Here is a 56,232-nt window from a genome sequence, read left to right on the forward strand (position 1 = left end):
CGCCACGAGGGCTGCGGCGGCATCCGGGACTTCATAAGAATATCAGTTGCGGCGACCGCACGCGCCCTTAGGCGGCGCGGCGCGCCAGGCCGCGCGCCATGTCCACGCGCGACAGCAGCATCAGGCCGCCGACGAAGAACAGCCCGGTCACCAGGATCGCCAGGCGATGGTTGCCATGCGTGCCCCAGGTCACCAGGCCGTAGGTGAGCGGACCGATGACCGCGGCCAGTTGCACCGCGAAGGTCCACAGCGAAAAGAACTCCGCCAGTCGTCCGGCCGGCGCCAGCGCGCCGGTCATGGCACGGCCCGCGCTCTGGGTCGTGCCCATGCACAGCCCGGCCAACGTCGCGGCCACCCAGAACACCGGCGCCGTCACCGCGGCATAGGCCACCAGTACCATCAGGATCCAGCCGCACAGCGTAATCGCCAACGCCGGCTTGTGGCCAATTCGGTCCTGCACATAGCCAAACGAGAACGCCCCGGCCGCGGCGCCGATGTTCACGGTGAACACCAACAGCATGATCTGCGGCGTGGTGAAACCCATGACCTCCGAGGCATACACCGCGGCCAGCGTGATCACCACCGAGATGCCGGCCTGATAGCAGGCGATGCACATCAGCAGGCGGCGGAACTCGGGAAAATGCCGGCCAGTCTCGCGCCAGGCGTAGGCCAGCCGCTTGAGCATGGCCAGCGCCGCTTGCGGCTCGCCGGACGGCCGCGCGCGTTCGCGCAGCAGGAAGAACGAGGGCAGCGCCGCCAGCGCGAACACCGCGCAGGTCACCAGGATCACGCGCGGCACGAAATGCTCGGCGTCGAGCCCGTCGGCCTCGGCCAGCTTCACCACCACCAGCGACAGGCCCAGGGTGAGCATGCCGCCGCAATAACCGAAGCTCCAGCCCCACCCCGACACCCGGCCCAGCGCGGAAGGCTTGGCCAGCTCGGGCAGGAACGCCGCCACCACGGACTCGCCGACGCAATAACAGTAGTTGGAGATGACGATGGCGGCCAGCGCCAGCCATACGTCGCCCGGCCCCGCCTGGGTCAGCACCAGCGTGGCGGCCACGCAGCCGATGGTGCTGCTGTACAGCAAGCGCCGCTTGCCGGCGCGGGCGTCGGCGCGCGCGCCCAGCGTGGGCATCGTCAGCATGATGAGCAGATAGGACAGCGACAGCGCCGCGGTCCAGGCCAGCGTGGCCCACGGCGCGCGGCCGCCGACCACCCCGACGAAATAGGTGCTGAACACCGCCGTGAGAATCACGGTGGTGTAGCCCGAATTGGCGAAGTCGTACATGGCCCAGGCCCAGACTTCGCGCTTGGCCACGCCGGGGTTCAGCGGACTGCCGTCCGCCTCTGCCGCGGCGGACGCGGCGGCGCCGGCAGGCGCCTGCCGCGGTTTCTCCTGGCTCACAGGCCCAGCGCGGCGATGCCCGCCTGGGCGATCTGGGCGTCTTCGGTCGACTTCACGCCCGACACGCCGACCGCGCCCACCACATGGCCGTTGGCCACGATCGGCACGCCGCCTTCCAGCATGCCTTCGATCAGCGGCGCCGACAGGAAGGAATAGCGGCCGTTGTTGATGATCTCTTCGTAGACGCGCGATTCACGGCGACCCAGGGCCGCGGTCTTGGCCTTGGCCGGCGCGATGTGCGAGGAAATGGGCGCGGCGTCGTCCAGCCGCAGCATGCCCAGCAGGTGGCCGCCATCGTCCGACACGGCGATGGTGACGGCCCACTTGTTCTGCAGGGCGTGTGCTTCGGCCGCGGCCAGGATTTTCTTGACGTCTTCGGCGCTCAGCACGGGTTTGGTATTCATTGCAGCGACTCCTTGATCTGTTCCAGGGCGGTGGGGTCTTCGATGGTGGTCAGGTCGCCGGGATCACGGCCTTCGCATACCGCGACAATGGCGCGGCGCAACACCTTGCCCGAACGGGTCTTGGGCAAGGCGCCCACGAACCGGATCCGGGCCGGTCGCGCCACCGCGCCCAGCTGATCTTCCACCAGCCGCATGATATCCGCTTCCAGCTGCTTTGCGCCCTCCGGCGTCTCCGCCGCTGCGGGATTCTTCAGCACGGCGAATGCCATCGCCACCTGCCCCTTGAGCGCATCGGCCACGCCCACTACCGCGCACTCCGCGATGCCGCTGTGGCTGTTGACCGACTCTTCGATCTCGCGCGTTCCCAGGCGATGGCCGGCCACGTTGATCACATCGTCTGTGCGGCCCAGGATGAACCAGTACCCATCCGCATCGACCAGGCCCCAGTCGAAGGTGGAATACACCTGGCGGCCCGGGATCGACGTGAAATAGGTCTGCACGAAGCGCTCGTCATCGCCCCAGATGGTCGACATGGCGCCTGGCGGCAGCGGCGGCACGATGGCCACCACGCCCTTCTGGTCCGGGCCCAGGTCTTCGCCGCTGGACTCGCTGACAATGCGGGCGTCGAAACCGTAGACCGGGAACGACGGACTGCCGAAACGGGTCGGCACGTGTTCCACCCCCGGCTGCGCCGACAGGATCGGCCAGCCGGATTCGGTCTGCCAATAATTGTCGATGATGGGCTTGCCCAGGCCTTCGGAGATCCATTGCGCGGTGGGCTCGTCCAGCGGCTCGCCGGCCAGGTACACCGCCCGCAAGGTCGACAGGTCATGTTTTTTCAGCAGGGCCGGGTCCTGGCGCTTGAGCACCCGCACCGCCGTCGGCGCCGAAAACAGGGTATTGACGCCGAACTGCTCCACCAGCTTCCACAGGATGGCGCCGTCCGGCCGCACCGGCGTGCCCTCGTACAGCACCGTCGCCTGGCCACCGATCAGCGGGCCATAAACGATATAGGAATGCCCCACCACCCAGCCGATGTCGCTGGTGCAGAAGAACGTATCGCCCGCCTTGCCGTTGAACAGGTATTCCATCGACGAAGCCAGCGCCACGGCATAGCCGCCGGTATCACGCTGCACCCCCTTGGGCTTGCCGGTGGTGCCCGACGTATAGAGGATATAGCTGGGCTCGGAAGACTCCAGCCAGGTGACCGGCACGCGCGCGCCGCGCTGGGCCGCGCGCAGCGTGGCATAGTCCAGGTCGCGGCCGGCCACCGGCTCGAAGGGAGCCAGGCCGCGGTCGAAGACCACCACCGAGGCAGGCGGCGTCTTGCACAACGCCAATGCCCGGTCCAGCAGAGGCTTGTAGGGCACCACCTTACCAGCGCGCGAACCCGCATCGGTACACACAATCACCTTGGGCGCGGCATCATCGATGCGCTGCGCCAGGTTGACCGAAGCGAATCCGCCGAACACCACCGAATGCACCGCGCCGATGCGGGCGCAGGCCAACATGGTGAAAACCGCCTCCGGCACCATCGGCATGTATAGCAGCACGCGGTCGCCGCGCCCCACGCCCAGGTCCCGCAGCATGGCGGCAGCCGCATTCACTTCCTCGTACACCTCCTGGCGGGTATAGACACGCTCACGCTCGACTTCGGTGGACACCCAGATCAGGGCCGGCTTGTCGGCCTGGGTCGGCAACCAGCGGTCGACGGCGTTGTAACAGAGATTGGTCTGGCCCCCTACGAACCATTTGGCGAACGGCGGCCGGGAAAAATCCAGGACGGACTCGAACGGCGTCTCCCAGTGCACCCTGCCCGCCTGCTCGCGCCAGAATGCATCGCGGTCGTGTACCGAGCGGTAATGGAAATCCCGGGTTTTTTGCATTTTTGTCTCCTGGTATCGTGCATACGCCTTGTGGCTGATTGCTTTCTTTTTGAATCCTTCGGTCATTTTGGTTGGCAAACCTTGCACCAGGCTTGCCGCAAGTCAAAAAATTTTGCCACGCGTCTACGCCGCACGGGCGCCGGACTGGTTACAGTCACGAACCAGTCTTAAAAGTTTGGTAGAATCCCCCGCTAAGTTGTACATAACGTATCCGTTGGTTGGCTGCTTGATTCCAGCCGTTCAGATGTTTTTCAGCGTTTTTAACGCTTTATGGCTACTGAACGCAGGTTTCACGCCCCGACCTTCCCCAGGCGAATGCATCGACACTCCACCAGCGCGCGACTGAATTCATCCTCTGGCCAGGCAAACCGCGGTCTGCGTTTGCTGGCGCTGGCGGCGTGCGTCGCGGGTCTGGCGGGTTGCGCGGCAGGTACGCAGCATCAGAAATCCACCGCCTACACCTCCGAGATCGATCCCTACGAAACGGAGTGGGTCGCCACCGCCGATGATCCCATTGGCATGTTGGTGGTGCAGAAATTCAAGCGCGAGCGCCAGCGCAGCCAGGCCAGCAGCGGCGTCAGCAGCGACAACGCGCTGGTCAGCGAAGCGCTCAATTACCTGGGCATCCGCTACCGTTTTGGTGGCAGCTCGCCCGATACCGGGTTCGATTGCAGCGGCCTGGTTGCCTACACCGCCGAACGTTCGCTGGGCCTGAAGCTGCCCCGCAACGCCGCCGAAATCGCCCAGCAAGGCATTTCCGTCTCCAAGCGCGAACTCAAGGCTGGTGATCTGGTCTTCTTCAATACCATGGGCCGCCGTTACTCCCATGTCGGCATCTACCTGGGTGACGACCGCTTCGTGCACTCCCCCAGTTCCGGCGGCGTGGTACGCGTGGAAAGCATGACCTTGGCTTATTGGTCCAAGCGTTACAACGGCGCCCGCCGCATCGACACCAGCCTGGTGGCCACGGCGCGCGCCTCCAACTGACCCCCCCGGCAACGACATCCTGCGGCGCGCGGGCGTAGAGCACGGTAAAACGCCGCCGGACCTATTCAGTCCGGCGGCGTTTTTTGTTCCTCTTCGCGGCCCGGGGCCGCGAGCCGTTGCCGGCCTCCCCAGTTTATCGATGCCACGTGCGGCGTGCGGGTGTCAGTGGACCGCGGCGACTCCCCCGCGCGCGCACAGGCCGCACTGCTGCAAGGCCTGCTGCATGCTGCACACCGAGCGGCGACAAGCCACCACCCGGATGCCGCCGCGCTGGGCCGCGTTGCGGAAGGTCTTCATGACGTTGTGACCCAGGAAATCCGTCAGCAGGATGACCAATTGGGTGCCCGAGGGCAGTTGCAGCGTTTTCTTCTGATGCGAGGGGTCGCGCCCACTGATGTGGTGCGTGATCGAGATATTGTGTCCTTTGAGCAGATCCGGGATGTTGCCAAGCCTGTCGGCGCCGACTACCACTGCACTCAATCCTGTCGTCATGGTGAACCTCACTGGGTCGTTGAGAGACTGGATGTAATGATAATGATTCCTATTTTTTAGTCAACTCAAATGAGATCAGTTCTTATTTAATTATTTTTATGAGCTTATAAAAAGGGATAGCGAGCCCGCCCCCCCCCCTCCAGCCGGCTGCGGCTCGCGTCACCGGGACAAGTAAGAAAAAAGCGGCTCCCGGGGAGGATGCCGCCTGAGGGAAACCGCTTGAAGGAAGTCATCTCGGGACAATCCGCCCGAACGGAAGTCGCGCCGGAGCCGGCGCCTGGAGCTGCCCTCTATTTCGGGGTGCCCTGCACCGCCTCGGTCACGACCGCGCGGGTCAGGGACGGTGCCAGCATTTCCAGGAAGGTATACACATAGTCGCGCAGGAACACCCCGGCCTTGACGCCCACCCGCGTGGTGTGCGTGCCGAACAGGTGGCCCACAGGCAAGCCCACCAGGTTCGAATCGCGCCGTGGATCGTAGGCCACTCCGGCGATGATGCCGATGCCCAGGCCCACATCCACGTAGGTCTTGATCACGTCGGCATCGATGGCTTCCAGGACGATATCGGGATGAACGCCCTGGTTGGCGAAAATTTCGTCGATCGTGGTGCGGCCGGTGAAGGCGCGGTCATAAGTCACGATGGGATATTCGGCCAGTTGCGCCAGCGACAGGCGCTTGGCGGCGCTGGAGGTCAGTTCGGCCAGCGGATGGTCGGGCCGCACCACCACGGTGTGCTCCCAGGCATAGACCGGCAAGGTCGCCAGTCCGGGCGTCAGGGCCAGCGATTCGGTCGCCAGCGCCAGGTCGGCCTGTTCGTGCAGCACCATCTCCGCCAGTTGTGCGGGGCTGCCTTCGGCCAGCGACAGGTGGACCTTGGGGAACTGCTTGCGGAACGCCGGAATCACGCGGGGCAGCAGGTAGCGCGCCTGGGTATGCGTGCAGGCGATCACCAACCCGCCTTCGTCGCGGCGGGCGAACTCGTCGCTTACCTTCTTCAGATTGTCGACCTCGCGCATGATGCGGTCGATCACCTGCGACACCGCCAGGCCCGGCTTGGTCAGACCTTTGATGCGCTTGCCATGGCGTTCGAAGATCTTGATGCCGAGTTCGTCCTCGAACTCGATGATCGCCTTGGATACGCCCGGCTGGGAGGTGTAGAGCATCCGGGCGGCTTCGGTCAGGTTGAAGTCGCGCCGGATGGTCTCGCGCACGAAACGGAATTGCTGCAGGTTCATGAATTGGCCCCTGATAGACGGGCCAATTATAAGTAATAAGGACGCCAAGCCATATGACTTATAAATATAAGCTTAGCTGCAAGGCGTCCCTCTTTCAGCGCATCGAGATCGTCGTGTTCACGGTCTTGGCATGGGCCGACCAGCGCGCGGTGACGGTCTTGGTCTGCGTCCAGAACTGCACCGCCTGCTTGCCGTTGGGACCCAGGTCGCCCAGCTTGGAGCCACGCGAACCGGTGAAGCTGAACCAGGCTACCGGCACCGGAATCGGCACGTTGATGCCCACCTGGCCGACGTCGATGTTGTTCTGGAAGTAGCGCGCCGCGCCGCCGTCCTGCGTGAACAGGGCAACGCCGTTGCCGTTGGGGTTGCGGTTGATGAATTCCACCGCCTCTTCCAGCGTTTCCGCGCCGACCACGCACAGCACCGGGCCAAAGATCTCCTCGGTGTAGATGGTCATGTTCTCGGTCACGCCGTCGAACACGGTCGGGCCGACGAAGTTGCCCTGCTCGAAGCCGGCGACCTTCAGGTTGCGGCCATCCAGCAGCAGCTTGGCGCCTTCGTCCACGCCCTTCTGGATCAGGCTTTCTACGCGCTTCTTGGCATTCGGCGAGACCAGCGGGCCCAGGTCGGCGGCGCGGTCCATGCCCGAATTGACCTTGAGCTTCTTGGCGCGCTCGACGAAATCGGGCAGCCAGTTGCGGGCCTCGCCCACCAGCACGGCCACCGACGAGGCCATGCAGCGCTGGCCGGCGGCGCCGAAGGCGGCGCCCAGCAATTGGTTCAGCGCCACTTCCGGATCGGCGTCCGGCAGAATCACGCAGTGGTTCTTGGCACCCATCATCGACTGGCAGCGCTTGCCCGCGGCCGAGGCGCGGTTGTAGATCTCGGTGCCGACGCGGGTCGAACCAATGAACGATACCGCCTTGATGTCGGGATGCTCGCACAGGCCATTGGCGGTATCCGGGCCGCCATGCACCACGTTCAGCACCCCCGGCGGCAGGCCGGCTTCCAGGGCCAGTTGCGCCAGGAACAGCGACGAGGTCGGGTCCTGCTCGGACGGCTTGAGCACGAAGGTGTTGCCGCAGGCCACCGCGATGGGGAACATGAAGCACGGCAACATCACCGGGAAATTGAACGCGGTGATGCCGGCGCACACGCCCAGCGGCTGGATCAGGGTGTAGACGTCGATGCCGGACGCGGCATTCTCGGCGTATTCGCCCAGTTGCAGGTTGGCGATCGAGCAGGCGTGTTCGACCACTTCCAGGCCGCGCCCGACTTCGCCTTCGGCGTCCGGCAGGGTCTTGCCGTGCTCGCGGGTGATCATCTCGGCCAGCTTGCCGGTATTGGCGCGCAGCAGTTCCTGGAACTTCAGCATGACACGCATGCGCGCGCCCTGGCCGCTGTTGCGCCAGGTCTTGAAGGCTTCCTTGGAATTGGCGATGGCCTCGTCCAGTTCGTCGCGCGTGGCGAAGGGCACCTTGGCCACGACCTCCTGGGTGGCGGGGTTGATCACGTCGCGCCATTCGGTGGTCTTGGACTGCACGAGCTTGCCGCCGATCAATAGCGGAACGCGGGGGACTTCACTCATTTGATGCTCCTCACACTGCCTAGTCGATGCGGATGGAATCCGCGTTCTTGGATCTCGCGCGGGCGCCGCAGGGACTCTGCCCGGCGGCGCGCCACGGCCTTACTTCTGCACCAGCGGGCAGGCCGAATCAGCCAGCGGCTGGAAGGCCTCGGCCGCCGGAATGGTGGCCACCAGCTTGGAATAGTCCCAGCCGCCCTTGGACTCGGACGGCTTCTTCACTTCATACAGATACATGTCGTGGATCACGCGGCCGTCGGGGCGGATCGATGCGTTGCGCATGATCGGATCCTTGATCGGCAGTTCCCGCATCTTGTCGGCCACCACCTTGCCGTCGGTGCTGCCCGAGGCCGCCACAGAACGCAGGTAGTGCAACACGCTCGAATACACGCCAGCCTGCGTCATGGTCGGCTTCAGGCCGCGGAAGGCCTTTTCGAAGCGCGCCGACCATTGGCGCGTGGCATCGTCGTAATCCCAGTAGAAGCCGTCCACATAGGACAGGCCCTGGGCGCTTTCCAGCCCCAGCGCGCGCAGGTCCGACAGGAAGATCAGCAGCGACACCAGGCGCTGGCCGCCGGCCACGATGCCGAATTCGCGCGCCTGCTTGACCGCGTTGACCGTGTCCTGGCCGCCGTTGGCCAGCGCCACCACCTGCGCCTTGGAGCTTTGCGCCTGCAGCAGATAGGATGCGAAATCCGGCGCATTGAGCGGATGGCGCACGCTGCCGACGACGGTGCCGCCCAACGCCTTGACCGCCTTGGCCGTATCGGCCTCGAGCGAGTGGCCGAAGGCGTAGTCGACCGTGATGAAGTACCACGACTTGCCGCCCGCCTTGACCGTGGCCTTGGCGCCGCCGGCGGACTGCGAGTAGGTGTCGAACATCCAGTGGAATCCGACCGGCGAGCATTCCTTGTTGGTCAGCGCCGTGGTGGCCGGGCCGGAGAACATCACGACCTTGTTCTTTTCGCGCGCGATGCCCTGCACCGCCAGCGCCACGGCCGAATTGGTCAGGTCGGCGATAGCGGTGACGCCGTCGCGATCGAACCATTCACGCGCCTTGGCCGCGCCCACGTCGGCCTTGTTCTGGTTGTCGGCCGACACCAGGTCAATCTTCATGCCCTTGCATTCCGCCGCCAGGCAATCGTCGATGGCAAGTTGCGCCGCCGCCACCGAACCGGGGCCGCCCATGCCGGCATAAGTGCCCGACATGTCGGTCAGGATGCCGATCTTCACGGGCGGTTTATCCGCCGCGTACGCCTGGCCCACCAGCGCTGCGCCCAGACACAAGCCTGCGGCCAGTCCGCGTGCGTGCAATTCCATGGATTTGTCTCCTGAGTTTTATGCGTTATGGCGCCGTCTTTGCGGCCTGCGGCTCCCGGGGTTCGCCCCAGGGCTGCCGACCCAGTGTAGATGTGTGAAAATCAACAAGCAACACCAGAAATGCACATTCCTTGTGCATCAATGCACAACCGTTTCAGGAGCGAAAAAGTGCTGGATTGGGACAGCCTGCGATACTTCCTGGAGGTCGCCCGGACCCAGCGGGTCAGCGCCGCGGCGCGCCGCCTCGGGGTCGAGCACACCACGGTGTCACGGCGCATCCGCGCCCTGGAAGCCGAACTGGAAACGCTGCTGTTCGAGAAATCGCGCAGCGCCGGCTTCGTCCTGACCGAGGACGGCCAGCGCCTGTTCGTACACGCCGAGCAGATGGAAAGCACGGTGCACAGCGCCCGCGAGACGCTGTCCGGCATCGGCCAGGCGCTGTCCGGGCACCTGCGCATCGGCGCCACCGAGGGCTTCGGCAGCTACGTGCTGACGCCGCTGGCGGCCGATTTCCAGCGGCGCTATCCGCACATCACGCTGGACATCCTGCCGGTGCCCCGCTTCGTCAGCCTGTCCAAGCGCGAGGCCGACCTGGCCATCACGATCGAGCGTCCCCAGCGCGGGCCCTATGTGTGCAGCAAGCTGTGCGACTACACGCTGCGCCTGTACGGCACGCCGGAATACCTGGCGCGCCATCCGCCGATCCGCGGCCGCGCCGACCTGGCCGGCCACAGCTTCATCGGCTATGTCGACGAACTGCTGTTCAGCGAGCGCCTGCGCTACCTGGAGGACCTGCTGCCGGCCAGTCAGGTGGTGTTGCGCAGCACCAGCGTGGTGGCGCAGTACCACGCGGCGCTGCAGGGCCAGTCGCTGGCCATCCTGCCCTGCTTCATCGCGGCGCAGGACCCGCGGCTCACACCGGTGCTGGAAAAGGAAGTGGAGATCACGCGCTCGTTCTGGATGTACTGCCACGAGGATCTGCGCAAGCTCAAGCGCGTGACAGTGCTTTGGGAGTTCATCCGCAAGTCGGTGCTGCGCAATGCCGACCTGCTGGCCGGCAAGCGCGGCACGATGAAATACCTGCCCTGAAAGAAAGCCGCGCCGAGGCGGACGCGCAGCGCGGCCGGCCGGGGCCGATGGCGGGCGGCCCGCCTCAAGCCCTCCGGCGCCCCGGGCAGCTAGCTGTTCTTGGGCGCCTTGACGCGCAACCGGCGCATCAGCAGGAACGCCGTGAAGGCGGCGACGATCAGGTGGATCGCCACGGTGCCCACGCCGAAACTGAGCTTGCCATTGGAAATCCAGGCGCGCGACAGGTTGATCAGGTTCATGTACAGCAAGCCCACCAGGCCGGCGATCAGCAGGTCGCCGGAACGGCCCAGGCGCGGATTCACGGCGCCCAGCGGGATCGCCAGCAACGCCAGGTTCAGCGCGGCCAGGGGCAGCGAGATGCGCCACATCACCTGGGACCAACTGCTGGTGGTGTTGTCGGCCATCAGTTGGGGGGTGGTGCGCGCCTTGGCCGAGCGCTCGGCGGCGGCGCGGGCGGACGCCACCGGATCGTCGCCGCCCTTGCTCTCCAGGCGCAACCCGTACTTATCGAAGTGCACCAGGCGGATCTCGGGCGTGCCCGGCTTCAGATCATAGCGATGGCCCTCGCCCAGCACCAGGAAGCGGTCGCCATTGGGCAGGGTTTCGCTGTGGGCGCTGCTGGCGGTCAGCACGCTGAGCCATTCCGGCCCGGTTTCGCGCGCGAACACGTTGCCCAGTTCGTCGGAGGGCTTGGCCGGATCCTCGGCGAAGAACACACGGTTGCCGCCCGCCGACTCGGCGAACTGGCCCGCCGTGACCTTGGACAGGTCGGAGCGCTGCTCGAAGCGTTCGTGGTATTCGCCGATCTGGCGATAGGCCCAGGGCGCGGCCACCAGAGTCAGCCCGGCCACCGCGATGGCAACCGGAACGGCAACGCGCAGTACCGGCTTGAGCCAGTCGGCCAGCGACAGGCCGCTGGCGAACCACACCACCATCTCGGATTCCCGGTAATTGCGCGTGACCGTGGTCAGCACCGCGATGAAGACCGACACCGCCAGGATGGTCGGCAAGGCCGTGATGGTGGACAGCGCGGCCAGCACGAGCACGACGTCCGCCCCGATGTTGCCGCCCGCCGCTTCACCGAGCAGGCGCACCAGCAGCACGCTGAGCCAGACGATGAGCAACGTGGAAAAGACAACGCCAGCGTGACTGGTGATCTCGCTGACGACAGAGCGTTTGAATAGAGACATGGGAGAATATGCGGGATAATCGACCGCATCATACAGACGCACACGGGAAACCCTCATGGAATTTAGCACACAGACCACCGCTTCCCTGCACCAGATCAAGACCGCCGCGCTGGCGGTCGGGGTCTACGCCGACGGCGTGTTGAGCCCCGCCGCCGACCTGATCGACCGCGCCTCCAACGGCGCCGTGCGCGCCGTGGCGAAAAACGAATTCCGCGGCCGTGCCGGTTCCACCCTGGTGCTGCGTTCCCTGCCGGGCGTGTCGGCCCAGCGCGTGGTCCTGGTGGGGCTGGGCAAGCAGGACGAATATTCGGCCCGCGCCCACGCCAGCGCCGAGCAGGCCTTCGCCGCCGCCTGCGTCGCCGCCCAACTGACCGAAGGCGTGTCCACGCTGGCCGCCAACCCCATCGCCGACGTGGCCATCATCGCCCGCGCCCGCAGCGCGGCCATTGCCGCCGGCAGCGCCACCTATCACTACGACGCCAGCTTCGGCAAGCCCGACCGCGACGCCCGTCCCAAGCTCAAGAAGATCGTGCAGATCGTCGAGCGGGCCGACGCCGCGCAGGCCCAGAAGGGCCTGCGCGAAGGCGCCGCCATCGCCAACGGCATGGAACTGACCCGCACGCTGGGCAATCTGCCGGGCAATATCTGCACGCCCACCTACCTGGGCGACACCGCCAAGCGCCTGGCGCGCGAGTTCAAGTCGCTCAAGGTCGAAGTCATGGACCGCAAACAGGTCGAGGCCCTCGGCATGGGCTCGTTCCTGTCGGTGGCGCGCGGCTCCGAGGAAGCCCTGCGCTTCATCGTCCTGCGCCATGCCGGCAAGCCCGCCAAGAAGGGGGCCAAGGCCGCGCAAGGCCCCATCGTGCTGGTCGGCAAGGGCATCACCTTCGATGCCGGCGGCATTTCGCTCAAGCCCGCCGCCACCATGGACGAGATGAAGTACGACATGTGCGGCGCCGCCAGCGTGCTCGGCTCATTCCGCGCCCTGGCCGAACTGGAGCTGCCGCTGGACGTGATCGGCCTGATCCCGGCCTGCGAAAACCTGCCCAGCGGCAAAGCCAACAAGCCCGGCGATGTGGTCACCAGCATGGCCGGCCTGACCATCGAGATCCTCAACACCGACGCCGAAGGCCGCCTGGTGCTGTGCGATGCGCTGACTTACGCCGAGCGCTTCAAGCCATCCACTGTGATCGACATCGCCACCCTGACCGGCGCCTGCGTGGTGGCCCTGGGCCACGTCAACACCGGGCTGTTCACCAAGGACGACGCGCTCGCCGAGGCCCTCTCGTCCGCCGGCCGCCAGGCGCTGGATACCGCCTGGCGCATGCCGATGGACGACGCCTACCAGGACCAGCTCAAGTCCAACTTCGCCGACCTGGCCAACATTGGCGGCCCTCCGGCCGGCGCCGTCACGGCCGCCAGCTTCCTGTCGCGCTTCACCAAGTCGTACCGCTGGGCCCACCTGGACATCGCCGGCACTGCCTGGAAGAGCGGCAAGGACAAGGGCGCCACCGGCCGTCCGGTGCCGCTGCTGATGCAGTTCCTGCTGGACCAGGCTTGAGCGGCCACGCACGGAAGCTGGCATGACGCGCATCGATTTCGCCTTCGGCGCGCCCGATCGCCTGCGCATGGCCTGCCAGGTGGTGCGCAAGCGCTACCTGGCAGGTCAGCGCCTGGTGGTTTACTGTACGGAAGGTTCGCGCCTGGCGGCTTTCGACCGGATGCTGTGGGCCTTCGATGACACCTCGTTCGTGCCGCATGTGCTGGCCAACGATCCGCTGGCGACCGAAACGCCCATCATCCTGACCGCCGGCGACCCGTGGCAGGCGGCCCAGGCCGCCGTCGCGGGCGACCAGCCGCAGCCCTGGCTGCTCAATCTTGACGATGGCTGCCCGCCGGGCTTCGAGGCCTTCGAGCGCCTGCTCGAAATCGTCTCCGACGATCCCGACGACAAGCAGGCCGCGCGCCAGCGCTGGCGCGTATACCAGGGCGCCGGCCATGCGCCGCACAGCCATGACCTGAGCCAGCGTCAAGCGGGCGGCTGAGCGTCCCAAGCGCCTTTCCTCTCTTTACGCCCCGGCGTTGCCTCCAGACAACGCCATCTCGAATCCCGGGAGCCTTCCATGCCCCACCACCCCACCGACGCCGGCATCCCCACCCTGACCCAGCGGGCCGAACCCACCCTGGCGCCGCACCAGCCGCCGCCCGGCCCCACGCCAGGCGCGCACGCGCCCGGCGCTCCCCGCCCGGATGCGGACGATGCCTGGCCGTTGTTGACCGACGTGGCCGACGACGACGTGCCATTGCTGACCGATGTGGCCGGTAACGAGGCGCCGGCTCATCCGGGCGGCAGCGCTGCGTCGCCCCGGTCCGAAACGCCCCCCTCCCCGATCCTGGCCGCGCGCCTGCAGGCCGAAATCGAGCAGGCCATGCGGCTCGCCCTGGCCGACGCCATCAGCCAGATCCAGGCTCGCATGGACGCGGAACTGCCAGCGATCGTGGCGCGGGTGATGCGCGAGGTCAGGCCCGGTTGAATCCGCCAAAACCGTCCCCATCATGGGGTCATGCGATGGCAGCGCGTGCGCCCTCCCTATGCGTGTTTTCCTCCGAAAACTGGATTCTTCAGGGAACTGTAAGGTATCCTTGGCATCTAAGCCTTCTAGGCAAATCACTTTCTGCCGTACACAGGAGTCGTCCATGAACGAATATCGTCCGTCCCCCTTTAACCGTTCCGGCACCCTGGCCGGCGCGCCGGGCGAGGTCGCGCGCAACAAAGTGCTGCGCAACACCTACTGGCTCCTGGCGCTCTCGCTGATCCCGACCGTGCTGGGCGCGGCGGTCGGCCTGTACACCGGCATCAATCGTGTCATGGGCGCCAGCCCGGGCCTGTCCGCCATCGTGTTCCTGGTGGGCGCCTTCGGCATGATGTTCGCCATCGAGAAAAACAAGAACAACTCGCTGGGCGTGGTGCTGCTGCTCGCCTTCACCTTCTTCATGGGCGTGATGCTGTCGCGCCTGCTCGGCTTCGTGATGGGCTTCAGCAACGGCTCGCAGTTGGTCATGACGGCCTTCGGCGGCACCGCGATCGTGTTCGGCACGATGGCCACGCTGGCCACCACCATCAAGCGCGACCTGTCCGGTCTGCAGAAATTCCTGTTCATCGGCGCGGTCGTGATCCTGGTGGCGGCCCTGGCCAACATCTTCCTGCAACTGCCCGCGCTGATGCTGACCATCTCGGTGCTGGCCATCGTGATCTTCTCGGCGTTCATGCTGGTCGACCTGCAACGCGTCGTGAACGGCGGCGAGACCAACTACGTGTCCGCCACGCTGGCCATCTACCTGGACGTCTACAACGTCTTCTCGAACCTGCTGATGCTGCTGGGCATCTTTGGCGGCAACCGCGAGTAAGCGCGCCGCTGTGACAGTCGCAAGGGCCTGCATGAACCATGCAGGCCCTTTTTCATTGGAGCGAGCCATGCCTGATCGCCGTCGATTCCTGCAGGCCGCCGCCTGCGCGCCGCTGCTGGCCCAGCCCTGGACGGCAAGCGCCCTGAGCACCCGGCAGCCGATGCTCGCCCGCCCGATCGGGGCCACCGGCGACATGCTGCCGGTGATCGGCCTGGGCACCGCCGACACCTTCAATGTGTCGCCCTCGGACGCGGCCGCCATGGCGCCGCTGGCGCAGGTCGTGGACGCCTTGCTGGCGGCGCGCGGCTCGCTCATCGACACCGCCCCCAGCTACGGACAGGCCGAGGCCGTCACCGGTGCGCTGCTGGCGCGCGAGCCGGACCGGCGTCCGCTGGTGTTCCTGGCCACCAAGATCAGCACCCAGGGCCACGAGGCGGCACGGCGCCAGATCGACAACTCGCTGCGCGCGCTGCGCACGCACAAGCTCGACCTGATCCAGGTCCACAACCTGATCGACACCCGCAACCAATTGGCGCTGCTGCGCGAACTCAAGCAGCAGGGCGTGACGCGCTACCTCGGCATCACGCACTACACCGACGCCGCCCATGACGAACTGACCGGGCTGGTCGAAAAGGAAAAACCCGACTTCCTCCAGATCAACCTGTCGGTGGGCGCGCGCAATGCCGAAAAGCGCCTGCTGCCGGCCTGCCAGGCCAATGGCGTCGCGGTGCTGATCAACCGGCCGTTCCAGGACGGCGCGCTGTTCCGCCATGTCAGGGGCCGGCCGCTGCCGGACCTGGCCGGTGAAATCGGTTGTACCTCGTGGGCGCAGTTGTTCCTGAAATTCATCATCGGCCATCCCGCCGTGACCGCCGCCATCCCGGCCACCTCCAAGCCGGCCAACATGGCGGACAACGCGCGGGCCGGCTTCGGGCCACAACCGGACGCGGCGCTGCGCGAACGCATCGCCGCCCTGCTGGACTGAAACCATGCGCGCCGCCGGCTCCTGGCGCCAGCGGACAGCGCAAGCGCTGGGAATCCAACCCGGCGAGGTGGCGGCGGGCGCCTGCGGCTTCGCCTTCTTCTTTTTCCTGTTCTGCGGCTATTTCATGCTGCGGCCGATCCGCGAGACCCTGGGCATCCAGGCCGGCGTCGACCAGTTGCAATGGCTGTTCACGGCCACTTTCCTGGCCATGCTGGCTGTGGTGCCGCTGTTCGGCTGGCTGTCGGCCCGCGTGCCGCGCGCCACGCTGGTGACCTGGGCCTACGCGGTGTTCGCCGCCACCATGGCCGGCTACGCGGCGCTGTTCCACTGGCAGCCCGACGGCGTCTGGGCCGCGCGCAGTTTCTACGTGTGGCTGTCGGTCTTCAACCTGTTCGTGGTCTCGCTCGGCTGGAGCCTGATGGCCGACGTGTTCCGCATGGAGTCGGCCAAGCGCCTGTTCGCCTTCATCGCCGCCGGCGCCAGCGCCGGGGGATTGTGCGGTCCCCTGCTGGGCGGCCTGCTGGCGGGCACGCTTGGCGCGGCAGGCCTGCTGCTGTTGTCGGCGCTGCTGCTAACGGCGACGCTGCCGCTCAAGCGCTGGCTGCTGCGCTGGCGCGCCGCGATCCGCCCCGAGGCCGAGACCGCCGAACTGGCGCGCCCGATCCCGGGCGCCATGCTGGCCGGACTGTCTCGGGTGTTCCAGTCGCCCTACCTGCTGGGCATCGCCGTGCTGGTGCTGCTGCTGGCCACCCTCAGCACCTTCCTCTACATGGAACAGGCGCGGCTGGTGGCCGATACCTTCCCGGACAAGGCGCAGCGCATCCGCGTCTTCGCCACGCTGGACTTCATCGTGCAGGCCCTGGCGCTGCTGTCGCAACTATTCCTCACCGGCCGCGTCGCCGCCTGGCTGGGCGTGCGATTCCTGATGGCGGCGGTGCCGCTGGCCATGGCGCTGGCGTTCCTGGCGCTGGCGGCCTACCCGGTATTCGCGGTGCTGGCCGTGGCCATGGTCCTGCGGCGCGCCGGCGAATACGCCCTGGTCAAGCCGGGACGCGAGATGCTATTCACCGCGGTCCCGCCCGAGGACAAATACAAGACCAAGAACGTCATCGACACCGTGGTCTATCGCGCTGGCGACGCGGCCAGCGGCTGGGTCAAGGCCGGCGTCGATGCGTTGGGCCACGGCGTGGCGCTGATCGCCCTGCTGGGCGCGTTGTGCGCGCTGGCCGCGGCGGCGCTCGGCTACGGCCTGGGGCGCAAAGCCGACCAGCCACCGCCTCGGCCTTAGTTTTTACCGAACAACCATCTTAGAAAACCAAACGTCATCCCGGCACGGCCGCCGCACAATAGCGCAGCCCTCAACGTTCCGGGAATCGTCATGAAACGCTCCGCCAGCCTTGCCGCCCTGTTGCTCTGCCTGACCGCGCAGCCCGCGCTGGCCGAATACCCGCAACGGGCGATCACGATGATCGTGCCGGCCGCCGCCGGCGGCAACGCCGACATCACCGCCCGGCTCGTCGGCCAGGAAATGAGCCGTGTGCTGGGCCAGCCGGTAGTGATCGAAAACCGCGTCGGCGCGGGCGGCCGCATCGGCACGCAGGCGCTGGTACGCGCCGCGGCGGACGGCTACACCATCGGCTACGCCCACGTCGGCACGCTGGTGCTGCATCGCTATCTCTTCACGCAGCAGCTCTATGACCTCGATCGCGACATCACGCCCATCGGGCTGGTGGCCGAGACGCCCAACGTCATCGTCGTCAATGCCGCCTCGCCCTATCGCGATCTCAAGCATTTCATCGACGCCAGCCGCGCCCAGCCCGACCGCCTGACCATGACCTCGGCCGACCCCGGCACCACCAGCGAGGTCGGCGTCAAACTGTTCATCGCCCAGACCGGCGCCGCCGTGCGCCAGATCCCGTACAAGGCCACCGCAGCCCAACTGGCCGACCTGCTCGGCGGCCATGTGGATGCAATGATGGAAAACCTGCCGCCCCTCATCGGTAATCTCAAGGACGGCCGGCTGCGTGCCCTGGCCGTGACGACCAAGCGTCGCGCCGCCTCGAATCCCGACGTGCCGACAGTGGCCGAACAAGGCTACCCCGATTACGAACAATCGGCCTGGAGCGCGCTGGTGGCGCCGGCCGGCACCCCGCCCGCGGTGATCGCGCGGCTGAACGCGGCCATGAACCAGGCGCTGCGTTCGGACGTGGTCGCGCGGGAATTGCGTAGTCGATCGCAGGAGCCGCTGGGCGGCACGCCTGATGACGTCAAGACCCAGATCCAGAAGGAACTGCCCAAATGGGAAAACATCATCAAGGCCGCCGGCACGAAACTGGATTGACGGCCTGCCCCCCACGCTCCGGAAACGCGACATGGCACAACTGAGCCGCGAGGACTTCACCTGCGCCGCCGCCACCAATACCTCGGCCTACCGGCGCGTCACCGTGCCGGTCCTGAAGATCGAGGCCGGCCCCGGCCCCGCCGTCGCACTGCTGGCTGGCGTGCATGGCGACGAGTGGGAAGGCCAGGCCGCCATCCTGCAACTATGGCAACTGCTGCCGGGCATACTGCAACGCGGCACGGTCTACCTGCTACCCGCGGCCAACGCCGAGGCGTCGCTGGCCGGCACCCGCTTGTCGCCATCGGACCACGGCAATCTCAATCGCGCCTTTCTCGGCGCGCCGGCGCGCGGCTACACCGAAAGCGTGGCCGCCGCGCTGGAAGCGCGCTTGCTGCCGCGCATCCAGGCCCTGGTGGACGTCCATAGTGGCGGCGCCTCGCTGCGCTACCTGCCGTCGTCGGTCATCACGCGCTACGGCGATGACGCGTTCGACCAGCGCCTGCCGGCGCTTGCACGCGCCTTCGGCCTGCCGCACTGCGTATTCTTCCGCGGCACCGAAAGCGCTTCCCTGCCGGCGGCCGCCAGCCGCCTGGGAGTGCTGCGCCTGAGCGCGGAAATCGGCGGCGGCCGCGAAACCACCCGCACGCTGGTGGATCGTTGCCGCGACGGCCTGCTCGGCTGCCTGGCCGAACTCGGCCTGCTGACCAACGCGCCATCGCGCCAGGCAAATCCCACGCTGCACGACCTGGACGCTCCTCCCGCCACGCTGCGAACCCGCGAGAGCGGGGTCTTCATTCCCGCCGTGGAGCTTGGCCAGGCCGTGACGGCCGGCCAGGCCATCGGCCAGCTCATCGAACCGGCGCGGCCAGACCTGCCCGCCCGCGGCTTAGCCAGCCCGCAGGCCGGCACCGTCGTCTGCCTGCGCGCCATCGCCCGCAGCGACGATGGCGACTGCCTGCTGCAGGTCGCGCCTGCCCTCCCCCTGGATACTCTCGCCTCGTTGTACTGAACCATGCTGATGAACCCCCGCTTGTCCGGCCTGCGCTGCATCCGCTGCGAAGCCATGTTCCTCCCCGCCGATTACCCCGAGGGCTGCCCCCGCTGTCTCGCCGCGGGCCATCCGGCATCGCTGGAATGCCACTACGACGGCGCTCCCGGCAGTGCCATGGAACTGCCGGTATGGAACCCGGTCACGCTCGGCGAAGGCGCCACGCCCTGCCTGGACGCCGCCGCGCTGGCGCGGGCGGAAGGTGTCGGGCAACTGTGGCTCAAGTGCGAAAGCGCCAACCCCACCGGCAGCCACAAGGACCGCATGGCGGCTCAACTGGTATCGCGCGCGCGCCTGGCCGGGGCGACGCGAGTGGCCGCGGCCTCCAGCGGCAATGCCGGCGTGTCGCTGGCGGCTTACTGCGCCGCCGCCGGCCTGCGGGCCGACATCGCCATCACCCGCAATTGCCCCCCGCTGCAACGCGAGGCCATGCAACGCTTCGGCGCGCGCCTGACCGCCTTTGAAGACAGTCTGGCCCGCTGGCCCCATGTCGCGGAGCTGTGCCGCAATCAGGGAGCGTTCGCTGGCACCAATTACCTGAATCCCCCCGTGGGCACACATCCGTATGGCGTCGAGGGCTATAAACCCATCGCCGGTGAAATCCTCGACGCCTGCGGCCTGCCCAGCGATATCGTGGTGCCCAGCGCGCGCGGTGACTTGCTGTGGGGTATTGCGCTGGGTTGGCAGCAGCTGCTGCGCGCCGGCCGCATCCCGCGCCTGCCGCGGCTGCACGCGGTCGAACCTTTTGCGCGCCTGTCGCGTGCCCGCGATGCCGGCGACGCGCGTGGCCAGTGGGAAGGCGCGACCGACCAGTATTCGATCGCCGGCGGCACCGTCACGCTGCAAGCGCTGGAGGCCCTGCGGCGCACGGACGGATTGCCGGTCGAGGTCTCCGATGCAGCCGCCGCGCAGGCCCAGCAAGGGCTCGAACGCGTGGGGCTGGCGACCGAACTGTCATCGGCCGCGGCGCTGGCCGCCGTCACGCGGCTGCGGCGCGCCGGTCAACTCGATGCCGAATCGTCGGTCGTGTTGATCCTGACCTCGGATGGCCGGCGCGGCTGATTCCGCCCGCCGCACAGGCGGGCGGCCGGGCCATGAAGCGCCTTAGGCAAGCCTTCAGGCGCGCTTGACGCCGTAGCGCTCCACCAACGGCGCCAGCGCGGCGCGCAGGCAGGTCGCCCAGAACTTGCCGGCCTCTGACAGCGGCCGGCTGCCATGTACGATCATGTGGCATTCGAAATGCACTGGCGCCGCCAGCGGCCGATGGCACAACCCCGCCGCCTCCAGGCCGACGGCGGTCGCCGGATTGGCGATGCCGACGCCATGGCCTGCCAATGCCAAATGGCACACGGTGCCCGAATACGGCGTCTCGATGGCCACCTTCAGTCCCAGCCCGGCCTGCAATAACAAGGCGTCCAGTCGCTGGCGCGAAGCATCCTCGGCGTTCAGGGCAATCACGTCGGCCTCGGCCAGTTGCGCCAGGCCAACCTGCTGCATTCGCGCCAGCGGATGCCCTTCGGGAAACACCGCCACCGCCCGCAGGCTTGCCAGCCGGTGGCCCCGCAGCCCTTCCAGTTCAGATTCGTCGGCCACCGCGGCCATGTCGAGTTCGCCCGACACCACCATGTCGCGCAGCGTGTTCGAATCGCGAATCTGCAGATACAAGGGAGTGTCGGGATAGCGCTGGCGAAAGCGCGCGATCGCGTCGCTGACGATGGCGCCGCTATAGGCATGAATACAACCGATGCGCAGGCGCGGCTGCGCCGCGCCGCGGATGGCGCGAATCTTGCGCCCCAGCGTTTCCAGGCCCACGTTCAGACGGCGGATTTCCTCGTAGAGCAGCGTGGCTTCGGGAGTGCGATGCATGCGCTGGCGTACGCGCTCGAACAGCCGCAACGCAATGGCGGCTTCGAGCGCGGCCAGCGTGGCGCTGACGGTGGCCGGCGACACATCGAGGCGCCGGGCCGCGGCGGTCACGCTTTCCGTTTCGTAGACGGTACGAAATGTCTCGACCTGTTTGAGCGTGAAGGTCATGGCCGGGCGCGTCGCGGGTTCAGAGGCGCTGCAGGTCCATCAGCACCCGGCGCGTGGCCAGGGGCCGGCCCGCCAGGTTCTCGGCCAGGCGTTCCCGCAGGTCCCGGCGCAGGGCCGGTTCGATTACGGGATCATCGAAGTCCGGTTCGGCTTCATCCACGCCATAACCGGTTTCGCGCAACAGCGTCCACTCGAAGCGACGCAACGCGCCAGCCGCGCGGCTCCCGCCCGCCAACTGCTGCAAAGCCATGTCGTAGGCATCGAACAGCAACGGATGGGCATCTTCGCGCGGCAGCAGCCGCAGCAGCAGTTCGTTCATGTACCACGCCGACATCAGCGCGGTGCCGTTCAAGGCGCGCACGCCCATGATCTCGGCGCGCGTCAGGGTCTTGACCTCGCCGTTGCCGGTCCAGGACAGCAGCAGCGGCTGGAACGCCGACAGCACCGGGCGCAGCACCGAATACGGGCGCTTGGCGCCCTTGGCGACCATGGCGACACAGCCATGATCGCGCGAAAAAGTCTGGACGATAAGGGATGTCTCGCGCCACGCCGTGGCGTGGAGCATGTATCCGGGGCGATCCTGGACGCGAGGCGCCCGTCTACTCATAGCCCAGGTCGCGCAGCGCACTCTCGCGGTCGGACCAGCCCTTGCGCACCTTGATGTAGATCTCCAGGTGCACCGGCTTGTCCAGCAGCTTGGCGATATCCTGCCGCGCCTCGGAGGCGATGCGCTTCATGTGCATGCCGCCGGTGCCCAGCAGGATCGGCTTGTGGCTGTCGCGCTCCACCACGACGCAGGCGGCGATGCGCGCGCCCTTGTCGGTCTCTTCCCACTGCTCGATCACGACCGTACAGCCGTAGGGCAATTCGTCGCCCACCAGGCGGAAGATCTTCTCGCGCACCAGCTCCGCGGCGATGAAGCGCATCGGCCGGTCGGTCAGCGTGTCTTCCTCGAACATCGGCTCGCCTTCGGGCAGCCGCAGCGCGATTTCCTGCAGCAACTGGTCGAGCTGCTGGTTCTTGGTGGCGCTGACCGGCACCACGGCGCCAAACGGATGCAGCGCCATGATCTTCGAGACGAAGGCGAACAGTTCGTCGCGGTTCTTCAGCGCGTCGATCTTGCTGACGACCAGGATGGTGCGTTCCGGCGCGGGCAGCAGCGGCAGCAGCTTGGCGTCGCCTTCCGACCACTTGCCGGCCTCGACCACATGCACCACCACGTCGACGTCGGCAAGGGCCTGTGTCACCACGCGGTTCATCATGCGGTTCATGGCGCCGCCATGGCGCGTCTGGAACCCGGGCGTATCGACGAACACGAACTGCTCGTGGTCGCGCGTCAGCACGCCGTGGATGCGGTGGCGCGTGGTCTGCGCCTTGCGCGACACGATGGAAATCTTGGAACCGATCAGCGCGTTCGTCAGCGTGGACTTGCCCACATTGGGGCGGCCAACGACGGCCACGAAACCGGTACGGAAAGGGGTATCGCTCATTTAGTCTCTTGGGACACTGCCACGGGCAGCGACAACTGCGCGGTCTTGCGCGCCTTGCCCGACTTGCGGGCGGCCTTGGACGCCGGGCTGATGGCCTGTGCGGCCTCCAGCGCCAGCTTGGCGGCCGACTGCTCGGCCGCGCGGCGGCTGGCGCCCGGCGCGTTCACCTTGATCTCGAGCGCCGGAATGGCGCATTCGACCTCGAACTGCTGGCTGTGCGCCGCGCCATGCGTGGCCACCACGGTGTACACGGGCAGGGCAAGCTTGCGGCCCTGCAGGAATTCCTGCAGCAAGGTCTTGGCGTCCTTGCCCAGGGTCTTGGGGTCGACCGAGGCCAGCACCGGCTGGTACTGGCGCATGATCACGCGGCGGGCCGCATCGAAACCGGCATCCAGGAACACGGCGCCGAACAGGGCCTCGACCGTGTCCGCCAGGATCGACGGGCGGCGAAAGCCGCCGCTCTTCAATTCGCCTTCGCCCAGGCGCAGGTATTGCGACAGCTCCAGGCGCTGGGCGATGTCCGCCAGCGAGGCCTGCTTGACCAGGTTGGCGCGCAGGCGTGACAGGTCGCCTTCGTCGATTTTCGAATAACGCTCGAACAGCATCGCCGCGACGACGAAGTTGAGCACGGAATCCCCGAGGAATTCCAGGCGCTCGTTATGGCGCGCGCCATGGCTGCGGTGCGTCAGCGCCTGTTCAAGCAATGCCGGATCACCGAAGTGGTGATCCAGCCGGTTTTCTAGCGTGGCTAGCGACATAATCAGTTGAACCGGCCGATGCGGCTGAGATCGCTGAAATTCATCCAGATGAAGAACGCCTTCCCGACGATATTGGATTCCGGCACGAAACCCCAGTATCGGCTGTCGGCGCTGTTGTCCCGATTATCGCCCATGGCGAAATAATGCCCTTCAGGTACTTTGCAGCGTACTCCATCGCGGGAATATTGGCAGTTCCCGAGGTTGGGAAATTGGTATTGCGGCCGATATTCCTGCGGACGGCTCTCATCCAGCAGGATATTGTGGTTAACTTCGCCCAATTTCTCTTTATATTGTGCGATATAAGAGACACGGTCCGGCTCGAAATAGTCGCCATCGCGCACATGCGGCACCAATTCTCCGTTCACGTACAGCTTTTTGTCGATGTACGCAACTTCGTCGCCCGGCAGGCCGACCACGCGCTTGATGTAGTCGACATCGGGATCGACCGGATAGCGGAACACGAACACGTCGCCACGCCGGGGCTCGCCGATGTTGATCACTTTCTTGTCGATCACCGGCAGGCGCAGGCCATAGCTGAATTTGTTCACCAGGATCAAGTCGCCCGATTGCAGCGTGGGCAACATCGACCCCGACGGAATACGGAACGGTTCGACCACGAACGAGCGCAGCACGAACACGAACAGGATCACCGGAAAGAAGCTGACCGCGTACTCGATCCACCACGGCACGCGGCGGGCCTTGTCGCCGGCCTCGCGCCGCAGGCGCTCGGCCTCCTGCGCATCGCCGATCAGCGCCGCATCGTACTGCGCCATCGCCTCCTGCGCCCGACGCTCGCGCCCCCGCCGCAACACGGCCAGGTCGAGCACCCAGACAACGCCGGTCAGCACCAGCAGCACAAACAGGATCAGGGCAAAGTTCCAACTCATCAGCTAATCGCCTTCTCGGGTTCTATTTGTCTTCCACCTGCAGGATGGCCAGGAAGGCCTCTTGCGGGATTTCCACGGTTCCCACCTGCTTCATGCGCTTCTTGCCGGCCTTCTGCTTCTCCAGCAGCTTCTTCTTGCGCGAGATGTCGCCGCCATAGCACTTGGCCAGCACGTTCTTGCGCAGCGCCTTGACGTTCTCGCGGGCGATGATCTCGGCACCGATGGCAGCCTGGATCACCACGTCGAACATCTGGCGCGGAATCAGGCCGCGCATGCGCGTCACCACGTCGCGGGCGCGATGACGGGCATTGCTGCGGTGGACGATCACGGCCAGCGCATCGACGCGGTCGTTGTTGATCAGCAGGTCGACGCGCACCACGTCGGCCGAACGGTACTCGAGGAATTCATAGTCCATCGAGGCGTAGCCGCGCGACACCGACTTGAGCTTGTCGAAGAAGTCCAGCACGATCTCGGCCAACGGGATCTCGTAGATCAGGTGTACCTGGCGGCCGTGATAGCTCATGTTGATCTGCACGCCGCGCTTGTTGTTGCACAGCGTCATCACCGGACCGACGTAGTCCTGCGGCATGAACAGGGTGACCTTGACGATCGGTTCGCGAATGTCGGCGATCTTGCCGATCTCCGGCATGCGTGACGGACTTTCGACCGTGATCACCGAACCGTCGCGCTGCTCGACCTCGTACACCACCGACGGCGCGGTGGTGATGATGTCCATGTCGAATTCGCGTTCCAGGCGCTCCTGCACGATTTCCATGTGCAGCAACCCGAGGAAACCGCAGCGGAAACCGAAGCCCAGCGCCTGCGACACTTCGGGTTCGAACATCAGCGCGGCGTCGTTCAGCTTGAGCTTTTCGAGCGAGTCGCGCAATTGGTCGTACTCGGAACTCTCGACCGGATACAGGCCGGCGAACACCTGCGGCTTGACTTCCTTGAAGCCCGGCAGGGGCGTGGCGGCCGGCTTGGCGGCGAGCGTCACCGTGTCGCCGACCTTGGCGTCCTCGAGCTGCTTGATGCCGGCGATGATGAAGCCCACCTCGCCCGCCGACAGTTGCGGCCGCTGCTGAGATTTCGGCGTGAAGACGCCGGTCTGCTCGCACAGGTGAGTGGCGCCGGAGGCCATCAGCAGGATCTTGTCCTTGGGCTTGAGCACGCCATTGACGATGCGCACCAGCATCACGACGCCAACGTAGTTGTCGAACCAGGAATCGATGATCAGCGCCTGCAGCGGCGCGTCGGGGTCCCCTTGCGGCGCGGGCACGCGCGCGACGATGGACTCGAGGATCTCGTCGATGCCCATGCCGGTCTTGGCGCTCGCCAGCACCGCCTGCGAGGCATCGATGCCGATCACGTCCTCGACCTCCTGGCGCGCGCCGTCCGGATCGGCCTGCGGCAGATCCATCTTGTTCAGCACGGGCAGCACCTCGACGCCCAGTTCGATGGCGGTATAGCAGTTGGCCACGGTCTGCGCTTCCACGCCCTGCGAAGCGTCCACCACCAGCAACGCCCCCTCGCAGGCCGACAGCGAGCGACTGACTTCATACGAGAAGTCGACATGCCCCGGGGTGTCGATCAGGTTCAGGTTGTAGATCTTGCCGTCCTGCGCCTTGTAGTGCAGGGCGGCCGTCTGGGCCTTGATGGTAATGCCGCGCTCACGCTCGATCTCCATGGAGTCGAGCACCTGCGCCGACATTTCGCGATCCGCCAACCCGCCGCAGCGTTGGATCAGGCGATCGGCCAGGGTCGATTTGCCATGATCGATGTGGGCAATGATGGAGAAGTTGCGAATATGCTGCATGCTTGAATTTAAAAGGGACGGAACATTCGGCAAACTGCCGCAAGACGCCGCCGCCAGGTTAGGCACGGCCGACGGGGTTGAAGCCACTGGGCCGGAACACCAGCCGCCCGTCCTCTGGGCCACATTGGAGCCTCATCTGGGCGGCATCTGTACGTCTGCTGGCGGCGATCCGGGCAAAAACGAGGGGGCGCCAGGCGCCCCCTCTTGCGGCAACCAGCCATTTTAGCCGGTCTTGGGCCTTATTTGCTTGCGGGCACCGCCACCCACTGGGTCTGCTCGCCGCGACGCACCAGCAGGCCGACCGCGCGGCCTTTGTCCAGCTTGCCAACCAACTCGGCGAACTGCTTGGCGCCGGTGACGTCGGTGTCGTTCAGGGCCAACACAATGTCGCCTTCCTGCAGACCGGCCTTGGCCGCGATGCCCTCCGCGACCTTGACCTGCACCCCGCCCTTGATGCGCAGCTTCTTCTGCACGTCGGCGGGCACATCGACCACGCTCAAGCCCAGCGCGTTGGTCACTTCCGGCGCGGCCGGCGCCCCCTTCTTGCCCGGGGCCGCCTTATCGACAGGGATCTCGCCGACCTTGACCGACAGGGTCATCTTCTTGCCCTTGCGCCACACTTCCATCTCGGCGCGCGTGCCCGGCTTGGTTTCACCCACGATGCGCGGCAAGTCGGACCAGCGCTTGATCGGTTCCTTGTTGAACGTCAGGATCACGTCGCCAGGCTGCACGCCGGCCTGTTCCGCGGGACCGTCCACCTCGACGCTGCTGACCAGGGCACCTTCGGCCTTGGGCAGACCGATGGCCTCGGCCACATCCTTGCCAACCTCGCCAATCTGCACGCCGACGCGGCCGCGCGTGACCTTGCCGGTGGTGCGCAACTGATCCACCACCCGCATCGCTTCGTCGATCGGAATGGCCAGCGAAATGCCCATGAACCCGCCACTACGCGAAATGATCTGGGAATTGATGCCCACCACTTCGCCGGCCAGGTTGATCAGCGGCCCGCCCGAATTGCCCGGATTGACCGCCACGTCGGTCTGGATGAACGGCAGGTACTCGCCGGTATCCCGGCCGATGGCGCTGACGATGCCCGACGTGACCGTGGAATCCAGGCCGAACGGCGAACCGATGGCCAGCACCCACTGGCCCTTCTTGAGTTTCTTGGGATCGCCGATCACCAACGGCGTCATGCCCTTGGCATCGATCTTGATCAGGGCCACGTCGGTGCGCTCGTCGGTACCGATGACCTTGGCCTTGAACTCGCGGCCGTCGGTAAGCGTCACGTAGATGTCGGTGGCATCGCTGACCACGTGGTTGTTGGTCATGATGTAGCCGTCATCGGAGATGAAGAAGCCCGATCCCACGCCTCGCGGCACGGTGCGTTCCTCGGGCTGCTGCGGCTGCGGACGCTGGCGCGGACCGGGCGCCTGGCCCGGCGGCTGGAAATCCGGGCCGAAGAACCAGCGGAACAATTCCGCCGGATCGTTGCCACCAGGACCCACGCCGCGAATCGGCACGGTCGCCGTGGTGCGGATGTTGACCACGGCCGGGTCGGCCTTCTCGATGATGCTGGTGAAGTCAGGCAGCGCCACCGTCGGGGTGGGCGCCGCCTGCGCCTGCGCCTGCGCGACGGGCGCGAGAGTGGCCGACATCAGCAGCCCCGCCGTCGCGGCAGCCAGGAGGCGGCGCAAGCCGGGGGTCGACACCATCATTGCTTTCATAGGTTGCTCCGAAATCACTTCTTGTCGCCGACGCCGACCATCACTTGGAGCCGGCCGCCGGAGCATTCGCCACGGGTACGTATTCAGTCGCTTGCGCCAGTTGTTCAAGCGTCGCCACGGGCACCTCGCCCACGGCCGTCAGCCAGAAATCGGCGATGCGGGTGCCATAGACGGTAATCGATCCGCGTTGCGCCGCGCCAGGGGGCGGATGATGCCCGTGCACGCTGTCGTAGGGCTCGATGAAGACCGAAATCGCCGCCAGCCCGTCGGACAGCACCATCTGGTTGACCGTCGCGCCGCGCCCCATCGAGCGCGCCACCTGCATCACCACGACAAAGCCCTTCGGCGCCGGGATGCGCCAGCCGAGCGCTCCCAGGTCGACCGGCTTCATGGCAGGCTCGAGCACCTTCCAGTCGCGCGTGTTCCAGCGCGAGGCCAGCGATTGCGGATCGACATCGGCGCCCAGGCGCAGCGAGGTGAACGACACCTGCTCTACCACGCCGCGGGCGGCGTTGAGGGTCTGGGCCTTCAACAGCAGGTTGGTCTCGACGTCGGCACAGAGGCGATAGCCATAGCGCAACTTGTCGAGCGGTTCGATAGTGATCAACCGGCATTGGCGTCCGGCCACCCGGTGCAGGGCCGATTCGGCGTGGATCTTGTAGTGGTCGGTGAGTTTGGCCGGGTCCCCCAGCAACAGGCCGGGGAAGCGATCGCCGCGACGGCGCTCGAGCAGCACGGTCTTGCGGTCGGGGATCAGGCACTGTACATCTTCGTTGTGGCGCAGGTATTCCCGTGGCTGTCCGTCGAGGATCTCGAGACGCTCGCGCTCGCCGGTGCCGTCCAGGACGTGAACCAGACGCGACGACTGGATCATCTCGCCTTGCTGGTACATGAATACGCCGGCGTAGTCCTGCTTGCGCGCGGCCTGCTGGATGCGAGAAAGCAACTGGACCACGTCATCGCCCTGCGGGGCGGGCGCGGTATCGGCGGCACGGGCCGGGTCGTGCGCGGCCAGGAATGCGGTCAGGAGGGTAGCGGCGAACCAGCCGGCGCGGTGGGCCTGCCACGAGGCAGCCCGCCCCAGCGCCGGCCAACGGGTCGGAAGCACCAGGGCCATCAGCGCCCCGCCCCGGCATCGAAGGACACCTGGCGCACCGCGCTGGGGCCAGCCATCTGGCGATGCGCCTCCAGGTAGTCGCTCAGGCCCGAGGTATCGGTGCCACCGCTCAGGCTGGCGTCGGCCAGCACGCGCGTCTCGCCCCCCACGGAACCGCCGGTCAGGTACGGCTGGGCCACCCATGCCACCGTGGCAACGGCCGCCGCCACCGCCAGGCCCGACAGGCCCAGGCGCAATGGCGACCTGCGCCGCGGCGCCGCCACGATCGGCAGCTCGGCATCGAGCGCACGCGACAGGCGGGCCTGGAAGCCCGCGCTGGGCGTCAGTGCCAGATCGCTGTTGCGCAGGGCATCACCAATCAGGTGATAGGTATCCCAGGTCTGCCGCCCTTCACGGGTCAACAGGCCGGGAAGAATATCGTCGGCTTCTTCTCCGTCCATCCAGGCGGAAACAGATTCCTCCCAGGAGACTTCTGAAGCAACGACGGTCTTGGCTGCTGTAGTCTGCATGACTGCCACTCCTTACCAGCGACGCTCGGCATCGGTGCCTAGCAATGGACGCAACTTGTTGGCGATGGCTTCTCGCGCACGGAAAATGCGCGAGCGCACCGTACCAATCGGGCAGTCCATGCTCTGGGCGATGTCTTCGTAACTCATACCTTCGATTTCACGCAGGACGATTGCGGTGCGCAATTCCTCGGGCAATTCCTCGATGGCCGCGTTCACCGTCTCGGCGATCTCGCGACTGGCGACCATGGACTCCGGCGTGCTTATATCGGTTAGGTTGTCGGTTTCGTTAAAAGTTTCACCGTCTTCCGTTTCTATCGCATTGGGCGCGCTCGGCCGCCGCCCCTGGGAGGCGAGCCAATTACGGGCCGTATTGATGGCGATACGATACAACCAGGTGTAGAACGCGCTCTCTCCCCGGAACTGGGGCAGGGCCCGGTAGGCCTTGATGAACGCCTCCTGGGCCACGTCCTCGATCTCGGCGGGGTCGCGGATCATGCGGGCCAGCAGGCGCAGGATCTTGCGCTGGTACTTGAGCACCAGCAGATCGAATGCCTTCTTGTCGCCCCGCTGGACGCGCGCGACAAGCTCGGCGTCGACTTCGCGCTCGCTCATGTGGCCTCTCGCAGGCGGACCGCCGGAGACGCGCGTCGCGACGCGCCCGCCAGCAGGCACAGGCGCCGCCAGCAGTCGGGTCGCAGCGTCCGTTGCCAGACGGTGAAAGTTACGTGGTGGTCGTTGAAGGCCATACTCCCGGAAGGCATGAGCTGCAGGGTGAGCGTGAGCCACACCGGACCGCGCCGCTGATCGACCAGCGTTGCGTCCCGCCAGCCGTCCGGCAGGCGCACCTGCCAGGGACCGGAGCCGGCCGCCGTGCTCAGGGCCGATACCGGGGACAGGCTGTGGCGGCTCAAGTGTAACAGCCCGGCCGCCAGCGGCAGCAGGGCCAGCGTGACCGCCGCGGCCCAGGCCGTGCCGTATTGGGCGACGGCGGCCACGATACTGGCCACCGCACCCGCCAGTCCGAGGGCCGGCAGCAGCGCGGCGCCGGACGGCCGCAGGACAGGCACGCGAAACGTCCAGCGCCCCTTGCCCGGGCCTTCCAAATCAGATCCGGCGAACGGCCATCGAGCCGTTGGTGCCGCCGAAGCCGAACGAGTTGGACAGGCCGACATCGATCTTCATCTGCCGCGCCTCGTTGGCGCAGTAGTCCAGGTCGCATTCGGGATCCTGGGTGAAGATGTTGATGGTGGGCGGCGAGACCTGGTTGTAGACCGCCAGGGTCGTGAACACGGCCTCGATGCCGCCGGCCGCGCCCAGCAGGTGGCCGGTCATGGACTTGGTCGAGTTCACCACCAGTTTCTTGGCGTGGTCGCCGAACGCCAGCTTGAGCGCGTCGGTCTCGTTCTTGTCGCCCAGCGGGGTCGAGGTGCCGTGCGCGTTGACGTACTGGACGTCTTCCAGGTTCAGCCCGCCGTTGCGCAGCGCGTTCAGGACGCCGCGACGCGGACCGTCCTTGTCCGGCGCCGTGATGTGATGCGCGTCGGAACTCATGCCGTAGCCGGCAAACTCGCCATAGATGCGCGCGCCGCGCTTCTTGGCATGTTCGTATTCTTCCAGCACCAGCACGCCGGCGCCCTCGCCCAGCACGAAACCGTCGCGGTCGCGGTCCCAGGGACGCGAAGCCGTTTGAGGATCATCGTTGCGGGTCGACAGTGCGCGCATTGCGGCGAAACCGCCGATGCCCAGCGGCGACACGGTCGATTCGGCGCCACCGGCCACCATGACGTCGGCATCGCCGTACTCGATCAGGCGGGCCGCGTCGCCGATGCAGTGCAGGCCCGTGGTGCAGGCCGACACGACGGCGTAGCTGGGGCCCTTCATGCCATAGGCGATCGACAGGTGGCCGGAGATCAGGTTGATCAGCGAACCCGGCACGAAGAAAGGCGAAATGCGGCGCGGGCCCTTGGCCATGTACTCGACCTGGGTTTCCTCGATGCGCGGCAGGCCACCGATGCCCGAGCCGACGATCACGCCGATGCGTTCGGCGTTGGCTTCGGTGACTTCCAGGCCGCTGTCGCGCCAGGCCTGCATCCCGGCAGCCAGGCCGTAATGGATGAAGGTATCCATCTGGCGGGCTTCCTTGGCCGAGATATAGGCGCTGATGTCGAAGTCCTTGACTTCGCCGGCGATGTGCGTGGTGATGGCCGAGGGATCGAAACGGGTGATGCGGCTGATGCCAGAACGTCCGTTGACGATATTGTCCCAAGCGGTGGTCAGGTCGTTGCCGACGGGCGACACGATACCAAGGCCAGTGATGACGACTCGTCGCTTCACGGATGACTCCTCAAACAGACAAAAGAAAGGCGGCTTTCGGGATGCACTGCGCGTGCGGCACACGCAACAGCGGGTCGGGCATCGATGCCCTTCCCGCGCGCGGACCACACGGCAAATTCCTGAAACCGCCCCGGTTCCCGGTTGGCGCCGAAATCGAGTTCGGGGCAACCGGAAGGATATAGGCTGAGCTTACTGCTTACCGTTCGAATTGATGTAATCAATCGCTTGTTGCACGGTCGTGATCTTTTCGGCCTCTTCGTCGGGGATCTCGGTCTCGAATTCGTCTTCGAGCGCCATGACCAGTTCGACCATGTCGAGCGAATCGGCACCGAGGTCGTCAAGGAAGGAGGATTCGTTCTTGATCTCGGCTTCGTTCACGCCAAGTTGTTCAGCGACGATCTTCTTGACGCGCTGTTCGATGCTTTCCATGCAGATCTCCAAATGGGAAAAATCCCGCGAATTATAGCCAAGCGCAGAGTACTGCAAACGCCAGGCCGTGACAAAAATAACACCGCACACCTTGATCTGTCGCCATCGGGGCGCAGGAGTGCCGATATGCGGCGTTTCCGGATGAAACGCGCGTCGCCGCCCCGGAGGCCCGGTGACGGCGCGGCAGCCTCGGCCGCCCGCGCGCTTCGTGACTTATTGCATGTACATCCCGCCGTTGACGTGCAGGGTGGTGCCGGTAATGTAACCCGCCTGCGGCCCGGACAAAAAGGCCACCGCATGGGCGATATCCGCCGGGGAACCCAGGCGGCCCAGCGGAATCTGCTGCAGCAGCGCCGCGGTCTGGCTCTCGCCCAGGGCGCGCGTCATGTCGGTATCGATGAAGCCCGGGGCCACGCAATTGACGGTGATGTTGCGGCTGCCCAGCTCGCGCGCCAGCGCGCGCGACATGCCGGCGACGCCGGCCTTGGCGGCGGCGTAGTTGGCCTGGCCGGGATTACCGCTCGAACCCACCACGGAGGTGACGTTGATGATACGTCCCCAACGAGCCTTCATCATGTTGCGCAGCACGGCCCGCGACAGGCGGAAGACCGATGCCAGATTGGTGTCGATGACCGCCGACCAGTCGTCGTCTTTCATGCGCATTGCCAGCGTATCGCGGGTGATGCCTGCATTATTGACGAGGATGTGCGGACCACCGCCTTCCTTGCCGAGCGCATCGATCAGCGCGTCACAGGCTTCGGCGTTGGTCACGTCCAACACCACGCCCCGGCCGCCAAACGGGGCCAGCGCCTCGGTGATGGCGGCGGCGCCGGACTCGGACGTGGCGGTGCCTACGACCACCGCGCCGCGCGCGGCCAGTTCCTGCGCGATGGCGCGGCCGATGCCACGCGTCGCGCCCGTCACCAGGGCGATCTTGCCCTGCAATTCCATCGAGGTGTTTTCCATGGTCTTAGTTTCCGTTGACCGCGGCCAGCGCGGCTTCGAGGGAAGCCGGATCCGTGATGGCCAGGCCGGTGAGTTCGGGGTCGATACGCTTGGTCAGACCGGTCAACACCTTGCCGGGACCGCATTCGATGACGTGGGTCACGCCCTGCGCCTTCATGGCGCGCAGCGTTTCCACCCAGCGCACAGGATGCCATGCCTGGCGCACCAGCGCATCCCGGATTGCCCCGGGCTCGGTCGGCGCGGCGACGTCGACGTTGTTGATGACCGGCACCTGGGGCGCCGACACCGTCACCGCCGCCAGCGCTTCGGCCAGCACATCGGCGGCGGGCTTGAGCAGACTCGAATGGAACGGCGCGGACACCGGCAGCAGCAGCGCGCGCTTGGCGCCGGCAGCCTTGGCCAGTTCGCAGGCTCGCTCGACGGCGCCTTTGTGGCCGGCGATCACGACCTGGGCCGGCGCATTGAAGTTCACGGCCTCGACCACTTCACCCTGGGCCGCCGAAGCGCAGGCGGCGCGCACGGCGTCATCGTCCAGTCCAAGGATGGCGGCCATCGCGCCGGTGCCGACGGGCACCGCGGCCTGCATGGCATCGGCGCGCACGCGCACCAGGCGCACGGCGTCTTCGAGCGCCAACGAGCCCGCAGCCGTCAACGCGGCGTATTCGCCCAGGCTGTGGCCCGCGACGACGTCGGGGTTACGGCCGCCCGCCGCGCGCCAGGCCGCGAAGAACGCGGCGCCGGCCGTCAGCATGGCGGGCTGGGTATTGGTGGTCAGGTTGAGCTGTTCGGTGGGACCTTGCGCGATCAGGGCGCCGAGATCCTGGCCCAGCGCCTGGGAGGCGCGCGCCACGGTATCGGTAACGGCGGCGACATCGGACCAGGCATCCAGCATGCCGACCGCCTGGGAACCCTGGCCGGGAAAGACAAAAGCGATTTTCATGTTTGACCGTGTGGATTGATTCTGAGTCTGTGGAATGTCGGACTTGCCAGCCAGGCGGACGCGCCATGACGCGCCCCGGCCGATCCCGTCCTTACATGCGGGCCAGCACCGAACCCCAGGTGAACCCGCCGCCCACGCCCTGCATCAGCACCAGTTGGCCGGGCTTGACGCGGCCATCGCGACGCGCGGCATCCAGCGCCAGCGGCACACTGGCGGCCGAGGTATTGGCATGGCTGTCGACGGTGATGACGACCTTCTCGACCGGCACGGCAAGCTTGCGCGCCAGGAAATTCAGGATGCGGACGTTGGCCTGGTGCGGGATCAGCCAATCGACATCGGCGATCTCGATCCCAGCTTCCGCGCAGGTGTCGCGGGCGGAGCGGTCCAGCACCGTGACGGCCTGCTTGAACACCGCCTGACCATCCATGCGCAGGAAAGGGTCGCCCGTGACGTCGCCATAGGCCACATTACCGGCGGCGCTCAGGATCTTCATCTGGCTGCCATCGGCGTGCAACTGCGCGGCCAGGATACCGGGCTTGTCGGAAGCCTTCAGCACCACCGCGCCGGCGCCGTCGCCGAACAGCACGCAGGTGCTGCGGTCATTCCAGTCGAGGATGCGCGAGAACACTTCCGCGCCGATCACCAGCGCGCAGCGCGCACGGCCGGCGCGGATGAAGCTGTCGGCGGTGCTCAGGGCGTAGACGAACCCGCTGCACACGGCCTGCACGTCGAACGCCGCGGAGCCCTTGGCGCCCAGGTTGGCCTGCACCAGGCAGGCGGTGCTGGGAAAGACGAAATCGGGCGTGGACGTGGCCAGCACGATCAGGTCGATCTCGGAAGCATCGACCCCGGCATCGGCCAGCGCTCGGCGCGCGGCCTCGGTGGCCAGTTGGCTGGTGGTCACGCCGCGTTCGGCCAGGTGGCGCTGGCGGATGCCCGTGCGCTCGACGATCCACTCGTCGGACGTGGCGATATCACGCGTCGCCAGCTCCGCCGCGAGGGCGTCATTCGAAACCACGCGTTCCGGCAGGAAGCTGCCGGTGCCCGCGATCACGGAATATTTCATTGCGGTATCCATCAAGCGGTGTCCCCAGCCACGCCCGACTCGAGCGCGGAAGCGCCCGACGCCGACTGCACGCGCTGGTTGATCTGCGCCACCGTCTGGGCGGTGCGCTCCAGCAGTTTACTCACGACGGCTTCGCGCGCCCGTTGCAGCGCGAAACCGAAGGCGTAGGCATCGGCCGAACCATGGCTCTTGATGACCACGCCGCGCAAGCCGAGCAGCGCCGCGCCGTTGTAGCGGCGATTGTCGACGCGGTTGCGCAGGCGATTGAGCACGGGCTTGGCCAGCGCGCCGGCCAGCAACGTGATCAGGTTGCGTTTGAATTCTTCGCGGATGACGCTGGACAACATCTTGGCCAGGCCTTCCACGGACTTGAGCACGACATTGCCGACGAAACCGTCGCAGACGACCACGTCGACCGTGCCCTTGAAAATGTCATTGCCTTCGACGTTGCCGTAGAAGTTCAAGGGGCTGGCGCGCAGAAGCTCGGCGGCTTCCTTGACGACCTCGTTGCCCTTGATGACCTCTTCGCCGATATTGAGCAGGCCCACCGTGGGGTTGTCGCGATGGTCCACCGCCTGTGACAGCGCGGCGCCCATGATGGCGAACTGCAGGAGGTGCTCGGCAGTGCAGTCCACGTTCGCCCCCAGGTCCAGCACCGTGGTGGCGCGGCCTGTCTGGTTCGGAATGGACGTGGCGATCGCCGGGCGGTCGATACCGTCCAGCGTCTTGAGCACGTAGCGTGAGATGGCCATCCAGGCGCCGGTGTTGCCCGCGGAAACGCAGGCATCGGCGCGCCCGTCCTTGACGGACTGGGCGGCCAGGCGCATGGAGGAGTCTTTTTTGCGGCGCAGGGCGACCTCGACCGGGTCGTCCATGGTGACGACTTCGGAAGCCGCCACGATCTCGAAGCGATCACGCTCGACGCCGCGGTGCTCGGAGAGCGCCGCTTCGATGGCGTCGGGAAGCCCGACCAGCAATAGCCGGGTATCCGGGAATTGCCGGGCGAACTCGATCGCAGCCGGAATCGTGACGGGCAGACCGAAGTCTCCGCCCATACAGTCTATGGCGATGCGTATCACGGGTGCCAGGTATCAGCGCTCAGCCGAAATGGTCCGAGTACGAGTTCGGCCCGGGGGCCTTATTCGTCGGCCTTGGTCTTCAGGACCTTGCGGCCACGGTAGAAGCCGTTGGGGCTGATGTGGTGACGCAGGTGCGTTTCGCCCGTGGTGGGTTCGATCGCGGTCGACGGATTCACCAGAAAATCGTGCGAGCGGTGCATACCGCGCTTGGACGGGGACTTCTTGTTTTGTTGAACGGCCATGATGACTCCTAGAAACGGGGCGCATTGTACGCGATGCGGCCCGATGTTGATCTCAATCTTTGTGCTTCAGTTGTTCCAGCACCGCAAACGGCGACGGACGCTTGACAACGGGCTCTTGGGAAGCCTCGCTGTCCTTGGCCTGCGCGCCCGGGCATACATCATGCTTGGGCACATACGGAACGCTCAGAATGAGCTCATCCTCGATCTGGGCCAACAGATCGAAGTGATGCGAACCCACCACCTTTTCAGGCTGGTTGGACACAAAACCATTTCCTGCGTTTCCTGCCTCGCCGTCCTCGTCCTCGTCGTCGAAACCCGCGGCATGATCGCCGTGGGCAAAGCCGTCGTCGAGGTCGGCTTCGGACTTGACCAGTTGCAGCAGGACCTCGCTGTCCACCGGATAGGCGAACGGCTCATTGCACCGCTGACACACCACGACCGGATTCGCCCGCACATGTATGCGCAGGAGCGGCTGACCTTGCAGCAGCCCGGCCTTGCCCATCTCGCCGCGCACGGACCACGTCACAAGGCCGGCCTCACCCGCCGGTTGCTCGGGAAGTCCGTCAACCGCGCGCGTCAACCGCACAAGAGGTATGGTGCCTTGCGCTTCCTTGCCCGAATGGGCGAATGCGAATGCGTCGATGGGCTTGATGTTCTGTCCTTTCGCACGAGGCTGCAGGCCGCATGCGCATCCGCACACCACCTGCACACCGAGTGCATTCGCGACCATCCCGGCAAGGCAACCGATGACTGGCGACGAGGCGCCGCCCCGTCAAAAAGCCATGCTGCCCTGCAAAAATGCCGCAAAACGTTAGATAATACTGTGACTTACGTCCCAGCGTCAAATATCGCATGCCCTCACAACCCAGCCTGATCCTCGCTTCCAGCTCGCCCTACCGCAAAGAACTGCTCGGCCGCCTGCGCCTGCCCTTCACAGCCATTTCGCCGGATGTGGACGAAACACCACAACCGGGCGAATCGCCCGCAGCGCTGGCGCTGCGCCTGTCGGTGGCCAAGGCCATGGCGGTGGCCGGCGAGCACCCGGGCAGCATCATCATCGGATCGGACCAGGTCGCCACGGTGGACGGCCAACCCATTGGCAAGCCCGGGGATTTTACGCGCGCCCAAGCGCAATTGCGCGCACTTTCCGGGCAGATCGTGGAATTTCACAGCGCGTTGGCGGTTACCAATGGCCAGCACACGGAACAGGCGGACATCATCACACGCTGCCGCTTCCGGCAACTGTCCGATCGCGCCATCGACGCCTACCTGCGCGCCGAGGAACCCTACGATACCGCAGGCAGCGCCAAGGCGGAAAGCCTGGGCATCGCCTTGATGGAAAGTATCCAGAGCGATGACCCGACCGCCATCATCGGCCTGCCATTGATCGCCCTGACCGGCATGCTCGCCCGCTTCGGCCTCGACCCGCTGGACGCGCCCGGGGCGGCGGCATGAGCGGCGCGCTGCACCTGATCCCGGTGGGGCTGGGCGAAGCCGCCCCCGAAACCTGGCTGCCCGCCGACGCGCGCGCACTGGCGGGACGCCTGGACACCTACATCGCGGAGAACGCCAAGACGGCGCGCGCCTTCCTGAAGCTGATCGGCACGACCCGGCCGCTGCAGGAAATCACCATCCACACCCTTACGGACAAGACCGACGCCGCGCAGATCAATGCCTGGCTCGAACCCGTGAGCCGAGGCGCCGAGATCGGCCTGGTATCCGAGGCCGGCTGCCCCGCCGTCGCCGACCCCGGCGCCAAAGTGGTGGCCGCAGCCCACCGGCTGGGCCTGACCGTCAAACCCTGGGTCGGCCCCTCCTCCATCCTGCTGGGCCTGATGGCCAGCGGCCTGGATGGCCAGCGCTTCGCTTTCCACGGCTATGCGCCGGTGGACGCCGGCGAGCGCGCCAGGCAGCTCAAGGCCTGGGAACAGCACTCGGCCCGGCACAACCAGACCCAATTGCTGATAGAAACCCCCTACCGCAACGCCGCGATGTTCGCCACGCTGCTGGCCAGCCTGAAGGGCGACACCAGGCTGTGCGTGGCGCGCGCGCTGACCACCGCCGACGAATGGATCGCCACCCATACCATCGCCGAGTGGAAAAAGCTGCCCGCCCCGCAACTGGACAAGATGCCCACCCTGTTCCTGTACCTGGCGCGCTGACCATGATCCGATTTGCCGCAGTATTCCTGGCCCTCGCGGCCCTGGCCGGGTGCGCCCAGCGCGGACCCGCCGGCCTGAACCTGGACACCTCCATCACCGCCGTCAGCCAGAGCAGCCGGGTACGCTTCGTGGTCCTGCACTACACCTCCACCGACGACGCGCGCTCGATGCAACTGCTGTCGCAGGGCAAGGTCAGCGCGCACTATCTGATCGACACCCCCGGCCGCGCCTACCGCCTGGTCGATGAGACCCGCGCCGCCTGGCATGCCGGCGAAAGCGCCTGGTACGGCCTGAATGCCATGAACAGCACGTCGATAGGCATCGAGATCGTCAACCCGGGCTGGACCGAGGGCAATGATGGCAAGCCACGGTGGCACGCCTATGGCGACCGCCAGATCCGCACGCTGACCATCCTGCTGCGCGACGTCATCCAGCGCAACGGCATCGCCCCCGAGAACGTGGTGGGCCACAGCGACATCGCGCCCCAGCGCAAGGTCGATCCCGGTCCGCTGTTCCCGTGGAAGCAACTGGCGGCGGCCGGCATCGGCCGCTGGTACGACGAAGCCGGCGCCGCCTCGCACCTGGCGCGCCTGCAGGCCCAGGGCACGCCCGACGTCGCCTGGTTCCAGCAGCAGTTGCAACGATTGGGCTACACCGCCCCGCAGAACGGCACGCTGGATCGGGCCACCATCAATGTGCTGGCGGCTTTCCAGATGCACTACCGCCCGGCCCTCCACGACGGCCGGCCCGACGCCGAGACCGCCGCGATCATGCTGGCCATGCTGTAACCGGAAGGCGCGCCGCTCACCCCGGGCGGCGGCGCCACCAAACCACCAGTCTCCAGCCCAGCAGCAGCGCCAGCACCGCGGCATACAGGGCAGGCTGCGACAGGTCGTTCTTGCCGGCCTTGTGCCACCAGTAGTGCAGTATCGCCAGCAGGCCGATCAGATAGATGGCGCGGTGCAGTTGCTGCCAGCGGCGGCCCAGCTTGCGCATGGCCCACTGCGTGGAGGTGGCCGCCAGCGCGGTCATCAGCACGAAGGCGGCGAACCCCACTGTGATGAAGGGCCGCTCGCCGATGTCTTGCAGCATGGCCGCCGGATCGAGGCCCCGGTCCCACCAGACCCAGGCCATGAAATGCATGGCGCCATAGAAGAACGCGAACAGGCCGCACATGCGGCGCAGGCGCACCAGCGCCGGCTGCCCGGTCAGGCGCCGCAAGGGCGTGATCGCCAGTGTCACGAGCAGGCACACGAGCGTCCAGGTGCCTGACGAGCGGGTCAGGAATTCAACCGGGTTCGCGGTCAGGCCATTGGTGAAGCCCAGCCAGATCCAGCGCGCGAACGGCGCCAGGCCCAGCAGGAACAGCCAGGGCTTGGCGCGTCCGACAGCCCGCGCCGACCACTGCGGCTTGCGCGCCGGGGCGGCGCCAGCGCCCTCGGCCACTGGCGGCTTCAATAGTTGGCCTTCAGGTCCATGCCCTGGTAGAGCGACGCGACCTGCTCGGCATAACCGTTGAACATAAGGGTCTTGCGCTTGGGCGTGAACAGGCCGTCCTCGCCGATGCGGCGCTCGGTGGCCTGGCTCCAGCGCGGGTGCGGCACCGTGGGATTGACGTTGGCATAGAAGCCGTATTCCTGCGGCGCGGCCTTGATCCACGAGGACACCGGCTGCTTTTCCACCAGGCGGATCCTGACCAGCGACTTGCCCGACTTGAAGCCGTACTTCCAGGGCACGGCCAGCCGCAACGGCGCGCCATTCTGGTTGGGCAGGACCTTGCCGTAGACGCCGAACACCAGCATGGCCAGCGGATGCATGGCCTCGTCGATGCGCAGGCCCTCGACATAGGGCCAGTCGAGGATGGCGCTGCGCACCCCCGGCATGTTCTCGCGCTGCACGGCCGTGACGAATTCCACATACTTGGCATTTCCAGTGGGCTCGACCTGCTTGAGCAGCGCCGATAGCGAATAGCCGACCCAGGGAATCACCATGGACCAGCCTTCGACGCAGCGCAGCCGGTAGACGCGCTCTTCCATGGGCGCCAGCTTGAGCAGCTCGTCGATGTCGAAGGTGCGCGGCTTGCCGACTTCGCCTTCGACGCTGACCGTCCACGGGCGGGTCTGCAGCTTGCCTGCGTTGGACGCGGGCTCGCCCTTGTCGACGCCGAATTCGTAGTAGTTGTTGTAGGACGTGATATCAGCGAAGGAAGTCTGCTTGTCCATGACGCTGAAGGCCGCATTGGGCCGCCCCGCCAGGGTGCCGGCAGCGGCCCCCTGAGCAAAGGCGCTGCGTGCAGCCCAGCCAGGCAGCCCCAGCCCGGCCGCCGCGACGCCCGCGCGCAGGATAAGGTCGCGGCGCGAGCGCCAGACCGCCTCGCTGGTGATATCGGACGGAATGATGTCGTCGGGCTTGCGTATCAGCATGGGATTCTCCTGGAAGGGCCGGCGCGTGGGGGCGCCTTTCGACCACCTCGCACAGAGTGTGGACGTTGCGTGACCCCATGATATTCCGCCGACAGCGGCGGCGCGGATCAGCGATAGACCCAATCGGGCTGCCGGCGTTCCCTCACGATCGGGCCGCCCAGCCGCGGGGGACGGCTCAGGCGGCCGCCGCCAGCGTCCGGCCAAGCAGCCATTCGCGCACCCGCGGCACGCTGTCCAGGATGGCCTGCGGGCCACAACCTTCGAGTTCCTTCAGGGTGTGCGCACCGTAGGTCACGCCCAGGCCATGCACGCCGGCATTGGTGGCCATCTGCAGGTCATGAGAGGTGTCGCCCACCATCACTACCCGGGCCGGATCGACGTCCAGTTCGGTCATCAGCTCGTGCAGCATGGCCGGATGTGGCTTGCTGAAGGTCTCGTCGGCGGTGCGGGTGGCGTCGAACATCGGCCCCAGGCCGGTCGCGGCCAGGGCGCGGGTCAGGCCGACCCGGCTCTTGCCTGTGGCCACGGCCAGCCGCACGTCTCGCTCGGCCAGCGCCGTCAACAACTCGGGAATGCCATCGAACAGGCGCAGTTCAGGATCGCGCAGCAGGTAATGGGTACGGTAGCGCTCCAGGAAGCGCGGCAGCATCGCCTGGGTCAGTTGCGGCACGGCGCGGCGCAGCGCGCTTTCCAGCGACAGCCCGATCACCCAGCTGGCGTCGGAGGCCGATGGCACCGGCAGCTCCAGGTCGCGACAGGCCCCCTGGATGGCGGCCACGATGCTGTGCGTGGAATCCATCAGGGTTCCATCCCAGTCAAAAACGACCAGCGAATACGACATATCAGACCGACTCCAGTTGTTTCAGTATTTTCCGACAGGCGGGCGGCAGTTCGGCCGTCAGCGTCATCGGTTCGCCCGTCAGCGGATGGTTCAGGGTCAATTGGTGCGCGTGAAGGAACATGCGGCCGAAGCCCATGCGGGAGAACTCGGCGCGGACTTCGTCGTGCCCGTATTTGTCGTCGCCGACGATGGGAAAGCCGCTCGCCGCCAGGTGCACGCGGATCTGGTGGGTACGCCCGGTGCGCAGCTCGGCGTCCACCAGGCTGTAGCGGCCGAAGCGTTGCTTGAGCGTGATGATGGTGTGGGCGGTCTGGCCGTCGGGATCGACCTTGACGCGGCGTTCGCCGGACTGGGTGGTCCATTTGGACAGCGACAGCTTGATGTGCTGGCGGTCGTTGACCCAGTCGCCCTCGACCAGCGCGTAATAGTGCTTGTCGCTGCGCCCCTCGCGCAGCATGGCGTGCAGGGCCAGCAGCGCGCTGCGTTTCTTGGCGACCATCAGCAGGCCGGAGGTTTCGCGGTCGAGCCGGTGTACCAGCTCCAGGAACTTGGCCTCGGGCCGTGCGGCGCGCAGTTGCTCGATGACGCCGAAGGACACGCCGCTGCCGCCGTGGACGGCCACGCCTGCCGGCTTGTCCACCACCAGCATCGCGTCGTCCTCGAACACCACCGGAAACTCGGCGGCCGGCACCGGCCTGGGCTTGCCTGGGTCGGGCAGGCGCAGCGGCGGAATACGGACCATATCTCCTTCGGCCACCCGATAGTCGACCGAGATACGTCCCTTGTTTACCCGGACCTCGCCGCCGCGGATGGCCTTGTAGATGTGGGTTTTGGGGACGCCCTTGCACAGGCGCATCAGGTAATTATCCAGGCGCTGGCCGGCGTGTTCGGCGCCCACTTCCACCATGCGGACGGAGGGGGGGGCCATAGGGGAGGAAGTTTCTTTGCGCATTGCGGAAAGCGACATATAATCGGGACAGCCTTAAGGGGCTGAATCAGCCGCTGGCGTAGAGATGCAACTCAAGTACGCAACTCCGTCGAGCGCGTGGGCCGCCATTGTACTGCCTGCTCATTCAACCCCTGGGTCATTTGGTCGCCGGCGCAACCGCGCCCTGCCGGATAGTGGTGTGGCATTCATCTTGCCCGCTGTCCCAGCAGGTCCGTTGCCTGCCGCAAGCGGCTTGAAGCACTGCAAGAATCGTCGCATATTTAAAGCACCAGCTGCGCGCCGGCAACCAATCCAGCCGCAACTGCCGTTCACAGCACATTTCCGTCAAACCACATTCAGTGAAGCTGACCCTCCTGCTGAAAGAACCCCGTGCCCCACGGCACGACGTGCCCGCCTGACCCGCGGCGGATACGCCTGGGCGCCGCCCAGGTACGGTCCGCATCTTCTTGCCCGCTTCAGCCGCAGCCCGAGTGGCCCGAGGTCACGCGCCGATATCGGCGCGTCATGACAACGGAGAAACCCTCTCATGAAGCGCATGCTGTTCAATGCGACGCACCAGGAAGAATTACGCGTCGCTATCGTCGATGGGCAAAAACTCATCGACCTCGACATCGAGACTGCCGGCCGCGAACAACGCAAAGGCAACATCTACAAAGGTGTCATCACCCGGATCGAACCCGGCCTCGAAGCCTGCTTCGTCAACTACGGCGAAGACCGCCACGGCTTTCTTCCCTTCAAGGAAGTGGCCCGCAGCTTCTTCAAGGAAGGCGTCGACGTCCGCACCGCCCGCATCCAGGACGCCCTGCGCGAAGGCCAGGAACTGATCGTCCAGGTTGAAAAGGAAGAGCGCGGCAACAAGGGCGCCGCCCTGACCACGTTCATCTCGCTGGCCGGCCGCTACCTGGTCCTGATGCCCAACAACCCCCGTGGCGGTGGCGTTTCGCGCCGCGTCGAGGGCGAGGACCGCCAGGAACTGCGCGACACGATGGAGCAGCTCGAACTGCCCCAGGGCATGAGCATCATCGCCCGCACCGCCGGCATCGGCCGCAACGTCGAAGAACTGCAATGGGACTTGTCGTATCTGTTGCAGCTCTGGACCGCCATCGACGGCGCCGCGCGCGACAACTCCGCGCCCATCCTGATCTACCTGGAATCGAGCCTGGTCATCCGCGCCATCCGCGATTACTTCTCGCCCGAGATCGGCGAGATCCTGATCGACACGGACGAGATCGCCGACCAGGCCACCGCGTTCATGAGCGTGGTGATGCCGGACAACGTCCAGCGCGTGAAGCGCTACCGCGACGACATCCCGCTGTTCTCGCGCTTCCAGATCGAACACCAGATCGAAACGGCCTACTCGCGCACGGTCACGCTGCCCTCGGGCGGCGCCATCGTCATCGACCACACCGAAGCGCTGGTGTCCGTGGACGTCAACTCGGCCCGCTCGACCCGCGGCGCCGACATCGAGGAAACCGCCCTGCGGACCAACTCGGAAGCCGCCGACGAAGTGGCCCGCCAACTGCGCTTGCGCGACCTGGGCGGCCTGATCGTCATCGACTTCATCGACATGGAAGACAGCAAGAACCAGCGCGCCGTCGAACAGCGCCTGCGTGACGCCCTCCATTTCGACCGCGCCCGCGTCCAGATGGGCAAGATCTCGCGCTTCGGCCTGATGGAACTGTCGCGCCAGCGCCTGCGTCCGGCCCTGAACGAAGGCTCGCACATCACCTGCCCGCGCTGTAACGGCACCGGCGTGATCCGCGACGCCGAATCCAGCGCCCTGCACGTCCTGCGCCTGCTGCAGGAAGAAGCCATGAAGGAAAACACCGCGGCGGTCCACGCCCAGGTGCCGGTCGACGTGGCGACCTACCTGCTGAACGAAAAGCGCGCCGACATCACCAAGATGGAAGCCCGCCTGAAGGTCAACCTGGTGCTGATCCCCAACAAGCACCTGGAAACGCCGCACCACCACATCGAACGCCTGCGCCACGACGATCCGCGCCTGGAAGAAGTGAAGACCAGCTTCGAGCTGGTCGAGGCTCCCGCCACCGACGCCCCCTGGCAGCCGCGCGAAAGCGAGATCAAGGCCCGTCCGGAAGCGCTGGTCAAGGGCATCACGCCCTCGCAGCCGGCTCCGATGTCGACCCCCGCCCCGGCGCCCGCTCCCGCGGCCACTCCGGCGCAATCGGGCGTTCCCGGCCTGTTCAAGCGCCTGTTCGGCTGGCTCACCGGCAGCAGCGAACCCGCCAAGGCGGCCCCCGCCGCCACCCAGGAAGAGGCCAGCGCCAAGCGCGCCACCACGTCTTCGCGTGGCGGCAAGGGCCGGCACGATGGCCAGGAACGCCGCGGTGAACGCCATGGCTCCGACCGCAACCGCAACCGCCGCGGTGAGTCGCGCGCGGAAGGCGCCGAAGGCAGCGAGGGCGGCCGCCACATCCGCGGCAATCGCCGCGCCGACGGTGAGCGCGGCGAGCGCCAGGAACGGGGCGAACGCCACAATCGCAACGAACGCGGCGAACGCGATCAGGCCGTGCAGGCCGCGCAAGCCTCGAACCGTCCTGACACCGCGCCGGAAGCCGCTGGCGAAGACACCGGCGCCGGCCGTAACCGCCGCCGTGGCCGTGGCCGCAACCGCCGCGAGGAAGGCCAGGCCGACACGCCGATGAGCGACCAGGAAAGCATGGTCGCGGCGCTGGCCCAGACGGTCGCCACCGCACTGCCTGAAGCCCGCCAGCCCAACGCCCAGGCCGAAGCCGACGTCACCGAACAGGGCGTCGATGGCGTGCCGCCGCTCGAAGGCGCCGAAGGCGCCGCCGATCCGGAGCGCAAGCGCCGCCGCCGCCGCAGCCGCCGCGGTCGCCGCAGCCAGGACGAGTCCGGCGTGGCAGGCAGCGAAGAGCAACTGGAAGACGGCGCCGAGGAAGACGCTGGCGAACAGGCCGAGACCGTGACCGCCGCTCCCGCGCCGACCGCCCCTGCGGTCGAGCCGGCTCCGGCACAAGCGGCTGAAGCCATCCAGGCCGAAGCCGCGCCGTCCCCCACCCCGGTCGAGCAGGCCCCTGCCCTGGCCGAACCGGTGACGCCGCAGCCCACGCAAAGCCCGGCTGCCGAGACGACCGCGCCGGTGACGGTCGAACCCGCCAGCCAGGTGTCCGAAGCCGCGCCCGCCGCCGAGCAGGTGGAAGCCGCCACGGCCGAGCCGGTGGTGGAACCTCTGGTCACGACGGCTCCCGCCGAAACGGTCGCCACGCCGGTCGAGCCGCTTGCCGCGCCCGTTCCAGTGGAATCGCCCGCCCCGGTGGAATCGCCCGCTCCGGTGGCTGCGCCAGCCGCCTCGACCGAGCAGGCCGCGCCGACCAGCGCCCAGCCTATCGTGGTGCCGGCGACGGCCCCCTCGGCCAAGGCCCAGGCCCTGCATGAGGTGGTCAACGCCGCCGGCCTGCAGTGGGTGGAAACCGACCCCGAGCGCCACGCCCAGACGCAACTGCGCATCGCCGCGGCGCACACGCCGGTCCGCTTGGGTCGCGAGCGCAAGCCGGTGGCTCCGGTTTCGAACGAACCGCTGGTTCAGGTCGAAACCCGCCACTGAGCGCGGCGCGAGGCAAAAGCCCCCATCAATGCGATGGGGGTTTTTTTTTTGCGTTCTGGCCTTCGGCTGCGGATGTTGCCGCACCATCCAGGGACGAAAAAAAACCCTCGCTGCCGAGGGTTCTTTCACCAAACCGGATCGCGGGACGATCAGAACTGGTACGTGTAGGTCAGTTGCACCGTATCCAGGCCCGGGTTCGGGCGCTTGATGCTGGCGTTGGAGAAATGCGAATAGCGCAGGCCGATGCGATTGTTCGGGGTCAGCAGGAAGCCCAGGCCGACGTGGTCGCCAAACTGGAAGGCGGTGCTGATGTTCTCGTTGGCGAAGCGGGTGCGCGAAAACACGGTCGCGCCGATACCCGCTTCGAGATAGAAGCGCTCGCCGGTCCACCAGCGGAACATCGGAATGGCATTCAATTGCCACACGCTGCTGGGCGAGCGATCGCCGTCGGCCCACCAGTACGACACACCGAGTTCGGGCGTCAGGTCCAGGCGGCCCCAGTTGCCGCCGAATTGGTAGGTCCAGACCGAAGGGGTCTCGTAGTTAAGCGTGAAACGCTGGTAATGGTCGCCAACACCGTAGTGCAGGCTCACGCCACCTTGGGTGCCTTCGGACGACTGGGCGCTGGCGATGGTCGCGGCGCCTGCAAGGGCCAAACCGACAAGGCGGGCAAGCATCTTCTTCTTGGTTGACTGCATTGGAAGCAACTCCGTATTTTGTTGGGATGAACATCTCGGCGTAATTCACGAGTGTTATCCAGTACTACAGAACATAGCAAAAACCGGACCAGAAGGCTCGCAACATGTCGCAATAAGGCAACAAAAAAAGTGGAAAACACTGTTCCGCCCGGCGCGAACAATGCGTTGTCATGACACGGGCCCAAGGCATGCAAAAAAGCCGCCGGCGCCGAGGCGCGGCGGCTTTTTTTGCATGTCGTTCCACCGGGTCAGCAAGACCCGGCCAGACGGGGTCAGGCGGGCGTGACGACGTCAGCCGGCTGATTGGTCAGCAGTGCCAGCAGGCGGGCGATTTCCTCGCGCAACTGGCGGCGATCGACCACCATGTCGATGGCGCCCTTCTGCAGCAGGAACTCGGCGCGCTGGAAGCCTTCCGGCAGCTTTTCGCGCACGGTCTGTTCGATCACACGCGGGCCGGCAAAGCCGATGAGGGCCTTGGGCTCGGCGATGACCACGTCGCCCATGAAGGCGAAGCTGGCGGACACGCCACCCATGGTGGGATCGGTGAGCACGCTGATGAACGGCAGGCCGGCGGCCGACAGGCGCGTCAGCATGGCGTTGGTCTTGGCCATTTGCATCAGCGACAGCAGGCTCTCCTGCATGCGCGCGCCACCCGAGGCGGCGACACAGATGAAGGGCGTCTTGTTGTCAAGCGCGGCCTGGGCCCCGCGCGCGAAGCGTTCGCCGACCACCGAGCCCATGGAGCCACCCATGAACTCGAATTCAAAGCAGGCCAGCGTGGCCGGCACGCCGCGAATGGAGCCGCTGACCACCACCAGCGCATCGGTCTCGCCGGTCTGCTTGACGGCTTCTGCCAGGCGCTCGGGATACTTGCGGGTGTCCTTGAATTTAAGAGAGTCGACCGAACGCGTGCTCTGGCCGATCTCGACCCGACCTTCCATGTCGAGCAGCGAGTCGATGCGGGCACGGGCGCCGATGCGCATGTGGTGATCGCACTTGGGGCAGACGTGCAGGTTGGCCGCCAGGTCTTCGCTGTACAGCACCGTTTCGCACGACGGGCATTTCACCCACAGGCCTTCGGGCACGCGGCGGGCGCCGCTGTCGCTGGTTTTGTTGATGCGAGGCGGCAGGAGTTTTTCGATCCAGCTCATTGTTTGTTCATCCCGTAAGGAAGTCGCGCCAGGCCGCTCAGGCCGACGCGCTCGGTCGTTTTACTTGATCCAGCGCCTGCCGGATGGTGCGCAGCCAGCCGCTGGCGGCGGCGACTGCGGCGTCGGTTTGCTGGCCGGCGGGGGCGTTGGCCACCGCCTGCTCCATGGTTTCAATCAGTTTGCTGCCGATGACGACCGCGTCGGCCACGCGCGCCACGCGCTGCGCGCTGTCGGCGTCGCGGATGCCAAAGCCCACGCCGACCGGGATATCGCCCAGTTGGCGGCGGATCACCGCCACGCGTTCGGCGACGTCGTCGGTATTGAGCGACCCGGCCCCCGTCACGCCCTTGAGCGAGACATAGTAGACATAACCACGAGCCACGCCGGCCACGGCCTGGATACGCGCGTCGGTGGACGTGGGGGCAAGCAGGAAGATCGGGGCGATGCCGTGGCGGCCAAGCGTTTCGGCGAATTCGACCACTTCCTCGGGCGGATAGTCGACCACCAGGACACCATCCACGCCCGCGGCCTCGGCACGGCGGGCGAATTCAGCCTGGCCCATGCGTTCGATGGGGTTGGCATAGCCCATCAGTACCACGGGGGTGGCGGTATCGCGCTGGCGGAACTCGGCCACAAGGTCGAGCACCCGGCCCAGGCCCACGCCCTGCGCGATGGCGCGCTCGGCGGCGCGCTGGATCACCGGGCCGTCGGCCATGGGATCGGAGAACGGCACGCCCAGTTCGATGACGTCGGCGCCGGCCTCGACCAGCGCGTGCATCAGGGGAACGGTGGCGGCGGGCGACGGGTCGCCGGCCGCGATGTAGGGGATGAGCGCCGCGGCACGGCCGGATTCGGCGGTGCGCCCGAAGGCGGCGGCAATGCGATCGGAACGGGTTGTCGTCATGTTAGAGCTCGATACCGGCACGTTCGGCGACGGTATGCATGTCCTTGTCGCCGCGGCCCGACAGATTGACCAGGATGACGGCGTCGCGCGGCAGCGTGGCGGCCATCTTCACGGCCTGGGCGATGGCGTGCGAGGACTCCAGCGCCGGCATGATGCCTTCGATGCGGCAGCAATCGTGGAAGGCCTTCAGCGCTTCGTCGTCGGTGATGCCGACGTATTCGGCGCGGCCGGAGTCCTTGAGCCAGGCATGCTCGGGACCGACGCCCGGGTAGTCCAGCCCGGCCGAGACCGAATGCGTTTCCTGCACCTGGCCGTCGGCATCCTGCATGACGTAGGTGCGGTTGCCGTGCAGCACGCCAACCTGGCCCGCGGCCAGCGACGCGGCGTGCTTGCCGCTGTCCATGCCTTCGCCGGCGGCTTCGACGCCGATCAGGCGCACGTTCTCGTAGGGAATGTAGGGGTGGAAGATGCCCATGGCGTTGGAGCCGCCGCCGACCGCGGCCACGACGTAGTCGGGCTGGCGGCCGATGGCCTCGGGCATCTGCGTCAGGCATTCGTTGCCGATGACGGTCTGGAAATCGCGCACCATGCGCGGGTAGGGATCGGGCCCCGCCACCGTGCCGATGATGTAGAAGGTGTTCTCAATGTTGGTGACCCAGTCGCGCATGGCTTCGTTGAGCGCGTCCTTCAGGGTGCGCGAGCCGGATGTAACCGGCACCACCGTGGCCCCCAGCAGCTTCATGCGGTAGACGTTGGAGGCCTGGCGGCGCACGTCTTCGCTGCCCATGTAGACCACGCATTCCATGCCGTAGCGGGCCGCCACCGTGGCCGTGGCCACGCCATGCTGGCCGGCGCCGGTTTCGGCGATGACGCGCGGCTTGCCCATGCGCTTGGCCAGGAGCGCCTGGCCGATGCAGTTATTGACCTTGTGCGCGCCGGTGTGGTTCAGGTCTTCGCGCTTGAACCAGATCTGGGCGCCGCCCACCAGCTCGGACCAGCGGCGGGCGTGGTAGACCGGGCTGGGACGGCCGACGAAATGCTTGAGTTCGTAGTTGAACTCTTCCAGGAAGGCGGGATCGACACGGTAACGGTCATAGGCGGCACGCAGCTCGTCGAGCGCATGCATCAGCGTTTCCGCCACGAAAACACCGCCATAAGGGCCGAAATGGCCCTGGGCATCCGGAAAATCGTAAGGTTTCACCAAGCATCTCCCCCGGTATCGCGGCCAGCCTTTGCCGTCCGCGAATCCGGTTTGCAACCCGTCATTTTACCTGACGCCGGCCGCGGCGGGGCTGCGCGCCCCGCCGCCTGGCCGCGCGCGTCAGAGCGACTGCCCCAGGCGGCGCAGGAAGGTCTCGCAGGCCGCCAGTTGATCGAGCGCGACGAACTCGTTGGGCTTGTGGGCCTGTTCGATGTGGCCCGGTCCGCAGACCACGGTCGGGATGCCGATGCCCTGGAACAGGCCGGCTTCGGTGCCATAGGCAACCTTGCGGGTGGCGCGATCCTCGGTCAGTGCGCGCACCAACTGGGTGATGGCGGCCTCTTCGGAGGCTTCCAGGGCGGGCGCGGCGGCGCCGGTCTCGATCTCGATGCTGGCGCCGTCGAATTCGGCCTTCATGCGCGGCAGGAGCTCATCGCGCACGTATTTTTCGACTTCGGCCTGGATCTGGTCGGGTTGCATGCCCGGCAGGTTGCGGAATTCGTAGGTGAATTCGCACAGCTCGGGGATGGTGTTGACCGCGATGCCGCCACGGATCTGGTTGGTGGTCATGGTGGAAAACGGCACGTCGTAGAACTGGTCGTACGGGCCATTGGCCTTGAAACTGTCGGCCAGATCGCGGATGCGGCAGATCAGGCGGGCGGCGTATTCGATGGCGTTGCAGCCGCGCGGGGTCAGCGACGAGTGCGCCGCCTTGCCGTGCACCTTGCAGCGGAACAGGTTGATGCCCTTGTGCGCCACCACCACCTGCATGCCGGTGGGTTCGCCCACCACGCAGCCTTCGGGGCGGATGCCGCGGTCGTGCAGGTCGGCCAGCATGTAGGGCGCGCCGGCGCAGCCGACCTCTTCGTCGTAAGAGAACGCCAGGTGGATCGGCTTCTTGCGCGGCATGGCCAGAAAATCCGGCACCAGCGCCAGCGAGCCGGCGATGAAACCCTTCATGTCGCAACTGCCGCGGCCGTACAGCAGGCCGTCTTTCTCGACCAGCTTGAACGGGTCGGTGCTCCAGTCCTGGCCATCGACCGGCACCACGTCGGTGTGGCCCGACAGGACGATGCCGCCCTGCTGGTTGCCGTCCTGCGCTGGCAGGGTGGCGAAAAGGTTGGCCTTGGTGCGCTCGGGATTGTGCGCCAGCCACGCCTCGACGCCCTGGCCCTTGAGCCAGTCACGGACAGTCTCGATGAGGGCGAGATTGGAATTTCGGCTGGTGGTGTCGAAACCAACCAGCGTCTCCAGCCAGGTGCGCGCGTTCATGTAGCAACTCTCTTGGGCAAAAGCAGCAGTGTAAAGCCAGGACGCGTCCGCGTCCCGCGCCCCGGACCGGCCGCGCGGCGCGCCTGGGCCTAGAATGTCGGCCTTCAAGCAGCAAGCCCCTAGGAGAAACCGTGCAGCACAAAGCAGTTCCCACGCGCAACATCGTGGCGGCAGTGATCGGCAATGCCCTCGAATGGTATGACTTCCTGGTGTTCGCGTTCATGACGCCGATCATCTCGAAATTGTTCTTCCCCACCGACCCCAGCGTTCCCGGCAGCGAGCTGAACGCCATCCTGATGACCACGGCGATCTTCGGCGTCGGCTTCTTCATGCGACCGGTGGGCGGCATCATCCTCGGCCTGTATGGCGACAAGAAGGGCCGCAAGGCAGCCATGGTACTGGTGACCTCGCTGATGGCGGTGTCGATCGCCCTGATCACCGTGGCGCCCACCTATCACGCGGCCGGCATCCTGGCCCCCATTTTCATCCTGATCGCGCGGCTGCTGCAGGGCTTTTCGGCCGGCGGCGAATTCGGCACCTCGACCGCCCTGCTGATAGAGATGGCGCCCAACGGCAGGCGCGGGTTCTATGGCTCGTGGCAGATGGCCGGGCAGATGCTGGCGCTGCTGCTCGGCGCGGCCTGCGGCACCCTGATCACCGAGTTCTTCACGCAGGAGCAGATCACTGCCTGGGCCTGGCGCCTGCCGTTCGCGTTCGGCCTGGTTATTGTGCCGATCGCCATCTATATCCGCCGCAACATCGACGAAACCGATGCCTTCAAGCAGATGAAGGAAGACGAACGCCAGGCCGCCGCGCGCGGCGAGGTGCGGCGCCTGAGCCTGGGCGAGATGGTCCGCGCCCACACGCGCGAAACCTTGATCGGCGTGGGCCTGGTGGTGACGGCGACGGTGTCGATCTACATCACTTTCACCTACCTGGTGACCTATTCGACGCAGATCCTGAAGCTGCCGTTGAACCAGACCTTCCTGGTACAGATGGCGGGCGCGGCGCTGATGGTGCTGCTGACGCCGTTCATGGGCGCCTGGTCGGACCGCGTCGGCCGCCGCCCCCTCGTCATCGGCTCGCTGATCGGCTACCTGGTGGTGCTGTACCCGCTGTACCACTGGTTGTCCGATGCGCCATCGATCAGCCGTCTGCTGACCGTGCAGGTCGTGGTGTGCTTCTTCGTGTCGGCCTTCTTCGGCGTGTTCAGTACCGTCATGGCGGAACTGTTCCCGGCCCGGGTTCGCTCGGTGGGCCTGTCGCTGGCCTATAACGTGGCGGTAATGATCTTCGGCGGCTTCGCCCAGTTCATCGTGACCTGGCTGATCAAGACCACCGGGTCGCCGATGGCCCCGGCCTACTACGTGATGTTCGGCGTGGCGCTGGGGCTGGTGGCCTCTTTCTTCATGCGCGAACGCGCCCACGAGAACCTGGATCACTGAGATCCGTCGCCATGATCCCGGGCGCCCTGGCCCGGGACGCTTTACTCGGCGCGGCCCCTAGCCGGGCGGCCCTGACCCGGGCGGCCCGTCCCACGGGCCCATGCGCGGCTAGCGGCGCACCGCCGACGAGACGCCCGGCACTTCGGCCAGCGCATCCAGCGCGCGCGCCAGCGATTCCCCGCCGCGCACTTCCACCGTGAACACCATATGGGCCAGCGACTGCCGGCTCTGGGTGTTCACGCCCACCACGTTCAGCCGCAGGCGCGCGAACACTTCGGACAGGTCGCGCAGCAGGCCGGAGCGGTCGTGCGCGCGCACGCTGATGTCGACTGGATAGAAAGTGTCCGCCGGGGTCTCGCCCCAGGCCACCTCGATCACCCGCTCGGGCTCGCGCGCGGCCAGCGCCAGATAGCTGTGGCAGTCGCAGCGGTGGATCGACACGCCGCGCCCGCGCGTCACGAAGCCGGCGATGGCATCGGGGGGGGCCGGGCGGCAGCAGCGCGCCAGTTGCGTCAGCAGCGAGCCCACGCCCACCACCAACACCCCGCTCTTGCCACTTTTCTCGGCGCTGCCGGCGCTGGCGTGGCGCAAGGCGGCCGGTTGCGGCTCGGCGGCGGGCGCGGGCTGCTGGAACACGGCGTCGATCTGGCGCAGGCTGAATTCTTCCTTGGCGGCGGCCACGTACAGGTCGTCGGCGCGGGCGAAACCGAGGTTCTGCGCCAGTTGTTCCAGGTTGACCGCGGTCTTGCCGAGCCGCTGCAGTTCCTTTTCGACCAGCGCCTGGCCTTGCGTGATGCGCTGCTGCAGTTCGATGGCGTTGAACCACATGCGCACTTTGGCGCGGGCCCGCGGGCTGGCCAGGAAACCGAGCTGCGGGTTGAGCCAGTCGCGCGACGGGCCGCCGGACTTGGCCGAGATGATCTCGACCGTCTGGCCGGTGGCCAGGCGCGTCTGCAGGGGCACCATCTGGCCGTCGACGCGCGCGCCGCGGCAGCGGTGGCCAAGATCGGTGTGCAGGTGATAGGCGAAGTCGACCGGCGTGGCGCCGGCCGGCAATTCGATCACGCGGGCCTGTGGCGTCAGCACGTAGATGCGTTCATCCGTGGGCGCGGGTGCGGCGGCGGCATGGCGGTTCTTGCCCGGCCCGGATTTGGCGGCAGGCCGGGCCGCGTCGGACTTGTCGGCGACGGGCGCTTCGCCCGCCTCGACCTCGGTATTCCAGGCCAAGAGCTGGCGCATCCAGGCCAGTTGCCGGTCGTATTCGCTGGAGGCGGCCACCTGCCCGCCCTTGGCGCCCGCTTCCTTGTAGCGCCAATGCGCGGCCATGCCGTACTCGGCGAACTGGTGCATCTCGCGGGTGCGTATCTGCACTTCGAACGGGCGGCCGTCGTCGTCGGCCACCACCGTGTGCAGCGAGCGGTAGCCGTTGGGCTTGGGCCGCGAGATGTAATCGTCGAATTCGTCGGACAGCGGCGTCCACATCTCGTGCACCATGCCCAGCGCCGTGTAGCAGGCGCGCACGTCGTCGACGATGATGCGCAGCGCGCGCAGGTCATACATCTGCGAGAAATCCAGGCGCTTGACCCGCATCTTGTTCCAGATGCTGTAGATGTGCTTGGGCCGGCCGCTGACCTCGGCTTCGATGCCATGTTTGGCCAGCGCTGTCTGCAGGCGTTCGATGGCGCCGGCGATGAAGGCCTCTCGCTCGACCCGCTTTTCCTCGAGCAGGCGGGCGATCTGCTTGTAGCGGTCGGGCTCCAGGAAGCGAAACGCCAGGTCCTCCATTTCCCACTTGATCTGCCAGATGCCCAGGCGGTTGGCCAGGGGCGCGTACAGGTCCAGGGTTTCACGGGCGAAGGCGGTCGAACAGGGCGTCTTGCTTTCGGCGTGCCAGCGCAGGGTGCGCAGGCGCGAGGCCAGCCGCATCAGCACGATGCGCAGGTCGGCGGCCATTGCCAGCAACATCTTGCGTTGCATTTCCTTCTGCGAGCCGGTTTCCGCCTCGGCGTCGCTGGCCTGGCGCGCCACCACGCCCAGCCGCAGCAGGGCGCGGGTGCCCTGCACCAGGCGGGCGACTTCGGCGCCGAAGGCGGCGGCGATCGGGTCGTTGCGCAGCGCCGGAGCCGGCGCGGTCAGGTCGGTCGGCAAGGCGGCCAGCAGGGCCGCGGCGCGCGTGGCGGCGTCGGTATGCAGGCCCGCCAGGATCCGCACCACGCCAGCGCCGTGCGAGGCCAGCGGTTCGCCCGTCAGGGCCTGCTGGCCCTCGAAGCGGGGAACCGACCAGGCCACTGCCTGGTCGATAAGCGCAAGGCCATCGGCGTCGAGCCCCGCCCCCGCCTCCTGTCGCCAGGAAGCGTCGAAAGGCGAAGGCGCATCAGGAACGGGCGGGGCGGACATCGCGGGAGTATTGCGGCAACGGTAATCAAGGATTCCGACACTCTACACTAGGGCCTGTTCACACCGAAAGGAGCCTCGCACAGGCCCTGGGAATCAACGCTGAAAACCCCGGCAACCACCGGGCATATATACACAAGGAACCCAAGCTTATGTTGCGCTGGCTCAAGGGCCGGGGCGCGCGCGCCGCCGAGGTGGCGCAGATGCAGGCCCGGATCGCACCCGAACTCTGGCGGCAGGTGCTGGACGCCCACCCCTTCCTGGCGGCGCTGGACGCCGACGAATCCGCGCAGTTGCTGGCGCGCTCGGCCTGGCTGCTGGCCAGCAAGACGATCAATGGCGCCCAGGGCCTGGAGGTCACCGACTTCATGCGGCTGTCGATCGCGGCCCAGGCCAGCCTGCCCATCCTGAACCTGACACCCACGCTGTACGAG

54 protein-coding genes (1 of these 54 only partly in view) are annotated in these 56,232 nt (G+C 66.6%); 17 read left to right on the forward strand and 37 right to left on the reverse strand.

Translation table 11 applies throughout. The features are described 5' to 3' along the window. Window positions 1-67: 67 nt before the first annotated feature. The 3 genes from AC6LKG_RS05775 to AC6LKG_RS05785 are packed head-to-tail and all read right to left on the reverse strand — an operon-like array spanning window position 68 to window position 3,698. Window positions 68-1,408: an MFS transporter gene (locus tag AC6LKG_RS05775; RefSeq protein WP_498163425.1), complete on the reverse strand. Its 1,341-nt coding sequence runs from the start codon at window positions 1,406-1,408 to the stop codon at window positions 68-70. Beyond that, window positions 1,405-1,812: a heme-binding protein gene (locus AC6LKG_RS05780; RefSeq protein ID WP_049072207.1), complete on the reverse strand. Its 408-nt coding sequence runs from the start codon at window positions 1,810-1,812 to the stop codon at window positions 1,405-1,407. Before AC6LKG_RS05780 ends, AC6LKG_RS05775 begins: the two co-directional genes overlap by 4 nt. Then, window positions 1,809-3,698: a propionate--CoA ligase gene (locus AC6LKG_RS05785; RefSeq protein WP_498163427.1), complete on the reverse strand. Its 1,890-nt coding sequence runs from the start codon at window positions 3,696-3,698 to the stop codon at window positions 1,809-1,811. The genes AC6LKG_RS05780 and AC6LKG_RS05785 overlap by 4 nt, the downstream gene beginning before the upstream one ends. A gap of 315 nt (window positions 3,699-4,013) precedes the next feature. On the opposite strand from AC6LKG_RS05785, the gene AC6LKG_RS05790 reads away from it, so the two are divergent. After that, window positions 4,014-4,685 (forward strand): C40 family peptidase, encoded by a 672-nt coding sequence (locus AC6LKG_RS05790; RefSeq protein WP_498163429.1) that lies wholly within the window; start codon window positions 4,014-4,016, stop codon window positions 4,683-4,685. Window positions 4,686-4,847: 162 nt separating this feature from the next. Here AC6LKG_RS05790 and AC6LKG_RS05795 read toward each other — a convergent pair whose 3' ends face one another. The 4 genes from AC6LKG_RS05795 to AC6LKG_RS05810 form a co-directional block, all read right to left on the reverse strand. Continuing rightward, window positions 4,848-5,177: a DUF2325 domain-containing protein gene (locus tag AC6LKG_RS05795; RefSeq protein WP_498163431.1), complete on the reverse strand. Its 330-nt coding sequence runs from the start codon at window positions 5,175-5,177 to the stop codon at window positions 4,848-4,850. 290 nt (window positions 5,178-5,467) lie between these two features. Beyond that, entirely contained in the window at window positions 5,468-6,412 is a 945-nt protein-coding gene (locus AC6LKG_RS05800) for a CysB family HTH-type transcriptional regulator (RefSeq protein ID WP_498163432.1), read from the reverse strand. 94 nt (window positions 6,413-6,506) lie between these two features. Further along, on the reverse strand, window positions 6,507-8,000 hold the full coding sequence (locus tag AC6LKG_RS05805) for a CoA-acylating methylmalonate-semialdehyde dehydrogenase (RefSeq protein WP_498163434.1): 1,494 nt from the start codon (window positions 7,998-8,000) through the stop codon (window positions 6,507-6,509). A gap of 99 nt (window positions 8,001-8,099) precedes the next feature. Next, window positions 8,100-9,317, reverse strand: a complete 1,218-nt coding sequence (locus AC6LKG_RS05810) for an ABC transporter substrate-binding protein (protein WP_498163436.1) — start codon at window positions 9,315-9,317, stop codon at window positions 8,100-8,102. 168 nt (window positions 9,318-9,485) lie between these two features. Between AC6LKG_RS05810 and AC6LKG_RS05815 the strand changes: the two genes are divergently transcribed. Beyond that, a complete protein-coding gene (locus AC6LKG_RS05815) occupies window positions 9,486-10,406 on the forward strand; it encodes a LysR family transcriptional regulator (protein ID WP_498163437.1) in 921 nt (306 codons plus the stop codon). Window positions 10,407-10,495: 89 nt separating this feature from the next. Here AC6LKG_RS05815 and lptF read toward each other — a convergent pair whose 3' ends face one another. Further along, a complete protein-coding gene (gene lptF, locus AC6LKG_RS05820; RefSeq protein WP_498163439.1) occupies window positions 10,496-11,596 on the reverse strand; it encodes an LPS export ABC transporter permease LptF in 1,101 nt (366 codons plus the stop codon). Window positions 11,597-11,651: 55 nt separating this feature from the next. On the opposite strand from lptF, the gene AC6LKG_RS05825 reads away from it, so the two are divergent. The 9 genes from AC6LKG_RS05825 to AC6LKG_RS05865 all read left to right on the forward strand — a co-directional run bounded on the left by AC6LKG_RS05825 (window position 11,652) and on the right by AC6LKG_RS05865 (window position 20,440). Next, the gene (locus tag AC6LKG_RS05825; protein ID WP_498163441.1) at window positions 11,652-13,157 is read left to right on the forward strand and encodes a leucyl aminopeptidase; all 1,506 of its coding nucleotides are present in this window, start codon (window positions 11,652-11,654) and stop codon (window positions 13,155-13,157) included. Window positions 13,158-13,179: 22 nt separating this feature from the next. Further along, on the forward strand, window positions 13,180-13,641 hold the full coding sequence (locus AC6LKG_RS05830) for a DNA polymerase III subunit chi (protein WP_498163443.1): 462 nt from the start codon (window positions 13,180-13,182) through the stop codon (window positions 13,639-13,641). A 78-nt stretch (window positions 13,642-13,719) separates the two neighbouring features. Continuing rightward, window positions 13,720-14,130 carry a hypothetical protein gene (locus AC6LKG_RS05835; protein ID WP_498163445.1) on the forward strand — a complete coding sequence of 137 codons (411 nt, stop codon included), beginning with the start codon at window positions 13,720-13,722 and terminating at the stop codon, window positions 14,128-14,130. 163 nt (window positions 14,131-14,293) lie between these two features. Next, window positions 14,294-15,004 carry a Bax inhibitor-1/YccA family protein gene (locus tag AC6LKG_RS05840; RefSeq protein ID WP_498163447.1) on the forward strand — a complete coding sequence of 237 codons (711 nt, stop codon included), beginning with the start codon at window positions 14,294-14,296 and terminating at the stop codon, window positions 15,002-15,004. A 67-nt stretch (window positions 15,005-15,071) separates the two neighbouring features. Then, window positions 15,072-15,989 carry an aldo/keto reductase gene (locus AC6LKG_RS05845; RefSeq protein WP_498163449.1) on the forward strand — a complete coding sequence of 306 codons (918 nt, stop codon included), beginning with the start codon at window positions 15,072-15,074 and terminating at the stop codon, window positions 15,987-15,989. Window positions 15,990-15,993: 4 nt separating this feature from the next. Further along, on the forward strand, window positions 15,994-17,277 hold the full coding sequence (locus AC6LKG_RS05850; protein ID WP_498163451.1) for an NTP/NDP exchange transporter: 1,284 nt from the start codon (window positions 15,994-15,996) through the stop codon (window positions 17,275-17,277). A gap of 90 nt (window positions 17,278-17,367) precedes the next feature. Next, window positions 17,368-18,330: a Bug family tripartite tricarboxylate transporter substrate binding protein gene (locus tag AC6LKG_RS05855; RefSeq protein WP_498163452.1), complete on the forward strand. Its 963-nt coding sequence runs from the start codon at window positions 17,368-17,370 to the stop codon at window positions 18,328-18,330. 31 nt (window positions 18,331-18,361) lie between these two features. Then, window positions 18,362-19,339, forward strand: a complete 978-nt coding sequence (locus AC6LKG_RS05860; RefSeq protein ID WP_498163453.1) for a M14 family metallopeptidase — start codon at window positions 18,362-18,364, stop codon at window positions 19,337-19,339. Between the two features lie 3 nt (window positions 19,340-19,342). Continuing rightward, complete coding sequence (locus AC6LKG_RS05865) at window positions 19,343-20,440, forward strand: pyridoxal-phosphate dependent enzyme (protein WP_498163455.1); 1,098 nt, start codon at window positions 19,343-19,345, stop codon at window positions 20,438-20,440. A 54-nt stretch (window positions 20,441-20,494) separates the two neighbouring features. Here the strand turns inward: AC6LKG_RS05865 and AC6LKG_RS05870 are convergent, their stop codons facing one another. The 19 genes from AC6LKG_RS05870 to AC6LKG_RS05960 all read right to left on the reverse strand — a co-directional run bounded on the left by AC6LKG_RS05870 (window position 20,495) and on the right by AC6LKG_RS05960 (window position 37,499). Further along, window positions 20,495-21,412: a LysR substrate-binding domain-containing protein gene (locus AC6LKG_RS05870; protein ID WP_498163457.1), complete on the reverse strand. Its 918-nt coding sequence runs from the start codon at window positions 21,410-21,412 to the stop codon at window positions 20,495-20,497. A gap of 19 nt (window positions 21,413-21,431) precedes the next feature. Continuing rightward, entirely contained in the window at window positions 21,432-22,019 is a 588-nt protein-coding gene (gene recO, locus AC6LKG_RS05875) for a DNA repair protein RecO (RefSeq protein ID WP_498163459.1), read from the reverse strand. Continuing rightward, window positions 22,012-22,902, reverse strand: coding sequence for a GTPase Era (era, locus tag AC6LKG_RS05880; RefSeq protein WP_498163461.1), 891 nt, complete (start codon window positions 22,900-22,902; stop codon window positions 22,012-22,014). Before era ends, recO begins: the two co-directional genes overlap by 8 nt. Next, window positions 22,899-23,660 carry a ribonuclease III gene (rnc, locus tag AC6LKG_RS05885; protein ID WP_498163463.1) on the reverse strand — a complete coding sequence of 254 codons (762 nt, stop codon included), beginning with the start codon at window positions 23,658-23,660 and terminating at the stop codon, window positions 22,899-22,901. The genes era and rnc overlap by 4 nt, the downstream gene beginning before the upstream one ends. Before the next feature lie 2 nt (window positions 23,661-23,662). Beyond that, window positions 23,663-24,547: a signal peptidase I gene (gene lepB / locus AC6LKG_RS05890; protein WP_498163465.1), complete on the reverse strand. Its 885-nt coding sequence runs from the start codon at window positions 24,545-24,547 to the stop codon at window positions 23,663-23,665. A 22-nt stretch (window positions 24,548-24,569) separates the two neighbouring features. Continuing rightward, on the reverse strand, window positions 24,570-26,363 hold the full coding sequence (lepA, locus tag AC6LKG_RS05895; RefSeq protein ID WP_498163467.1) for a translation elongation factor 4: 1,794 nt from the start codon (window positions 26,361-26,363) through the stop codon (window positions 24,570-24,572). A 239-nt stretch (window positions 26,364-26,602) separates the two neighbouring features. After that, window positions 26,603-28,087, reverse strand: a complete 1,485-nt coding sequence (locus AC6LKG_RS05900) for a DegQ family serine endoprotease (protein ID WP_498163469.1) — start codon at window positions 28,085-28,087, stop codon at window positions 26,603-26,605. 40 nt (window positions 28,088-28,127) lie between these two features. After that, window positions 28,128-29,204 carry a MucB/RseB C-terminal domain-containing protein gene (locus tag AC6LKG_RS05905; protein ID WP_498163471.1) on the reverse strand — a complete coding sequence of 359 codons (1,077 nt, stop codon included), beginning with the start codon at window positions 29,202-29,204 and terminating at the stop codon, window positions 28,128-28,130. Further along, window positions 29,204-29,713: a sigma-E factor negative regulatory protein gene (locus AC6LKG_RS05910; RefSeq protein WP_498163473.1), complete on the reverse strand. Its 510-nt coding sequence runs from the start codon at window positions 29,711-29,713 to the stop codon at window positions 29,204-29,206. Before AC6LKG_RS05910 ends, AC6LKG_RS05905 begins: the two co-directional genes overlap by 1 nt. 12 nt (window positions 29,714-29,725) lie before the next feature. Further along, a complete protein-coding gene (gene rpoE, locus AC6LKG_RS05915) occupies window positions 29,726-30,325 on the reverse strand; it encodes an RNA polymerase sigma factor RpoE (RefSeq protein ID WP_175133100.1) in 600 nt (199 codons plus the stop codon). Further along, the gene (locus AC6LKG_RS05920; protein ID WP_498163475.1) at window positions 30,322-30,816 is read right to left on the reverse strand and encodes a hypothetical protein; all 495 of its coding nucleotides are present in this window, start codon (window positions 30,814-30,816) and stop codon (window positions 30,322-30,324) included. Before AC6LKG_RS05920 ends, rpoE begins: the two co-directional genes overlap by 4 nt. Window position 30,817: 1 nt before the next feature. Then, entirely contained in the window at window positions 30,818-32,047 is a 1,230-nt protein-coding gene (gene fabF / locus AC6LKG_RS05925; protein WP_498163476.1) for a beta-ketoacyl-ACP synthase II, read from the reverse strand. Window positions 32,048-32,236: 189 nt separating this feature from the next. Beyond that, window positions 32,237-32,476, reverse strand: a complete 240-nt coding sequence (gene acpP / locus AC6LKG_RS05930) for an acyl carrier protein (protein WP_005012191.1) — start codon at window positions 32,474-32,476, stop codon at window positions 32,237-32,239. A 213-nt stretch (window positions 32,477-32,689) separates the two neighbouring features. Continuing rightward, the gene (gene fabG, locus AC6LKG_RS05935; RefSeq protein ID WP_498163478.1) at window positions 32,690-33,442 is read right to left on the reverse strand and encodes a 3-oxoacyl-ACP reductase FabG; all 753 of its coding nucleotides are present in this window, start codon (window positions 33,440-33,442) and stop codon (window positions 32,690-32,692) included. Between the two features lie 4 nt (window positions 33,443-33,446). After that, the gene (gene fabD, locus AC6LKG_RS05940; RefSeq protein WP_498163480.1) at window positions 33,447-34,382 is read right to left on the reverse strand and encodes an ACP S-malonyltransferase; all 936 of its coding nucleotides are present in this window, start codon (window positions 34,380-34,382) and stop codon (window positions 33,447-33,449) included. Window positions 34,383-34,473: 91 nt separating this feature from the next. Beyond that, the gene (locus tag AC6LKG_RS05945; RefSeq protein WP_175133095.1) at window positions 34,474-35,460 is read right to left on the reverse strand and encodes a beta-ketoacyl-ACP synthase III; all 987 of its coding nucleotides are present in this window, start codon (window positions 35,458-35,460) and stop codon (window positions 34,474-34,476) included. Then, on the reverse strand, window positions 35,460-36,527 hold the full coding sequence (gene plsX / locus AC6LKG_RS05950; RefSeq protein WP_498163482.1) for a phosphate acyltransferase PlsX: 1,068 nt from the start codon (window positions 36,525-36,527) through the stop codon (window positions 35,460-35,462). Before plsX ends, AC6LKG_RS05945 begins: the two co-directional genes overlap by 1 nt. 59 nt (window positions 36,528-36,586) lie before the next feature. Continuing rightward, on the reverse strand, window positions 36,587-36,769 hold the full coding sequence (rpmF, locus tag AC6LKG_RS05955; protein ID WP_006389284.1) for a 50S ribosomal protein L32: 183 nt from the start codon (window positions 36,767-36,769) through the stop codon (window positions 36,587-36,589). 52 nt (window positions 36,770-36,821) lie between these two features. Then, complete coding sequence (locus AC6LKG_RS05960) at window positions 36,822-37,499, reverse strand: YceD family protein (protein ID WP_498163484.1); 678 nt, start codon at window positions 37,497-37,499, stop codon at window positions 36,822-36,824. Between the two features lie 122 nt (window positions 37,500-37,621). On the opposite strand from AC6LKG_RS05960, the gene AC6LKG_RS05965 reads away from it, so the two are divergent. From AC6LKG_RS05965 to AC6LKG_RS05975, 3 genes are read left to right on the forward strand one after another with little or no spacing between them, the layout of a single operon-like run. Next, window positions 37,622-38,224, forward strand: coding sequence for a Maf-like protein (locus AC6LKG_RS05965; protein WP_498163486.1), 603 nt, complete (start codon window positions 37,622-37,624; stop codon window positions 38,222-38,224). Further along, complete coding sequence (locus AC6LKG_RS05970) at window positions 38,221-38,931, forward strand: SAM-dependent methyltransferase (protein ID WP_498163487.1); 711 nt, start codon at window positions 38,221-38,223, stop codon at window positions 38,929-38,931. Before AC6LKG_RS05965 ends, AC6LKG_RS05970 begins: the two co-directional genes overlap by 4 nt. Then, window positions 38,928-39,719 (forward strand): N-acetylmuramoyl-L-alanine amidase, encoded by a 792-nt coding sequence (locus AC6LKG_RS05975; RefSeq protein ID WP_498163571.1) that lies wholly within the window; start codon window positions 38,928-38,930, stop codon window positions 39,717-39,719. Before AC6LKG_RS05970 ends, AC6LKG_RS05975 begins: the two co-directional genes overlap by 4 nt. 16 nt (window positions 39,720-39,735) lie before the next feature. Here the strand turns inward: AC6LKG_RS05975 and msrQ are convergent, their stop codons facing one another. From msrQ to AC6LKG_RS05995, 4 genes are all read right to left on the reverse strand, one after another. After that, window positions 39,736-40,389, reverse strand: coding sequence for a protein-methionine-sulfoxide reductase heme-binding subunit MsrQ (msrQ, locus tag AC6LKG_RS05980; RefSeq protein WP_498163489.1), 654 nt, complete (start codon window positions 40,387-40,389; stop codon window positions 39,736-39,738). Then, on the reverse strand, window positions 40,386-41,354 hold the full coding sequence (msrP, locus tag AC6LKG_RS05985) for a protein-methionine-sulfoxide reductase catalytic subunit MsrP (RefSeq protein ID WP_498163491.1): 969 nt from the start codon (window positions 41,352-41,354) through the stop codon (window positions 40,386-40,388). The genes msrQ and msrP overlap by 4 nt, the downstream gene beginning before the upstream one ends. Window positions 41,355-41,529: 175 nt before the next feature. Then, window positions 41,530-42,195 carry an HAD family hydrolase gene (locus AC6LKG_RS05990; protein WP_498163493.1) on the reverse strand — a complete coding sequence of 222 codons (666 nt, stop codon included), beginning with the start codon at window positions 42,193-42,195 and terminating at the stop codon, window positions 41,530-41,532. A 1-nt stretch (window position 42,196) separates the two neighbouring features. Further along, entirely contained in the window at window positions 42,197-43,162 is a 966-nt protein-coding gene (locus tag AC6LKG_RS05995; RefSeq protein WP_102965025.1) for an RluA family pseudouridine synthase, read from the reverse strand. Window positions 43,163-43,670: 508 nt separating this feature from the next. Between AC6LKG_RS05995 and AC6LKG_RS06000 the strand changes: the two genes are divergently transcribed. Then, window positions 43,671-46,733 (forward strand): Rne/Rng family ribonuclease, encoded by a 3,063-nt coding sequence (locus tag AC6LKG_RS06000; RefSeq protein WP_498163495.1) that lies wholly within the window; start codon window positions 43,671-43,673, stop codon window positions 46,731-46,733. Window positions 46,734-46,882: 149 nt separating this feature from the next. On the opposite strand, the gene AC6LKG_RS06005 is transcribed toward AC6LKG_RS06000, so the two are convergent. The 5 genes from AC6LKG_RS06005 to argE form a co-directional block, all read right to left on the reverse strand. Next, window positions 46,883-47,431, reverse strand: a complete 549-nt coding sequence (locus tag AC6LKG_RS06005; RefSeq protein WP_498163497.1) for an acyloxyacyl hydrolase — start codon at window positions 47,429-47,431, stop codon at window positions 46,883-46,885. A gap of 272 nt (window positions 47,432-47,703) precedes the next feature. Next, window positions 47,704-48,582, reverse strand: coding sequence for an acetyl-CoA carboxylase, carboxyltransferase subunit beta (accD, locus tag AC6LKG_RS06010; RefSeq protein ID WP_498163499.1), 879 nt, complete (start codon window positions 48,580-48,582; stop codon window positions 47,704-47,706). 37 nt (window positions 48,583-48,619) lie between these two features. Beyond that, entirely contained in the window at window positions 48,620-49,486 is an 867-nt protein-coding gene (gene trpA / locus AC6LKG_RS06015; RefSeq protein WP_498163500.1) for a tryptophan synthase subunit alpha, read from the reverse strand. A 1-nt stretch (window position 49,487) separates the two neighbouring features. Then, window positions 49,488-50,687, reverse strand: coding sequence for a tryptophan synthase subunit beta (gene trpB / locus AC6LKG_RS06020; RefSeq protein ID WP_049077531.1), 1,200 nt, complete (start codon window positions 50,685-50,687; stop codon window positions 49,488-49,490). Between the two features lie 120 nt (window positions 50,688-50,807). Further along, window positions 50,808-51,959: an acetylornithine deacetylase gene (gene argE / locus AC6LKG_RS06025; RefSeq protein WP_498163501.1), complete on the reverse strand. Its 1,152-nt coding sequence runs from the start codon at window positions 51,957-51,959 to the stop codon at window positions 50,808-50,810. Window positions 51,960-52,090: 131 nt separating this feature from the next. Here argE and AC6LKG_RS06030 point away from each other — a divergent pair, with 131 nt between their 5' ends. After that, on the forward strand, window positions 52,091-53,404 hold the full coding sequence (locus AC6LKG_RS06030) for an MFS transporter (RefSeq protein ID WP_498163502.1): 1,314 nt from the start codon (window positions 52,091-52,093) through the stop codon (window positions 53,402-53,404). A 108-nt stretch (window positions 53,405-53,512) separates the two neighbouring features. Here the strand turns inward: AC6LKG_RS06030 and AC6LKG_RS06035 are convergent, their stop codons facing one another. Then, the gene (locus AC6LKG_RS06035) at window positions 53,513-55,801 is read right to left on the reverse strand and encodes a RelA/SpoT family protein (protein ID WP_498163503.1); all 2,289 of its coding nucleotides are present in this window, start codon (window positions 55,799-55,801) and stop codon (window positions 53,513-53,515) included. Window positions 55,802-55,950: 149 nt separating this feature from the next. On the opposite strand from AC6LKG_RS06035, the gene AC6LKG_RS06040 reads away from it, so the two are divergent. Next, window positions 55,951-56,232: the beginning of a M90 family metallopeptidase gene (locus tag AC6LKG_RS06040; protein WP_498163504.1), read on the forward strand. 552 nt of this gene lie beyond the right edge of the window; the window shows 282 of its 834 coding nt (coding positions 1-282); it begins with the start codon at window positions 55,951-55,953; its stop codon lies beyond the right edge, outside the window.

The organism is Achromobacter sp. 46006, from assembly GCF_059761975.1.

Excerpts from the sequence above, each read along its gene's own strand:
- AC6LKG_RS05780 (WP_049072207.1), bottom strand. The coding sequence starts at position 1,812 with ATGAATACCAAACCCGTGCTGAGCGCCGAAGACGTCAAGAAAATCCTG.
- AC6LKG_RS05785 (WP_498163427.1), bottom strand. The coding sequence starts at position 3,698 with ATGCAAAAAACCCGGGATTTCCATTACCGCTCGGTACACGACCGCGAT.
- AC6LKG_RS05790 (WP_498163429.1), top strand. The coding sequence starts at position 4,014 with ATGCATCGACACTCCACCAGCGCGCGACTGAATTCATCCTCTGGCCAG.
- AC6LKG_RS05795 (WP_498163431.1), bottom strand. The coding sequence starts at position 5,177 with ATGACGACAGGATTGAGTGCAGTGGTAGTCGGCGCCGACAGGCTTGGC.
- AC6LKG_RS05800 (WP_498163432.1), bottom strand. The coding sequence starts at position 6,412 with ATGAACCTGCAGCAATTCCGTTTCGTGCGCGAGACCATCCGGCGCGAC.
- AC6LKG_RS05805 (WP_498163434.1), bottom strand. The coding sequence starts at position 8,000 with ATGAGTGAAGTCCCCCGCGTTCCGCTATTGATCGGCGGCAAGCTCGTG.
- AC6LKG_RS05810 (WP_498163436.1), bottom strand. The coding sequence starts at position 9,317 with ATGGAATTGCACGCACGCGGACTGGCCGCAGGCTTGTGTCTGGGCGCA.
- lptF (WP_498163439.1), bottom strand. The coding sequence starts at position 11,596 with ATGTCTCTATTCAAACGCTCTGTCGTCAGCGAGATCACCAGTCACGCT.
- AC6LKG_RS05825 (WP_498163441.1), top strand. The coding sequence starts at position 11,652 with ATGGAATTTAGCACACAGACCACCGCTTCCCTGCACCAGATCAAGACC.
- AC6LKG_RS05830 (WP_498163443.1), top strand. The coding sequence starts at position 13,180 with ATGACGCGCATCGATTTCGCCTTCGGCGCGCCCGATCGCCTGCGCATG.
- AC6LKG_RS05835 (WP_498163445.1), top strand. The coding sequence starts at position 13,720 with ATGCCCCACCACCCCACCGACGCCGGCATCCCCACCCTGACCCAGCGG.
- AC6LKG_RS05840 (WP_498163447.1), top strand. The coding sequence starts at position 14,294 with ATGAACGAATATCGTCCGTCCCCCTTTAACCGTTCCGGCACCCTGGCC.
- AC6LKG_RS05845 (WP_498163449.1), top strand. The coding sequence starts at position 15,072 with ATGCCTGATCGCCGTCGATTCCTGCAGGCCGCCGCCTGCGCGCCGCTG.
- AC6LKG_RS05850 (WP_498163451.1), top strand. The coding sequence starts at position 15,994 with ATGCGCGCCGCCGGCTCCTGGCGCCAGCGGACAGCGCAAGCGCTGGGA.
- AC6LKG_RS05855 (WP_498163452.1), top strand. The coding sequence starts at position 17,368 with ATGAAACGCTCCGCCAGCCTTGCCGCCCTGTTGCTCTGCCTGACCGCG.
- AC6LKG_RS05860 (WP_498163453.1), top strand. The coding sequence starts at position 18,362 with ATGGCACAACTGAGCCGCGAGGACTTCACCTGCGCCGCCGCCACCAAT.
- AC6LKG_RS05865 (WP_498163455.1), top strand. The coding sequence starts at position 19,343 with ATGCTGATGAACCCCCGCTTGTCCGGCCTGCGCTGCATCCGCTGCGAA.
- AC6LKG_RS05870 (WP_498163457.1), bottom strand. The coding sequence starts at position 21,412 with ATGACCTTCACGCTCAAACAGGTCGAGACATTTCGTACCGTCTACGAA.
- recO (WP_498163459.1), bottom strand. The coding sequence starts at position 22,019 with ATGAGTAGACGGGCGCCTCGCGTCCAGGATCGCCCCGGATACATGCTC.
- era (WP_498163461.1), bottom strand. The coding sequence starts at position 22,902 with ATGAGCGATACCCCTTTCCGTACCGGTTTCGTGGCCGTCGTTGGCCGC.
- rnc (WP_498163463.1), bottom strand. The coding sequence starts at position 23,660 with ATGTCGCTAGCCACGCTAGAAAACCGGCTGGATCACCACTTCGGTGAT.
- lepB (WP_498163465.1), bottom strand. The coding sequence starts at position 24,547 with ATGAGTTGGAACTTTGCCCTGATCCTGTTTGTGCTGCTGGTGCTGACC.
- lepA (WP_498163467.1), bottom strand. The coding sequence starts at position 26,363 with ATGCAGCATATTCGCAACTTCTCCATCATTGCCCACATCGATCATGGC.
- AC6LKG_RS05900 (WP_498163469.1), bottom strand. The coding sequence starts at position 28,087 with ATGAAAGCAATGATGGTGTCGACCCCCGGCTTGCGCCGCCTCCTGGCT.
- AC6LKG_RS05905 (WP_498163471.1), bottom strand. The coding sequence starts at position 29,204 with ATGGCCCTGGTGCTTCCGACCCGTTGGCCGGCGCTGGGGCGGGCTGCC.
- AC6LKG_RS05910 (WP_498163473.1), bottom strand. The coding sequence starts at position 29,713 with ATGCAGACTACAGCAGCCAAGACCGTCGTTGCTTCAGAAGTCTCCTGG.
- rpoE (WP_175133100.1), bottom strand. The coding sequence starts at position 30,325 with ATGAGCGAGCGCGAAGTCGACGCCGAGCTTGTCGCGCGCGTCCAGCGG.
- acpP (WP_005012191.1), bottom strand. The coding sequence starts at position 32,476 with ATGGAAAGCATCGAACAGCGCGTCAAGAAGATCGTCGCTGAACAACTT.
- fabG (WP_498163478.1), bottom strand. The coding sequence starts at position 33,442 with ATGGAAAACACCTCGATGGAATTGCAGGGCAAGATCGCCCTGGTGACG.
- fabD (WP_498163480.1), bottom strand. The coding sequence starts at position 34,382 with ATGAAAATCGCTTTTGTCTTTCCCGGCCAGGGTTCCCAGGCGGTCGGC.
- AC6LKG_RS05945 (WP_175133095.1), bottom strand. The coding sequence starts at position 35,460 with ATGGATACCGCAATGAAATATTCCGTGATCGCGGGCACCGGCAGCTTC.
- rpmF (WP_006389284.1), bottom strand. The coding sequence starts at position 36,769 with ATGGCCGTTCAACAAAACAAGAAGTCCCCGTCCAAGCGCGGTATGCAC.
- AC6LKG_RS05960 (WP_498163484.1), bottom strand. The coding sequence starts at position 37,499 with ATGGTCGCGAATGCACTCGGTGTGCAGGTGGTGTGCGGATGCGCATGC.
- AC6LKG_RS05965 (WP_498163486.1), top strand. The coding sequence starts at position 37,622 with ATGCCCTCACAACCCAGCCTGATCCTCGCTTCCAGCTCGCCCTACCGC.
- AC6LKG_RS05970 (WP_498163487.1), top strand. The coding sequence starts at position 38,221 with ATGAGCGGCGCGCTGCACCTGATCCCGGTGGGGCTGGGCGAAGCCGCC.
- msrP (WP_498163491.1), bottom strand. The coding sequence starts at position 41,354 with ATGCTGATACGCAAGCCCGACGACATCATTCCGTCCGATATCACCAGC.
- AC6LKG_RS05990 (WP_498163493.1), bottom strand. The coding sequence starts at position 42,195 with ATGTCGTATTCGCTGGTCGTTTTTGACTGGGATGGAACCCTGATGGAT.
- AC6LKG_RS05995 (WP_102965025.1), bottom strand. The coding sequence starts at position 43,162 with ATGTCGCTTTCCGCAATGCGCAAAGAAACTTCCTCCCCTATGGCCCCC.
- AC6LKG_RS06000 (WP_498163495.1), top strand. The coding sequence starts at position 43,671 with ATGAAGCGCATGCTGTTCAATGCGACGCACCAGGAAGAATTACGCGTC.
- AC6LKG_RS06005 (WP_498163497.1), bottom strand. The coding sequence starts at position 47,431 with ATGCAGTCAACCAAGAAGAAGATGCTTGCCCGCCTTGTCGGTTTGGCC.
- accD (WP_498163499.1), bottom strand. The coding sequence starts at position 48,582 with ATGAGCTGGATCGAAAAACTCCTGCCGCCTCGCATCAACAAAACCAGC.
- trpA (WP_498163500.1), bottom strand. The coding sequence starts at position 49,486 with ATGACGACAACCCGTTCCGATCGCATTGCCGCCGCCTTCGGGCGCACC.
- argE (WP_498163501.1), bottom strand. The coding sequence starts at position 51,959 with ATGAACGCGCGCACCTGGCTGGAGACGCTGGTTGGTTTCGACACCACC.
- AC6LKG_RS06035 (WP_498163503.1), bottom strand. The coding sequence starts at position 55,801 with ATGTCCGCCCCGCCCGTTCCTGATGCGCCTTCGCCTTTCGACGCTTCC.